Raw genomic sequence first — 48,358 nt, 5'->3', positions numbered from 1 at the left:
GCCGTGGCGGCACCCGCCGCCGAGCCCGCCGCACGCCCGGTCAAGCGCGACTGGCGGGGCAGGCGACCGTTCTGGGGCGGGCTGCTGGTGACGCTCGGCGGCGCCGAGATCCTGTTCACCCTGAAGGCCCCGCTGCCCGTCATCCTGCACATCGGGATGCAGGGGCTGGCGGGGTACCTGGTGCCGGCGGTGATGGTGCTGTGCGGCCTGCTGATCCTGTTCAACCCGGCGCAGCGGCTGTTCTACTCCATCCTCGCCCTGCTGGCCTCGCTGGGCAGCTGGGTCACCTCCAACCTGGGCGGCTTCGTGATCGGGATGCTGCTCGGGGTGGTCGGCGCCTGCGTCACCTTCGGGTGGCTGCCCGACCAGCCGCTGCGCCAGGGCCGGCAGCGGCGGCTGGAACGCCGGGAGGCGCGCCGGGCGGGAGTCTGACGGGCCCTGGTCCGACGGGCCTCGGGCCTGGTGGGCAGCGGCCTGGCGGGCCGGGCCTTGGCGGGCAGCGGCCTGACGGGCGGACGCCCGACGGGTGAGGAGTCCGACGGCGGTGCCCCGGGTCCTGGTGGTGGGAGAGCACCGGGGCGCGGGGCACCGTCCTGCCGTCCCGCGCGTCCCCGCCCGGCCGCGGTGGCCGGAAACCGTCCCGGTCGGAAGGCACCGACGCAAGGGGTCGAAGGTCCTGGGTCTCTCCGGGGCGATCGGCCCTTCTCGCGTTCGGCGGCCCCGCAGTTGACTGGGCATGACATGGACAACAGCAGCAGCACGCACCTCGCCAACGGCACCGCCACCGCCACCGCCGAGTACGACCGTCTCATCGCCCGCCACCACGCCATGCGCCTGCGCCGCCGGCTCCTCGCCCCGTCCTCCGCGGACGGCGGCGACTTCGGGTACGGCGCGTACGGCGCGTACGGCGAGGGCGGCGGCTACGACGGTGCCGCCGACCAGCACCTGATCCGGCGCGACCTCGACCTGATCTCCCCGCTTGCGGAGCTGATCGACCACCTCTACGCGGTGATGTTCGACCGCCGCCCGTACCTGCGACCGCTCTTCCCCGCCTCGATGGAGTTCCAGCAGCTCCACCTGGAACGGATCTTCCACCACCTGATCGACCACCTCGACCGCCCGGCCGACCTGGACCGGACGCTGCGCCAACTCGGCCGAGACCACCGGAAACTGGGCGTCCGGCCGGTGCACTACGAGGCCTTCGAGGAGGCCCTGTGCGAGGCCGTCCGGCACCGGGCCGGCGAGCGCTGGACCGAGGAGCTGGAGGGCGCCTGGGTGCGGATGCTGCGCTTCGCCGTCGGCGCGATGGTGGCCGGCGCCGACTCCGCGCTCACCGAACCCCCGTACTGGCACGCCGTGGTCACCGGCCACGAGCGGCGCCGCCCCGACCTCGCCGTGCTGCGGGTGCGCACCGGCGAGCCGTACCCGTACCGGGCCGGGCAGTACGGCACCGTCGAGCACCCGGCGCTGCCGCACACCTGGCGGCAGTACTCGATGGGCTGCGCCCCCCGCGCGGACAACGAGCTGGAGTTCCACGTCCGCCGCACCGCCCCCGGCGGGGTCAGCGCCGCCCTGGTCGAGCACACCGCCGTCGGCGACCGGCTGCGCCTCGGCCCGCCGCGCGGCAGCCTGCTGCCCGACGGCGACGCCCGCGACCTGCTGCTGGTCGCGGGAGGCACCGGCCTCGCCCCGATGAAGGCGATCGTCGAGCAGCAGGCCGCCCACCGGCCGACCGGCCGACTGGTCCACCTGTTCGTCGGCGCCCGGGACCGCGCGGACCTCTACGACTGGCAGTCGCTGGCCGAACTCGGCCTGCACAAACCGTGGTTGACCGTCACCCCGGTCACCGTCGGCGAACTGGCCGACACCGTCGCGGCGGCCGGCGACTGGCGCGAGCACCTGGCCTGCGTCACCGGACCGGTCGGCATGGTCGGTTCCGTCCGCACCCGGCTGGCGGCGGCCGGGCTGCCGGCGGCGCAGGTGCGGTTCGACCAGGCGCTGTTCCGCTGACGCCGACCGGGCGGCCGCCGCTTCGGGGCGCGTTTGCTCAGCGGAAGCAGTACGAGTCCGAGGAGGCGTCGCCGCCCGCCAGGTGGGTCTGGTGGACGCGCAGGCCCCGGAAGTCGGCGCCGTGCGGGAAGAAGCGCTCGTCGACGCTCAGCCCGCCGGCCTCCGGGTCGGCGTCCAGCTTGACCATCCAGGGCTCGATGCCGTCCGGGTAGAACTGGTCGTCCCAGGCGCCGTAGAGCGAGTTGGTGAGGTAGAGCCGCCGGCCGTCCCGGCTGATCTCCACCATCTGCGGCGCCCCGCTCAGCGGACGGCCGGGCTCCGCCGGGTGCGGGGTGCGGGCGGCGATCCCGCCGAGCCGCACCGAGCCGGCCAGCCGGGGGTGGAACGGGTCCGAGACGTCGTACTGGAACAGCTCGCCGGTGCCCCAGGCGGACACGTACAGCCAGCGGTCGTCCACCGACAGGTTGATGTCGGTGACCAGCGGCGGCACCGCGCCGAACGGCTGCAGCGCGGGCGGCAGGTCCTCCGGCTTGGCCGGCTCGGCGGGGATCTCGATCACCTTGCGCGCGGTGAACGCCGGCCCGTCCCGGTACCAGAGCCAGACCGAGGCGGAGAGGTCCTCGACGCTGGCGACCACCCCGACGAAGCCCCACTCCGCCTGCGGATCGTGCGCCGGGCGCAGCTCCAGCACCATCTGGTACTGGTCGCCGAGGTCCACCCGCTGGAGGTGGCGGCCGGAGTCCAGCTCCCAGAAGTGCAGCGCGTGGCCGTACTTGCGCCCGAGGAGCAGCTCCGGCACCACCCCGTCCTCGACCATCGACGGGGTGCCCCACTCGCTGGTGATGCCCACGTTGGTGCCCAGGTGCCACCAGACGTCGTAGGCGAAGTGCTGCGGACCGCGCTCGGTCTCCCAGGCGCGCAGCACCTCGAAGGTGGTGTGGTCGAGCAGCGCCACCCCGCCCGGGCCGTCGGCGCCGTCGGCGCCGCCGAGGCAGGAGAGGAAGACGCCGTCGGGGCCGCAGTGCAGGGTGTGCGGGCGCGAGTAGCCCGCCTTGGCGGCCAGCTCCTCGGCCTCGATCGTCTTCACCAGGCGCGGGCGGACCGGGTCGGGGCGGGTGTCCAGCACGTGCAGCCGGGAGGAGCGCAGCCCGGGCAGCAGCAGGTAGCGCCGCTCCGGGTTCCGGTGGCAGGCGTGGGCCAGCGCGCTGGAGCAGGCGTTCCAGCCGAAGTGGTGCAACTCGTCGCCGAGCGTGGGCAGTTCGGCGAAGTTCAGGACCTTCCCGTAGCTCGCCGAGTCCGGATCGGTGTCGACGCTCAGCAACGCGTCCGGCCGCTGCCCGGACCGGTCGAACCCGGCCACGTACGCCAGCTTCTCCGGCGGAGCGGCGATCGCCTCGGCGGCGGAACGGTAGAGCGACGGATCGGTGTGCCCGTGCTGCATGCAAACTCCCCAACTCGCCTGGTCTGTCCCGGAAGCGTTCCACACAACCACCGGCGCACAGCAGGCGCACGAGGGGCGGTCGGCTACGCTCGCGGGGTGCACAACAGCATTCGCGGGGGGACTTTCCACGCCCCGGTCGTCCAGGCGGACACGGCGCACGTGACGGTCCCCGCCCGGCCGCCGACCATCGCCGGGCTGCCGCCGCTCACCTCCGCGTTCACCGGGCGCGACCACGACCTCGCCGGACTCCGGGCCCTGCTCACCTCGGACGGCCCGGCGACGGTGGCGGTCACCGGCCTCGGCGGCATCGGCAAGACGACGCTGGCGATCGCCGCCGGCCACGCGCTGCTCGGGGACGGGCACTTCGCCGAGGCCTTCCTCGTCGACCTCCGCGGCTACGACGAGACCCCGGTGGAGGCCGGGCAGGCCCTGGACACCCTGCTGCGCGCCCTCGGCGTCCCGGCGGAGCACATCCCGCCGGACCCTTCGAACCGGGCCGCGCTCTACCGCGCCCGACTGGACCAGTACGGCGGCGGCGTCCTGGTCGTCGCCGACAACGCCTCCACCGCCGACCAGGTCCGCCTGCTGCAGCCCCCGTCCGCCCGCCACCGCCTCCTGGTCACCTCCCGCGAGACCCTCCCCAGCCTCGACGCCCGCCTCCACCGCCTGGGTGTGCTCGCCCCGGAGGCGGCCGTGGCGCTGCTCGACACCGCCGTACGGGCCCCGCGCGCGGACGACGACCGCGTCACGGCCGACCGGGCGGCGGCCCGGCGGATCGCGGAGCTGTGCAGCCACCTCCCGCTCGCCCTGCGGCTCGCCGCCGCCCAGCTGGTCCTCGACCCGTACCTGCGCCCGGAGGAACTCGCCGAGGACCTCGCCGACGGCGCCGCCCGGCTCGACCTCCTGGACGACGGCGAGACCGGCATCCGCGTCGTGCTCGACCGCTCGCACCGCCGGCTCACCGAGCCGCAGGCGGAGCTGTTCCGGCTGCTGGCGCTCAACCCCGGCCCCGACATCTCGACCGAGGCCGCCGCCGCGCTGGCCGACGCGAAGGTCCGCGAGGTCCGCCCCCGGCTCGCCCAGCTCGCCGGCAGCGCCCTGGTCGAACAGTCGGCGGGCGGCGGCCGCTGGTACCTGCACGACCTGGTGCGGGACTACGCCCTGGAGCAGGTCGGCCGGGACCGGTCGGCCGCCGAGCGCGCCCTGCGACGCCTGCTGGTGCACTACGCGGAGACGGCCGTGGCCGCCGACGAGGAGATCGAGGCGCTGCCCGGGAGCCCGGGCCCCGGCCGGTTCCGGGACGGGGCCGAGGCCGCGGCCTGGCTGGAGCGCGAACGGGCCACCCTGGTGGAGGTCGTGAGCCTGGCCGCGGCGGGCGGCCAGGCCGCGGTGGCCATGCGGCTGTCCGCGTCGCTGGTCAGCCACCTGGTCCGGTGGTCCCGGAGCGACGAGGCCGTCACGGTGGCCACGGCGGCGCTCGCCTCCGCCCTCGCCGTCGGGATCAGGTCCGAGGAAGCGGTGGCCTGGCACAACCTCGGCTACGCGCTGGGCAAGGCCCGCCGGTTCGAGGATGCGATGGCGGCCCTCGGCGCCGCCGGCGACATCTGCCGGGAGCTCGGCGATCCCCTGGGCGAGGCCTCGGCCCGGGCGAGCCTCGCCGAGGTGCTGGCGGGTCTGCACCAGCCGCAGCCGGCCATCGAGGCGATCCGGTCCGCCCTCACCCTGGTGCGCGGCCTGGGCGACCGGCGGCGGGAGGCCCAGATGTCGGCCAACCTCGGCGTCCTGCTGCTCGACGTGGGCCGGGCGGACGAGGCCGAGGAGACGTTCCGGCGCACGATCACCGTCTTCCGGGAGCTCGGCGACCGGCGCGGCGAAGGCGTGTCCTGGGGCTACGTCGCCCAGATCCTCTGCGGCCGGGGCCGCTACGAGGAGGCGGTCGAGGCCCACGAGCACGCACGGGCCACCTGCCGCGGCACCGGTGACAAGCACAGCGAGGCGATGGTGCTCGGCGACCTCGGCGTCACCCTCGTCCGGGCGGGCCGGGCCGGCGAGGCGGTGGAGATCCACGAGCGGGCCTGCCGGCTGATGCGGGAGGCCGGCGACCGCCACGGGGAGGCCCTGAGCCTGCGCAACCTCGGCATCGCCCTGCGGCGCACCGGGCGGCCGGACGAGGCCCTGGACGTGCACCGGCGCTCCCTGGCCGTCTGTCAGGAACTCGGCGACCGCACCGGCGAGGGCAGCACCTGGAGCGCCCTGCGCGCCGTGTACACGGACCTCGGCCGTCCCGAGGACGCCGAGGAGGCCCGGCAGCAGGCGGAGCGCGCCTTCGCCGACGCCTACGACGCGCTCTCCGAAAGCATTGCGATCATCACATCCCAGCAGGTCGTTCCCGCCGCGGAAGAGCAGGGCTGAGCCAGTACAGTCAGCCCCATGGAGTTCCGTGAAGACATCCTGGGTGCCCCCTACGAGGCGGCGGAGCTGACGCTTCGGCCGGACGCCGAGGGGGCGGTGTGCGCGACGCTCGTCCGTCGCCCGGTCCCCGGGGCGGAGCGGGCCGTGCTCTACATCCACGGGTACAACGACTACTTCTTCCAGACCAACCTCGCGGACCACTACACCGCGCTCGGGTTCTCCTTCTACGCCCTCGACCTGCGCAAGTACGGCCGCTCGCTGCGCCCGCACCAGTCGCCGAACTTCGTGCGCCACCTCGCCGAGTACGACGAGGAGATCGACGAGGCGGTCCGGATCATCCGCGAGGTGGACGGGCACCGGCAGCTGCTGCTGAACGGCCACTCCACCGGCGGGCTGATCGGCGCGCTGTGGGCCGGCCGGCGGGCCGGGCGCGGCGTGGTGGACGGGCTGTTCCTCAACTCGCCGTTCCTGTCGATGCCGACCGGGCCGGCCGTCCGCGCGCTCGGCGGGCCGCCCCTGACGGTGCTCGGGCGGATGGCGCCGACCCGCGTCCTGCCGTCCGCGCTCAACCCGCACTACACCCACAGCCTGCACAAGGACCACCGGGGCGAGTGGGACTTCGACCTCACGCTCAAGCGCCCGGAGAGCTTCCCGCTGTACGCGGGGTGGCTGGCGGCGATCCACCAGGGCCACCAGCGGCTGCGCCACGGGCTGGGGATCGACGTGCCGGTGCTGCTGATGGCCTCGACCCGGTCCATCTCCACCACCAAGTGGCACAACGCGCTGCACCACGCCGACGCCGTGCTGCGCGCCGACGACATCGCCGCGCAGGGCCCGCGGCTGGGGCGGCACGTCACCGTCGTGCGGATCGAGGGCGGCATGCACGACCTGGTGCTCTCCGGCGAGGCGGCCCGCACCGAGGTGTTCGCGGAGCTGGACCGCTGGCTGGCCGCGTACCTCGACGTCGCGCCGGTCGGGGAGCGCGCGTGACCTTCCCGCCGGACGAGCACGACGAGCCTCTGCCGGTCGGCCGGCGGACCGACCTCGGCTTCGCCAAGCTCATGCCCGACCTCGACCGGGACGGCGGCTGGCTGCTCACCCTGGACGGCACCCCGCAGTCGTACGTCGACCTCGCCGACCCGACCCACCTGGAGTTCGAGTACACCCGGCGCCTCGGCCACCTCGCCGACGCCGTCGCTCCCGCCGGGCAGCCGCTCGACGCGCTGCACCTCGGCGGCGGCGCCCTCACCCTGCCCCGCTACCTGGCCGCCACCCGGCCCGGCTCGCGGCAGCGGGTGGTCGAGGTGGACGGGCCGCTGCTGGAGCTGGTCGCCGAGCACCTGCCCTGGCAGGGACCCGGCGCGGACATCACCGCGACCGTCGGCGACGCCCGGGCGGCCCTCGCCGAGACCCCGGCCGGCTCGCAGGACCTGGTGATCGCCGACGTCTTCCACGGCTCGCGCACCCCCGCCCACCTCACCTCGGTGGAGTTCCTGCGGCTGGCGGCGGCCGCGCTGCGCCCCGGCGGCTGCTACGCGGCCAACCTGGCGGACGGCCCGCCGCTCGCCTTCGCCAAGGCGCAGGCGGCGACGGTGCGGGCGGTGTTCCCGTACGTCTGCTTGGTCGCGGAGGCGCCGGTGCTGCGCGGCCGCCGGTACGGCAACATCCTGCTGGCCGGTTCGACGGCGCCGCTGCCGGTCGCCGAGCTGACCCGGCTGCTTGCGGGCGACATCTTCCCGGCCCGGCTCACCGAGGGAGCGGACCTGGCGGCCCTGGTCGGCCGGACCGCCCCGGTCACCGACGCCGAGGCCACCGACTCCCCGCCCCCACCCGACGGCGCCTTCAGCATCGGCTGAGCCCGGCACCGTCGGCGCGGACGCGGCGACCACGGCCCCCGGTGTTCGACCTGGTCGCCGGCCGCCGGCCGTGCGGACGGCCTGATCCGGGGGCGGGTCGGAGCAAAGCGGCGCCCGGTCGCTGAAGACCGGGCGCCACCGCGGGACTGCCGCGCTGCTTTCGACCGTCGACCTATTCCTCGTCGACCGGGCGCACGTACTCCAGCGTCCAGGTCTCCTGGAACTCGGGCTTGGGCTCGGTGAACTCGATCTGCGCCCCGCGGTGGCCGGCGCGCGCGGCGAGGCCCTTCTCCGCGAGGATCTTGACGCCTCCCAGAACCGCCTCGAAGGTGAACTTCGCCAGCTCGGGGCGGGGGACGGTGTTGACGAAGAGCCTGTCCTCGGCGATCACGAGACCGGCAGCGTCGTGGGCGGCGAGCCGGACGACGTAGGGCGCCCCCGGCACCGGCTCGGCGGGCTCGATGACCCACTCCTGCTCGATCGGGAGGGGGTTGAAGCGGTCGACGATGACGGGGGCACCGTGCTTGACGGCGTACTCGGTCGCCGTCACCAGCGAACTCGGACCGATGATGTGGGCGTGGATCTTGTAGATGCCGGGCTTGATCGGGATCGGAGGCATGGGGCCCTCTTTCGCTTTCGGTCTGACCTGATAAAGGGAATTTCGAGATCCCACTCCACCACAAGCGCAGGGCCTGCACGCGGGATTACTTCATCAAGCCTGATGATGGCGCGAAGCGTTCGATCCTACTTTCGGTCTCGACAATGCATTCGAGATGAATTCGAGCATTCGATTCCGATGGGGTATTTCGATGGCCGCCATGCCGAAATTCGCCGATCGGGTCGCCCGCCCGCTCGCCACCATCGCCGGTTCCGGCTGCCGGACGTGCCTGCGAGCCCTACCCCTGCCCTGGCCGCGTACGGCGCCCCCTGGCACCCACGTTGCCGGAGCCGGCTTGAGCGGCCGGCTCCGGCAACGCGGGGACGAACTGCACCGGCGCGCCCAATGCCTTTGCCGGCTTTTACGGCTCGATGTCCAGACGGACGAGCGCGGCGATCTCCACGAGCTGATCGGGCAGCGCCAAGTCGGAGATCCCCATGACCGTGCTGGCAGGGCGATGCTTTCCGAAGTACTCCGCGTGGAGGCGTGCGGTCGATTCGAAGTTCTCCCGCAGGTTCCTCACCAGCACAGTGGTCTCCACCACCTGGCCGCGCTCGGCCCCGAACTGATCCAGTACCAGGTCCAGGTTCTCCAGCGAGGTTTGGAACTGCAACTCGAAGTCGCCGGTCCCGATGAAGTTGCCGAGACGATCATGAGACAGCTGGCCTGACACGTAGACCGTGTCACCGACCTGGACGGCCTGGCTGTACCCGTACATCGATTCCCATGGCATGCCGAAACCGAATTCCTTCGCCTGAGAACTCATGACTCACTCCCTTGGGGCGGTTCGCGGGGCCGTCCCTTGTGGAAAGACCCCCTTGCCCGGAGAAGTTAGCGGCTCGCGCAGGCGGCACTTGTCCGGTGGTGAAGTCGAGGTGTTCTCCGGGGGCACAGAATTGACTTCTCGGCCCGCGTGCGCTGCCCCATGTACGGCCTCTTCCGGTGGGATTCAACGCCAAACGGCGTCCGGCACCTGGCACTCCGGCACCGGCCCCACCCGACCGACCCCGCGCTGATCGACATCGCTGCGTCGATGCTCGCCCGCGCCGCCCAGCTCGACGCCGTGGTGAAGGCTGAGCGCAAGTTCACTGCTGTCGGCAAGGAGGAGCTGCTTCTTCATGATCCGGTGATCCGCAGGGGTGCCGGCCCGCAGGTCGGCGGTGGAGCCGCCGGATGGTGAGCATGGCGCGGCCGTCGGCGGTGGCCACGACGTCGCCGTTCTCCTCCCGGCGGAGGAACCCGGCCTTGATGGCCGGCTCGATCACCTTTCGGCGCGCTCGGGGGCCCTGGCCCCTCAGCTGGCGAAGCCGCCCTGGGGGCGGATGATCTCCAGGTTGGTGCCGTCCGGGTCGTTGAAGTAGGCGACCCGGGTGCCGAGGGCCGCGTCCGGGGTGACCTCGCCCTCGATGAAGGTGTAGTCCTCGCCGAGGAATTCGTAGCCGGCCTCCTTCATCCGCCGGTACACGGCGTCGAAGTCGTCGACCCGCAGGCACAGGTGCATCGAGCCGGGCCGGTTGGCCACCCCGTTGGTCCGCTCGCCGACCGGTTCCTGGAACTGGATGAGGTCGATGCCGAGGCTGTTGTCCAGGTTGATCGTGGCGTACCGCAGCTTCGCGACGGGCAGCCCCTGCGACCGGCCGAACGGCGCGCTGTGCATGGTCCCCTCCGCGACGGGCTCCCGTCCGGTGAGGGCCGTGTAGAACGCGATCGACGCGTCCAGGTCGGAGACCGAGATGCCGACATGGGCGGCCCGGGTGAGGTTCATCGGGGTGCTGGAAACGGCCATGGCCATCCCTCTCGTTCGCGCCCCGCGGCCCGGTGGTCGGGGCGGGCGGGGCGGGGCGGGGGCACTGGAGAACCGGTCCGCTCCCCATTCTCCCGGCGTCCGCCGATCGCGCACCTCGGAGGGCCGCGGTGCCCGTTAATTCAGCGGCCGGGCCTCACAGTGGGTTGTTAGGGTGGGGGCCGGTCAGGGACGGCTGAGGTGTGGGGGATCCATGGGTTCGCAGGACGGTAGTGACCGTGCGGGTTTCGGGTGCGTGGCGTGCTGCGCCGAGGACACCGCGGTGGCGCTGGCGCACCACCACAACCGCGACGGGGTTCGGTTCGAGAACATGATTCGGGACGACTCTCATTTCATCGTCTCTGTTCAGCGGTGCGGCCTGTGCTCGCAGGCCTTCGTGAGCGTGTTCACCGAGTACGTCGACTGGGTCGCCTCGCAGGACGCGCAGTACCGCACCGTGCTGCCGATCACGGACGCCGAGGCGGACGACCTGGTGGCGGGGCGGTTGAGCCCGCACCAGGTGGGGGCCCTGGGACACGGCCGCCGCCATCTGCAGAGCGACTGGCCGAGCGGTGCCGAGGAGCCGTCCGTGTACTGGAAGAGCGGCGTCTTCGGGGTCAGCGAGGGGCACTGACCCGGACGGCGCGCCGCGGGCCTGTCGGTTGTGCATGTCGTTGTCGCCCCGCCGACGGGCGGGGGCGTGGGGGCCGGAGAGGGAGGGGTCCGACTCTCGCGTGCACCGGCGCCGGGGGAGTCCGAGTCCGGGACACCAGCGGGTTCGCTGACCGTCCTGGGTCTGGTGGCGGGAGCTCCCTCAGGACCAGGGGCTTGACCCTGAGGCGACGGCCGTCGTTGGCCTCTTGCAGCAGGGCCCCGATCACGAGGATGGCCAGGTCTGCGGCGACGGCAGGGTCTACAGGGCCGGCCTCTTCTAATGATCAGAAGCGGCTCGGGTTCTCGTCGACATGAGGGGGCTTCACCGGGTCGCCCGATCCGCCTCGATGGTCCCGGCCGCCTCGGCTGCTTCCCGGAAGGTGACGACCGCCTCGCCGTTCTCCCGCGCCCATGCGGTGAGCATCCTGATGGGCTCCTCCAGGGTTCGCCCGAGATCGGTCAGGGCGTACTCCACGCGCGGCGGCGCCTCGGCGTACGCGTGCCGCTCGACGAGCCCGTTGGCTTGGAGCCGGCGCAACGTCTGGGTCAGTACCTTGCGCGAAATGCCACCGCTCAGCTCGACCAACTCACCGTGGCGCAACGGGCCGTCGGTCAGCGCGAAGAGCGTGACCATGGACCACTTGCTGGCGATGATCTCCATGGCCAGGAGAGCGGGACAGTCGGCGAGGAAGGCAATTCCGGGTCGGAGGCTCATGCCCCGAAGGTTACCTGGAGGTACCTGTTGGCCGCCTATCGTCGGAGAGGTGCGCACGCCCCCTTACCCGCACTTCGCACGATTGAGGTTTCAGCCATGTTCGTCTCCCTCGCCGTCGTCACCGTGGTCATGTCGGCGCTTCTCCTGGTATCGGCCGGGGCCAAGTCGCTGCGGACGCGGCACATCACCGAGCAGATGTCCACCCTCGGAGTGCCGCAGAGGATGATGGCTTTCCTGATCGGCGCTCAGATCGCGGGCGCGGCCGGTGTGATAGCCGGACTCTGGTGGGCACCCGTCGGAATCGCCGCCGCGATCGGCCTGACGCTCTATTTCGCTGGGGCGGTCGTCTTCCACCTGCGCGTCGGCGACCGCAAGGGCGCGTCTCCGGCGGTGGTCCTCACCATGGCCTCCGTCGCCCTGATCGTGCTGCGTGCTGCCACCCTCTGACCGCGGACAGCCAGTCTGACGCCGGCCTTGACCGTGCTGAGTGAGGTTGGTCTCCGATGAGGACGGCCACCGTTGATCATCGTGAGTTGTGTCGACAAACGAAGATCAGCTGGTGGCCGTGGGCCACGGCGTAGATCCTGCTCGGGTGGCAATCGGTATTCGAGGGCCTGACGGGCAAGGTGGCGGGCCGGTTCGCCCGGGCGGAACCCCGCCGTCGAGCGAGGGCGTTCGCGCTGCTCGCCGGAGGCACCGCACTGATCGACGCCGTTGTACGTCTGAAGGGCTGCGCACCATCGAAGAACTGAAGACCTGGATCACCGAGAACCCCGTACGAGCACGGTCGGCCGTCGTCGCGGCGCCGACCGCGCTGGGCCCCGTCGTGCCCGCGCTCGCCGGGTACGGGTTCGTCCGCCTCGCCCTGGCCGACCCGCTCAAGGCAAGGCCCTTCGGGAGGCCGGTCACTGACCTCGCGCTTTCATGAGTCCGCGCACCTGAGTGTGGCCGGCACGTCCCGAAGTGCTCTTGGCCTGGTGCGATGGGCACTCCTGGTTCCTGATGGTCAGTAAGGGGACTTCACTCCTGGGGGAAGACAAGTAGGCGGTGGTCGTCGGTTGAGGCGGCTCCGGGAGGTTCCGGGACTCTCTGGCGGCCGCGGACGGTGCTGCAGGTGTCGCGCGACAAAACTCCTTGCCGATCTGCAGACGGGGACCTATCGTCGGTCGGCCCGTATCGCCCCCGACCCGAAAGCTGTCAATGTCCGTCCGCCCCGCCGTCGCCGGCGATGCCGACTTCCTCTGGCGCATCCTGCTGGAGGCATACAACTGGAGCGGCGAGCAGCGATTCACCGCCCAACAGCTCGCCGCTGAGCCGCATGCCGCGCGTTACCTCGTCGGCTGGCCCCGCAGGGACGACTTCGGGGTCATCGCACAGACCGACGCCGGCGAACCGATCGGTGCGGCCTGGGCGCGGTACCTCCCTGAGAGTGAGCCCGGATACGGCTTCGTCGCTCCGGACGTTCCCGAGCTCAGCCTCGGCCTGTTGCCCGAATACCGCGGCCGCGGGTACGGCCGGGCCCTGATGGAAGCGCTGATCCAGGTCGCCGCCAAGGGACCGTCCCCGGTCGCTCGACTCAGCCTGAGCGTCGAGGACGGCAACCCCGCCCTGCACCTCTACACCACCCTCGGCTTCACCCGAGTCGGGCGCAGCGGCAACTCGGACACGATGGTTCTGGACGTCCAGACCTGCCGCAAGCCACTGAACGGTCGTTGATTCCCACGCGTCAACCAGCCTCGGGCTTTCGCGCGCGGGACCGTCCAGGTCTTGACCAAAAAACGGAGAGCACCTCTGACCTGCAACGATAGGGCTTGTCTAGGGTCCGATCGGCACAGGGGAAGAGGTGCTCTCCGGGCGAAGAAGCGTAGTGGGTGGTATCCGCTTGTCCACGTCCGGGGCGACGGTGAGGGGGCGGTCTCGAGGACGGCGAACGCTGATCCGCGCCGACTCCGCCGGTGGCACCCACGAGTTCCTCAACTGGCCCACTCGGCGCGGCCGGTGGCTGTCCCTCCCACTCGGGACGGTCATCAGCGACGCCGTCCACCAGGCCGCCCTGCAGGTCCCGGCCTCGGCCTGGACGCCGGCCGTCGAACTCGACGGCGACGTGCGCGACGGTGCCTGGGTCGCCGAGCTCGCGGGCGACGCCCTTGTGCGGGTACGGCATCACCGGCAGCACCGCGGAGCAGGCGTTCGCGGTGCTGATCGCATTCGTCCTCGCCACCGACATCGAAAGCCTCGGGTGGTGAACGTCGCAGTGGTTGGATGGCTCGCATGAGCGAGCCCGACCGTTCTCGGGTGATCGCCGAAGTCGCCCTGCGCAGTCTCCAGGCCGACCGCTGTAACGGCGAGTACCTGTTGACCCAGTACCTCAGCACCTCCGACGCGAGGACGCTCCTGGCGTCGCCCGAGGTGCCCGACCACGCGGTGGAGCTGCTGGCCGAGATCGGCCGCACCCGCCGCCTCGCGTTGGCCCTGCTCCGCATCCTGCCCACCTGACCCGACGCCAAGGCCCCCGGCCGGTGCTGCTCGTACAGTGCTGACCGGGGGCCATGGTGCGTTTCAGGACGCGTTCACCCCGGGCTTCTCCTCCTCCTCCTTCGGCGGCTTCCAGGCCGCTCCGCGCCGTCGCCCTTCGCGTTCAGGTACGGCTGTGCGTGCCTCTTCACGGTCACCACCTGCCACCCGAGCGGTATCCGTCGGTGGTCAGCCCCAGCGCGGTCTTCCGGTTCGGCGCCCCCTCGGCGGCCTCGTCGTGGCCTTGGCGTCCCGGATTCTTCTCCGACGCCTTGTCCACGAAGCGCGAGCGGTCGGCGGGGGTGTCGGTCTCCGGGCGGTCCGGATCGAACGCGGGGCACGGAAATCCGTTGGGCCCTGCCCGGGGCGGTCGGTAGCGTGTGGGGACGAGTGAGGGGGTGGTCCGGTGCGGCCGTTGCTGCTGGTGGATGTCGACGGGCCGCTGAATCCGTGTGCGGCGAAGCCGTACCGGCGGCCGGAGGGGTACGAGACCCACCGGATGATGACGCCGCGGTGGGAGGCGGCCGAGCGCCGTCGGCTCGCCGCGTGGGGCCTTCCGCACAAGCCGCCGAAGCCGTTGCGGCTCTGGCTCAACCCGGCGCACGGGCCGGCCCTCGCCGCGCTGCCCTTCGATCTGGTGTGGGCGACTACCTGGCAGGAGGAGGCGAACGGTTTCATCGCGCCCCTGCTGGGGTTGCCCGAACTGCCGTACATCGCCTGGTCCGAGCCGCGGATCGAGCCGGAGGGCGGGGTGTTCTGGAAGACCCCGGACGTCGTCGCCTGGGCGCGGGGGCGGCCGTTCGCGTGGGTCGACGACCTGGTCACGGACGCGGACCGGGCGTGGGTCGGGGCCCGTCACAGCGGGCCGGCGCTGCTGCACCGCGTCGATCCGAAAGCCGGGCTGACGGTGGCGGACTTCGAGCGGCTGGCGGACTGGGCGGACGGGCTGGGCTGACCGTCGCCCCTTCCGGCGGTCGGCGCGTCGGCGGGAGGGGAGGTGCGGACGGGGTGTCAGAATCGGCGGGTTCATGCCCACCACGGGAACGCGACGGGAACGCGACAGGAACGCGGGACCGCGACGGGACCGCGACGGCGACGCCGCGGGACCACGTCCGAAGGAGCGAGCGATGAGTGGCGGCGGGGAGCGGCCGGAGCTGGGGCAGGTACCGGAGACGGCGCTGTGGACGCTGTGGCACCGGGCGCTGGAGGCGCGGCGGCCGGACACCGTGCTGCCGGACCCGAAGGCGGTCGAGCTGGTGGACCGGATCGACTACCCCTTCGCGGCGCGGTTCGGGAGGAACGCGCTGGTCAGCCAGCTCCAGGGGCTGCGGGCGGCCTGCTTCGACCGCGAGGTGGCGGACTTCCTGACCCGCTGCCCGCGCGGCACCGTGGTCGGGCTCGGGGACGGGCTGGAGACCCAGGCCTGGCGGGTCGACAACGGGCGGGCGAGCTGGCTGTCGGTGGACCTGCCGGACACCGTCGCACTGCGGCGGCGGCTGCTGCCGCCGGACGAGCGGCACCGGATCGTCGCCCACTCGGTCACCGACCCGGGCTGGATGGACGAGGTGGACCCGTCGAACGGGGTGCTGCTGAGCGCCGAGGGGCTGCTGATGTACCTGCGGCCGCCGGAGGTGCGCGCCCTGATCGCGGCCTGCGCCGAGCGCTTCCCCGGCGGGGCCATGGTGCTGGACGCGGTGCCGCGCTGGTTCAGCCGGCGGGCCGTCGAGGGCAAGCTGCGGGACCGGCACTACCAGGCGCCGCCGATGCCGTTCGGGATGGACGCGGACGAGCGCGGCGGGCTGGCCTCCGCGCACCCCGGGGTCACCGACCTGCGCGAGGTGTACCCGGAGGGCGGGCGTTGGCCGGTGAGCGCCCTGCTACCGCTCGCGCGCCGGATCAAGCAGCGCCCGTCCGTGGTCGCGCTGCGTTTTGCCGAATCTTGAAGAAACGCTGGTCAACCTGGAACCATGGCTGCGGGGCGTACGTCGTAACCACGGGTGATCGGCCGGGGGGACAGGCCGCCCGGCACGTTAGGCTCGCTCCGGGGGGAGCGGCCTGGGTGCCGCCATCGGACGAACCGACGGGACGGGCACGCTGCTCCAGGGGGAGCGCGGCCGGTCCCGTCCAGCCACGGAGGGACTGGCCTTGCACATCGACGCCTGGATCGAGGGGATTCCGCCGACGGCGGTTTACGCCGTGGTCGGTCTGATCATCGGGCTGGAATCGCTGGGCATCCCGTTGCCCGGCGAGATCGCCCTGGTCACGGCGTCCCTGATGGCGGTCAAGGGTGTGGTGAGCCCGTGGGGCGTCGCCCTCGTCGCGATCGCCGGCGCGATCATCGGCGACTCGATCGGCTACTCGATCGGGCGCAAGGGGGGCAAGCCGCTCTTCGAGAAGCTGGGGCGCAAGTTCCCCAAGCACTTCGGGCCCTCGCACCTGGCCACCGCCGAGCGCTCGTTCCAGAAGTGGGGCATGTGGGCGGTCTTCTTCGGCCGGTTCATCGCCCTGCTGCGCATCTTCGCCGGTCCGCTGGCGGGCGCGCTGAAGATGCCGTACTGGAAGTTCCTGATCGCCAACGTGCTGGGCGGCATCATCTGGGCCGGCGGCACGACGCTGCTGGTCTACAAGGTCGGCAAGAGCATCGAGCCCTGGCTGGCCCGGTTCTCCTGGGCGGGCCTGGGCGCGGCCCTGGTGATCGGCCTGGCCTCGGCCTGGATCATGAAGCGCCGCGCCGCCAAGACGCACGCCAAGATGGAGGCGGAGGAGGCGGCCAAGGCCGCCGCCGCGGTCAAGGAGCCGGTCGCCGACTGACCGTTCGGACGGGCGGACGCCAGGTCGGTCTCCCGACCGTTCGGGCGGCCGCTCCCCGGTCGTTCGTCCACAACCGCCGTCGTGGAGCCCTCGGGCCCTCGGAGTAGCATCGGCCGAGTACCTGCCGATCTTGCACTCCGGAGGGCCCGATGTCTTTGCAGCCGACCTGGGACGCCGTGGACGCGTACTTCTCCGAGCAGCTGGTCGGGCCTGACCCGGTCCTGGAGCGCGCCACGGCCGCCGCCGACGCGGCCGGGCTGCCGAAGATCGCGGTGGCCCCCAACCAGGGCAAGCTGCTCCACCTGCTGGCCCTGACCCAGGGCGCGAAGCGGATCCTGGAGGTCGGGACGCTCGGCGGCTACAGCGCGATCTGGCTGGCCCGGGCGCTGCCCGGGGACGGCACCCTGCTGACCCTGGAGCTGAACCCCCGGCACGCCGAGGTCGCCCGGGACAACCTGGCGGCCGCCGGCCTGGCCGGGGTCGCCGAGGTACGGGCGGGCCGGGCCGCCGACTCGCTGGCCGCGCTGGTGGAGCAGGGCGTGGAGCCCTTCGACCTGGTCTTCATCGACGCCGACAAGCCGGGCAACCCGGAGTACTTCCGCCGGGCGCTCCAGCTGACCCGGCCGGGCTCGCTGATCATCGTCGACAACGTGGTGCGCGGCGGCGCGGTGGCCGACGCGAACAGCACCGACCCGGCGGTGATCGGCACCCGGGCGCTGCACGAGCTGATCGCGGCCGAGCCGAGGGTCACCGCGACCTCGGTGCAGACGGTCGGCAGCAAGGGCTACGACGGCTTCACCCTGGCCCGCGTCCAGGGCTGAGCCCCCTGCACACCCACTCGAACATCTCGAAGATCCCGGAAACCCCGAGGATCTCGACCACCGGAGAACGGAGACATCGTGCGGATCGGACTGCTGGGAACCGGCCCCTGGGCGGAGCGGGTGCACGCGCCCGTCCTGGCCGAGCACCCCGGGCTGGAGTTCACCGGCGTCTGGGGCCGCCGGCCGGAGGCGGCCGAGGCGCTGGGCGCCGCCCACGGCGTGCCCGGGTACGCCGACCTCGACCGGCTGCTGGCCGAGGTGGACGCGGTCTCCATCGCGCTGCCCCCGACCGTGCAGGCGGGCCTCGCGGTGCGGGCCGCCGAGGCGGGCTGCCACCTGCTGCTGGACAAGCCGGTCGCGCTGACCGTGCCGGACGCCGAGGCCGTGGCCGAGGCGGTGCGCGAGCACAAGGTCGCCTCGGTGGTCTTCTTCACCGTGCGCTTCGGCGGCGACCAGATCCCGTGGATCGAGCGGCAGGCGGAGCTCGGCGGCTGGTACACCGGCCGCTCGGACTGGCTCGGCTCGGTGTTCGCCCCCGGCAGCACCAGCCCGTACGCGGCCTCGCCGTGGCGAGTGGAGAAGGGCGCGCTGTGGGACGTCGGCCCGCACGCGCTGTCCGTGCTGCTGCCGGTGCTGGGCGACGCGACCCGGGTGACGGCGGCGGCCGGTCCGCTGGACAGCGTGCACCTGGTGGTGCGGCACGCCGGCGGCGCCTCCAGCACGCTCGCGCTCAGCCTGACCGCGCCGCTCGCGGCGGGCGGGACGGGCATGGAGCTGCGCGGCGAGCACGGCGTGGTGCAGCTGCCCCCGCGCGGCGAGGGCCCGGTCGCGGCGCTGCACCGGGCGCTGGACGCCCTCCAGGCCTCGGCCGCCTCCGGCGAGCCGCACCCCTGCGGGGCGGACTTCGGCCTGCGGGTGGTGGAGATCCTGGCCGCCGCCGAACGCTCGCTGGCCACCGGTGCCACGGTGGACGTCTGAGAGCCCTCCAGCCAGGGGGCCGCGCCGGTAGGTGACACCGGTCCGATCACCTGGCAGGACGCCGGGCGGGGCACCCACGTGCCCCGCCCGGCGTCGTCCGTCGGATGCCGACGTCAGATGCCGAACGGCGCGGCGTAGCGGACGGTGCCCGCGGGCAGCGGGTGATCGGCGTCCAGGGCGAGGGCCATCAGCGCCTCGTCCGGGACCTCGACGGTCAGGCCGATGCCGTGGGCGGAGGCGCGGGTGAAGCCGAACCGCGGGTAGTACTCCGGGTGGCCGAGGACGACGACGTGACGCTCGCCCAGGCCGCGTGCCGCGTCGAGGGCGGCACGGACGGCCGCCGAACCCGCTCCGGTGCGCTGGTACGCCGGGAGCACGGCGCACGGGGCCAGGCACAGGGCCGGGACGTCGCCGATGTGGCAGCGGGTCAGCAGGGCGTGGCCGACGGCGGTGCCGTGCTCGTCGGTGGCGACGAGGGACAGGCCATCGATCCAGGAGGTGTCGGCGCGCAGCGCGTCGACGAGGTCGGCCTCGGCGGGCCTCCCGAAGGCGGCGAGATCGATGTCGCGGATGGTCGGGACGTCGGTGCCGGTCTCGGCACGCGTGTTCCAGTTGCGCATGGTGGACGGGGATCCGTTCCTGAGGAGTGTTCGTACGGACCTCGCGAGCTCACGCTCCCGGCGAGGCGGGACAGGAGGAGGTCAGGCCGCGGCCCGGGACGTGAGGGAGACCCGGACGCTGCGCACGGCGGCCGTGAGCGCGGTCATCAACCCCACCTCCCTCTTCCTCTGCTTCCTGCACGGTACGAACTGCGGACGAGTGTACCCGGTTCGCTCAGGCCGACGGCAGCCCGGGCGCCGGGGGCAGCGGGGGCGGGGTGGTGGACGGGCGGCGGTCGGTGGGGCGGGCCGGCGGGATGACCGGGGCGTGGAAGTCGCGCGGGCCGGTCCACAGCGCCGGGACGGCGTCGCTGCGGCGGGCCAGTTCGTACGCCAGCGCCTCGTAGTTGACCCGCCAGCCGTGGAAGTGCGCCCAGGCCTCCTCGACCGGGCGCTCGTGCGGGAAGCCGGCCGCGGTGATCATCGCGACGGCGCCCAGGTACTCGGCGTAGGTCAGCCGGATCGGGACGTCCGGGTCCGGGTCCGCGTCGAAGTCGATCCGCAGTGAGCGGGCGATGTCGCGCAGCGCGGTGAAGCCGGCCCGGAGCACCAGCCGGGCCTCGGGCGGGGCCGAGCGCGGGCAGAGCGCCAGGTGCAGGGCGGCGGCGTCCAGCACGGCGATCAGCCCGACCACCCAGCTGCGGTTGGGCTGGGGGGAGCGGAAGGAGAGCAGCACCGGGTAGTTGGAGTGGCTCTCGCCGATGTCGGCGGCCAGCCGCTCCCAGTCCCGGTAGAGCTGGGGGAGCGCGGTCTCGGTGTCCACCAGGGACTGGCGGGCCAGCAGTTCGGGGCCCCAGGCGGGCTCGCCGGCCCGGGACTGGAGCAGCGTCACCTCGGTCTCGCGGCGCTGGTAGGCGGCGTAGAGGGTCGGCAGGTAGGAGATCTGCAGGGCGATGACCAGCGGGCCGCTGGCGGCCGCCATGAAGTCGATCGCGGAGAGGTGCAGCCGCTCGCCGCTGGCGAAGCCGAGGGTGAACAGGCTGGACCCGGCCTCGCGCACGGCCACCGACCAGCTGAGTTCGGAGGTGCCGTGCAGCAGCAGGGTGTAGGCGGTCAGCATGCAGCCGAGCCACACCCCGAGCATGCCCAGCAGGACCAGCGGCGCCAGCCAGGTGAGCGCCCGGTCCTGCGCGCGGTAGCCGCCGACCGGGGCGGCGGACAGCCGCAGCAGCGTGCGCAGCACCCGCCAGAGCCGCATCACCAGTGCCGAGTAGAGCCCGCGCGGAACGACCAGCGTGCGCAGGATGCTGCCGACGACCAGCAGGAGCAGCAGCGCGCCGAGCGCGGTCTGGATCATCCTCATGGCGCCATTCTGGCGGTACGCCGGGGGTGCGGGGGACCGGTTTCCGCCCGGTCGGCCGTCCATCGGGCGCCCGTCGTCCCGCCGCGGGCCCGCTCGTCGTCCCGTCCGCTGCCGGGCCGTCGCCCCGCCCGTCGCCCCGCCCGCCGTCCCGTGCGTCCTCCCGTCCGCGGACCCGCCGGTCGTCCGGAGTATGACCACGATCACACCGAAGCCAGGCGTACGTACTGATGTTCTCACCGCGTCTTGTGTACGGAGGATCAGTCCCACGAGCGAATCGGAGACCGGACGGTGCGTGCTGAGCAGGACGGCGGGGCCGAGGACGGGCAGCCCGGGCGCCGGCGGTGGCGCTTTCCGCTGCGCCGGAGGCCGTTACGGGGGCGGCGCCCGTCGCGGCGGATCGACTACCCGCGCGGCGGACGGCGCGGGGTCCGCCGTTGGCTCCCGTCCTGGCGGCAGCTGCTGCTGGTGGCCGGGACGGGCGCGGCGGCGCTGACGGGGTGGATGGTCTGGTTCTACGTCACCACCGCCGTCCCGGAGGACCTGAACTCCTTCGCCACCCAGCAGAACAACGTCTACTACTGGGCCGACGGCACCGAGATGGCGCGGATCGGCCCGACCAACCGGCAGGACGTGCCGCTCGACCAGGTGCCGGAGCCGGTGCGGTGGGCGGTGCTGGCGGCCGAGAACGAGACCTTCTACAGCGATCCGGGCATCTCCGTGACGGGCATCGGCCGCGCCGTCGTCCAGATGGTGACGGGCGGCGACACCCAGGGCGGTTCGACGATCACCCAGCAGTACGTCAAGAACATCTACCTGAACCAGCGCCAGGACGTCTCCCGCAAGCTCAGCGAGATCGTCATCGCCGTCAAGCTGGACGACCGGATGACCAAGCAGGAGATCTTCGCCGGCTACCTGAACACCAGCTGGTTCGGGCGCGGCAGTTACGGCATCGAGCGGGCCGCGGCGGCGTACTACGGCAAGGACGTCTCCCAGCTCGACCCGAGTGAAGGCGCCTTCCTGGCCTCGGTGTTGAAGGGGGCCGGGCAGTACGACCCGGCGATCGGCCCGGAGAACCGGAAGCGGGCCGAGGAGCGCTGGTCCTGGACCCTGGACCGGATGGTGGAGATCGGCAAGCTCTCCGCCGCCGAGCGCGCCCGGTACACGGTGTTCCCCGAGCCCCGGCCGCAGCCGAAGTCGGCGGGGCTGAGCGGCCAGATCGGGTACCTGGTCGACATGGCCCGCGCGTACGTGGAGAGCCACAGCGACATCACCCCGGCCCAGTTCGACCTCGGCGGCTACCAGATCCGCACCACCTTCGAGAAGCCGAGGGTCGACGCCCTGGCCGCCGCCGTGCGGGAGGGCACCGCGGGGATCGACCCGGACAACCGGGAGGCCGACCGGTTCCTGAAGGTCGGCGCCGCGTCGGTGGCCCCGGACGGGCGGATCGTCGCGCTCCACGGCGGCCCCGACTACCTGAAACAGGGCTTCAACAACGCCAACACCACCACCGTGCCGATCGGTTCGGCCTTCACGCCGGTGGTGTACGCCGCCGCGCTCGGCGAGGGGACGCAGCGCCAGCGGGGCGGCAAGCGCACCCCGGTGACGGCCGGCACCACCTACAACGGCGACGACGGGGTCAACGTGATGACCCCGGAGGGGCCGTACTGGGGACGGGACGGGAAGATCGTCAAGACCGCCAACGACGGCAAGCGGAGCTGGGGCACGATCACCCTGCGGAGCGCGCTCGAGCAGTCCGTCAACGGGCCGCTGATGCAGCTCGGCATGGACGTCGGCCTGGACCGGGTGCAGAAGACCGCCACCGACCTCGGCGTGCTCCCCACCAGCCTGGGCGAACTCGTCCCGGCCCTCGGCGTCGGCAACTCCACCCCCAGCGCCGTCCGCGCCGCCGACGCGTACGCCGCCTTCGCGGAGGGCGGCAGCCACACCGACCCGTACTCGGTGCTCAAGGTCTCCCGCAACGGCGCCCAGCTCCCGCTGCGCCTGCCGACCGCCGTCCAGGCGCTGACCCCGGCGGTCGCGGGCGAGGTGGACGCGGCGCTCAAGGGCTCGGTCCGCGACGGCGCCGCCAGGTCCGTCGCGGACGCGGGCCCGAACCTGGCCGGCAAGCCCGGCACCACCACCGACCGCACGGCGGGCTGGTTCGTCGGCTACGACGGGCAGCTCTCGACGGCGGTCACCGTCTTCCGCGCGGACCTGAAGGACATGAAGCTGCTCTCCCTGGAAGGCCTGGGCGGCGCCACCCCCGACACCTCCGACGCCGCCGTGCCGACCCGGATCTGGTCCACCTACCTCAAGGCCACCTCCGCCCGGTAGCCCGCCGCGCGGCCGTGCGCACGATCCCCCCGGTGAGGGGTGTTGATCAGTGCCCGGACTAGTGTCATGGTCGTGCCGGGCTCGGCCGGTGCCGCCCAGCAGGGCGGTGCGGGTGGGCCCCGGCGCGGTCGTGAGATCTCAGGGGCTGAAGCGGATGAAGATGACGTTCGGGCTGTTGGGGCCCCTGACGGTCGCCGTGGACTCCGTGCCGCAGGCGCTGCCGCGGGCCACCGTGCTGCGGGGCCTGCTGGGCGCCCTGCTGCTCGCGGAGGGGGAGCGGCTGCCCGTCGGGCGGCTGCTGGACCTCGTGTGGGCGGAGCAGGCGGACCGGGTCGGGCGGGGCGCGGTGCACACCGGGATGTCGCGGCTGCGCACCTGGCTCGGGCGGTTCGGGGACGAGGCGGTGGCGCTGGAGTCCGACGCCCAGGGGTACCGCCTGGTGACCGGGCCGGACGCGGTGGACCTCGGACGGTTCCGCGGGCTCGCCGCCGACGGGGACCCGGCCGGGGCGCTCGGGCTGCGGCGCGGCCCGGTGCTGGCCGGGCTGGAGCGGATGAACCGCGAGGACCCGCTGGTGACGTCCCTGGAGCACGAGGTGCGCGCCACCGCCCTGGCCCTGGCCCGGGCGGCGCCCGCCGCCGGAGCGGCCCGGAGCGCCGTCCCCGCCCTGACGGCGCTCGCCGAGGAGCACCCGTTCGACGAGCCCGTGCAGGCCGCCCTGCTGGAGCTGCTGGCGGCGGACGGGCGGGCGGCCGAGGCGCTGCGCCGCTTCCAGGCACTGCGCCGACGGCTGTCCGAGGAACTCGGGATCGAGCCCGGCGAGCAGGTGCAGAACGTCTTCCTGGCGCTGCTCGCGCACGACCGCGACGGCGCCCGGACGGACCCGGGGCGGGCCCGCGTCCCCTCCCAACTCCCCCGGGACATCCCGGACTTCACCGGCCGGGACGAGCAGGTGCGGCTCGTCCTGGACACCCTGGCGGCCGGCCGGGTGCCGGTGATCGCCGGCATGGGCGGCATCGGCAAGACGGCGCTGGCCGTCCACACCGCCCACCGCGCCGCCGCCGACTACCCGGACGGCCGGCTGTACGCCGACCTGCGCGGAGCCGACGAGACGCCCGCCGACCCGGCCGGCGTCCTGGCCGGCTTCCTGCGCGCCCTCGGCGCCGACCCCCGGGAGATCCCCGCCTCCCTGGAGGAGCGCTCCGCGCTCTACCGCACCCTGCTGGCCGGCCGCCGCACCCTCGTCCTGCTCGACAACGCCGCCGGGGAGCAGCAGCTCGGCCCGCTGCTGCCGGGCACGCCGGGCACGTCGACCGATCCGGACGACCGGCCCGACGGTGCCCGCCCGGCCGTCCTCGTCACCAGCCGCGCCGCGCTCACCGCCCTGCCCGGCTCCCGCCTCGTCGACCTGCGCGAACTCGACGCCCCGCACGCGACGACGCTGCTGCGCCACATCCTCGGGGACCACCGGGTCGCCGCCGAACCGGTGGCCGCCGCCCAGATCGTCGACCTGTGCGGCGGCATGCCGCTGGCGGTCCGCATCGCCGGTGCCCGGCTGGCCGCCCGCCCGCGCTGGACCCTGGCCCGGCTCGCGCACCTGCTGCGCGACGAGCGGCGGCGGCTCGACGAGCTGTCGGCGGGCAACCTGGCCGTCCGGGCCGGCTTCGCCGTCGGCTACGCCCGGCTGTCCGAGCCGACCCGCCGCACCTTCCGGCTGCTCGGCCTGCTCGACGCGCCCGACTTCGCACCGTGGGCCGCGGCGGCGATGGCCGACATCCCGCCGGCGCAGGCCGAACGGCAGCTGGAGGAGCTGATCGACGCCCAGCTCCTCCAGGAGACCGGCACCGAGCCGCACCTGCGCTACCGCTTCCACGACCTCGTCCGGCTGTACGCGCGCGAGCACGCCGAGGCGGCGGACGAACCGGCCGCCCGCGCCGCCGCGCTCGAACGGGCCTTCGGCGCCTGGCTCTGGCTGGCCGAGCAGGCGGCCGACCAGGTGCCCGGGCCGTGCTTCGCGCCGATCCACAGCGCCGCGCCGCGCCACCCGATGCCCTCCGGCGTCGCGGCGGCGCTGCTGGACGACCCGACGGCCTGGTTCGACGCCGAGCAGCCGGCCCTGAACGCGAGCGCCCGGCAGGCCGCCGCGCTGCGCATGGTGCCGATGGCCTGGGACCTCGCCGCCTGCCAGGAGAAGTACTGCGACGTGCGCGGCCTGTACGACGAGTGGCGCACCACCCACCTGGCCGTCCTCCAGGCCTGCCGGACGGCCGGCGACACCCTGGGCACGGCCGTGCTCACCCGCGGCCTGATCGAGGTGACGACCTGGACCACCCCGGCCGACGGCGCCGGGACGGCCGTCGACCTGGCGGACGGCTCGCAGACGATGGTCGCCCTGGCGGACCGCGCCCGGCACCTCCAGGGGCTGTTCGAGCAGGTGGGGGAGGTGCGCGGGGCGGCCGACGCCCTCGTCCTGACCGCCTGGAGCCTGGTGGCCCAGGGGCGCGAGCAGGAGGCCCTGGACGCCGGCCGCCGCGCGCTGGACCTCGCCGCCGCCCACGACCACCCGGGCGGCGAGGCCCGGGCGCACCAGATCATCGCCATCGCCTACGGCGAGACCGACCTCGACCGCACGATCGAGCACCTCACCGAGACGCTGCGGCTGGCGCGGCTGATCGGCAACACCCGCTTCGAGGCGACCGCGATCCAGTTCCTGGGGGCCGCGCACGGCCGGGCCGGCCAGGTGGAGCGGGGCGGCGAACTGCTGCTCCGCTCGCTCGCCATGGCCCGCTCCCTCAAGGACCGCTACGTCGAGGCGTTCTCCCTGCTCTACCTGGCCATGCTGTACGCGGCCACCGGCGACGCCCGGGCCCGCGAGACGGCCGAGGCCGCGCTGGCCATCGCCCGCCGCTTCGACCTGGGGCACCACCTCGCCCAGGCGCTCGGCATCCTCGGCGAGCTGGACCTGGCGGCGGGGGACCACGCCTCGGCGGTCGCGCACCTGGAGGAGTCCGTCCTGGTGTGGCGCGCCCGCGGCTGGCGCTCCTTCCTCGCGGAGGCGCTCCGCGCGCTCGGGCGGGCCTACCAGGCGGCGGGGCTGCCCGAGTCGGCCGCGCGGGTGCTCGACGAGGCGCGGGAGCTGAACGGGATCCAGTAGTCGGCGCCTGGTAGGCCCGCCGTACGAGGGCCTCACCGCGGCCTTACCGGTCGCGGGGCAATCGGTAAGCGTTCGGTAAGGCGTCCCCGCCTAGGCTCGATCCCCACGGCACAGGACAGGCGCACCCACCCGGCCCCAGGCCCGGTCCACGCGCCCGTCCCGTACGCGCCGCATGGGCAGCCGGTCGGGTCCGCGCAGGGGACGGACCCGGCCGGACCTGCGCCCACCGGCGGCCCCTCGCCTGTTCCCACCCGGCCCCTCGCCTGTTCCCACCCGGCCGCTCCAGCCGCGCCCCGTTCAGCCGCTCCCGTACGACGAAGCGGCCGCCGCAGCGGAATATTCAGCACGTCCGTTCGTATCCACCCTCTAAGATCCCGCCCCGGGGGGAAGGCCGTTGAGCCGGTAGGGCACAGCCGTGTCCGCGCCCCCTCGGCGGCGCGGGCCCGTGCCGCCGATTCGACGACCGGGAGACGAAGACTCGGTGACACTCACTCAACGCCTGGGCCGCGGCCTGCTGGCCGGTGCCTCGGCGCTCGCGCTGGCGCTGCTGCCCGCAGGCCTCGCGCCGACCACGGCGGCCGCCGCGCCGGCCGGCGACGGATCAGGGCCGACGCCGGTGGACCTCACCACCACGCGCGCCTTCTCGGACACCTTCCGGCTGGACCCGGCCCAGGACACCGACCCGCTGTACGGGTTGAACGTCGGGCTCGACGCCCGGCAGTCGGTCCCGGCCGGGCAGCACGGGATCTCCTACACCCGGGTCTCCGGCCGCTGGGACACCTCGGTCGCGCCCGACCAGTGGTTCGTCCAGACCAGTCATCCGGACCACCCGAACAAGCTGCTGTTCGCCAAGGGCACCTCCGCGGTCATGCTCGGCGCGCCGGCCGTCGCGGACGGGACGGGCCACTACACCGTCTCGACGGTGATCGACCCGGTCGTCGGCGACACCGCCGGCAAGGACTGGGGCTCGATCGTGCTGAGCCGCAGCCACCGCGGCAGCGGCTACGTCACCGGCGGTGACGTCGACCTCGGGCTGACCGTCAACTCGGGCGGCGGGCTGGCCCTCTTCCACGGCGGGGGCGGCGAAACCCCGTTCTGGACCGGCACGGTGGCGCCCGCGGCGCAGTACGCCGTCTCGCTCACCGTCTCCACCGGGGCCGACCGCGCCGTCACCCTGACCGTGAACGGCACCCCGTTCACCGTCGCCGCCCCGGCCGGGGTGACCCGCTGGCCGAGCAGCGCGTTCCTCTACCTCGGCGCCTACCTCTCCACCGGGGACCGCGTCACCACCTTCGGCGACGGGGCCGGCCACGGCCTGGACGTCAGCCGGGTCGACACCGGCGCCACCCGCAGGGCCGAGCCGCTCGTCGACACCTTCGACGGCGCGCCCAACGCCACCGCCGACTTCGGGCTCAACCAGGACCTCAGCGCCCGCCAGCCGAGCCTGATCTCCGCCGACTACACGGCCGTCTCGGGCGTGAAGGGCCTGGCCCTCGACCCGCCGGCGGGCTCGGTGCAGGTCAACAGCCCGGCCCACCCGAACGTGCTGTCCTTCCCCAAGGGCACCTCGGCCGTCCGGCTGAACAAGCCGGCCACCTCGGACGTCCCGACCGGCGCCTACACGGTGCACGCCGTCCTGACCCCCGTGGTCGGCAGCACCTCCGTCCAGGACTGGGCCTCCCTCGCCGTCAGCAACGCCTCGGGCGGCACCGGCGCGGTGGACGCCGAGGACGTCGCGCTCGGCCTGCGCGTCCAGGCCGACGGCGGGCTGACGCTCTTCCAGGGCGGCACGCCGACCGCCCTGACCGCCGTCCCGCCGGCGGGCTCGTACGCGGTGTCGGTCGCGCTGGCGACCGGCGACAAGCAGCGGGCGACCGTCGAGGTCAACGGCACGACGGTGTTCTCCGGCCGCACCGCCGCCCAGCTGCCCCGCGACGGCTACGTCTCGCTCGGCGCCCACCACTCGGCGGCCGGCCGGGTCACCACGGTGGACGACCTGCGGGTCTCCATGCTGGGCGGGCTCGGCTACTACGGGTACTTCGACATCCGGGACCCGAACTGGCCGAACAACGGTGCCAACCACGCGCCGGAGGTGGCGGCGTGGACCAACTTCAACACCTACCTGCGCGACCGGGACCCGCGCCTGGAGTTCCTGGACCAGTGCCTGCCGGCCTCCTGCGTGATCGACCTCAACCAGGAGACCGTGATCCCGGACGTGCCGGGTGAATGGCCGGTCCACCCGAACCCGGACGCCGCGCAGAACCTCCTCGACCTGGTGCGGCGGATCGGACCGAACATCGACAAGATCGCCGCCGTCGACCTGACCGACGAGGCCTACGCGCACAACCTGACCCCCGCGCAGGTCCAGACGCAGGCGGAGCAGATCAGGGCCGCGTTCCCGGACAAGATGCTGATCATGAGCCTCACCCACTACAACGCCGAGCAGACCGCGCCGATCCCGTCCATCGTCGACATCGTCGGCTTCGACCACTACTGCTTCGGCCGCGGCGAGATCCAGTGGCGGCTGGCGAACCTGAAGACCTTCCTCTCCTCGCCGGACCAGCACCTGATGCTCTTCCCGGAGTCCACCAACGAGTACCGCGTCGCCGACGGCTGCTACTCCGGCACGACCGACGCGGAGATCGCGGCGTACAACGCCGAGTACCGCGGGATCGCCGCGCAGGACCCGCGCGTCGTCTACCTGCAGAACTTCCGCTGGCTCGGCCCGGACCAGCCGGACAAGGTGCCGCTGACCGTCGCGGCCCAGCGGCGGATCGGCACGGCCGTGGTCAACGCCACGCCCACGCCGGTGCCCGCCTCGGTGGGCGTCTACCGGCCGTCGGACGGCAGCTTCGGCGAGGCCGCCCACAACGGCCGGTACACCGGCCAGGCCGTATTCGGTGGCGGCGGCGACGCCGTCCCGCTGACCGGCCACTGGACCGGCCCGGGCACCGACACGATCGGCGTCTACCACCCCGACACCGCGACCTTCCAGCTGTCGAACGACAACGCCACCGTGGCCGCCACCTTCCCGTTCGGCGTCCCCGGCGACATCCCGCTGGTCGGCGACTGGAGCGGGCAGGGGCGCAGCACGGTCGGCGTCTACCGGCCCAGCGACCAGTACTTCTACCTGTCCGACGACAACTCCACCGTCAAGTACCGGATCAGGCTGGGCAACGCGGGCTGGAAGCCGCTGGTCGGCGACTGGGACGGCAACGGCACCACCACCGTCGCCGTGTACGACCCGCAGACCCAGAACTTCTACCTGAACGACTCCAACGAGACGGAGCACCCGCGGTCGCCCGTCCGCTTCGGCAACCCCGGCGACATCCCGATCAAGGGCGACTGGGACGGCACCGGCAAGGACACCATCGGCGTCTACCGGCCGGGCGACCAGACCTTCTACGGCGCGGCCGAGAACTCCGACCTGGTGATCTACCGCACCAAGTTCGGCAACCCGGGCGACGTCCCGCTGGTGGGCACCTGGGGCTGACCCCCCGCCCGCCCTGACACCCCGCCCGCCCTGGCGCCCTGCCGACCGCTCCCCGCAGCGGCCGGCAGGGCGCCACGGCATTCCGGCGGTCGGACGATGCCACCGTCGACCGGCCCGCTCGAGCGACGGTCGGGGGAACTCGGATAGCGTGGCGCCATGGACACGGTGAGTGTCCGGAACCATCAAGGCCGAGAGGGCTCGCATGACCGTCGTGGAACCGGACGGGGACGAGGCGTCGTTGCGTGCCCTGATCGAGCGGAGTGCCGAACTGAAGGGCGAACTCGTCGCCTTCGCCCAGGGGGCGCGCTTCGATCGGTGGCTGACGCCCCTGCTGCTGGAGGCGGCGGGCCCTGAGCGGTTGCTGGACGAAGCCGAGGCGATCCGGATCATCGACGACTTCGTCCTCCGGTACCGCCTGCCGGACGGGGCGACGGTGGTGGACCGGTTCGTCGCCGGGCGGCGGGACTTGAGCGAGGACGACCGGGCGCTGCTGCTCGGCTGGCGTGACCCGGTCGAGGGTGTCTTCGAGGTCCGGCGCAAGGACGGGGACGCCGTCGTCCTGCTGAACCTGATCGACGACCTGGAGTACCGCACGTACTCGAACGTCGGGCGGGCGGCCTTCCGGGGAGTGTCCGAGGGTGGATTCCTCCTCGCCTGCCTGGTGCCCGTCCACCCGGTCGACGGGGCGTGGCTGATCTCCGGCGCGATGTCGTCCTACCCGAGGTCCAGCGCCACCGAGATCGCCCGGGCCGCGCTCCAGTTGGCCGCCGACCACCCCGAACTGGTCTTCCGCAACCCCGAGAAGATCGAGCAGGGGTGGGCGTCGATGCGCGCGGACCGCAAGGCGTTCGTCGAGTTCTGCGGCGGCGACGAACTGGTCCTCGCCCCGGCCGAAGCCGAGCGCCGGATCGACGCCTACTACCGGCACCGGCAGGAGGCCGCCGTCGCCGAGCATCCCGAGCGGGCCCGGGGCAGGCGGCTGCCGGGCCTCGGTCTGCCGGCCTTCGAACTGCCCCGGGAACTCGCGGACTCGGACACGGTCGGCGTCATCTACGACGAGGTCGACGGGCTCAACTTCTACGCCGACTACGGGATGCTGCGCGACCTCTTCGCCGACCCGGCCCTCGCCGGCCGCAGGCCGTACCAGGAGCTGCTGCGGGCCTACCTGCGCGAGGAGTCGATCGCGCCACTGCCGATCCGCCGCCTGGCCGCCGCCCACCCGGAGACGGTCGACGCGGTGTTCCGCAAGCTGCTGCGCAAGCCCGACTTCACCTGGGGCGAGCACGGAGAAGCCCTGCTGCGCCGGCGCAAGCCCCGGTACTACGCACAGGAGCCCCGCCCCGGCGTCTCCGTGATCGGCGAGCGCCTCGGCGAACTCGCCGCCGGCAGCGGAGGACGGCAGAAGTTCACCAGGGCACGGGGCGTACCGCGTCGGCCCGCTCGATCGTAGGGGCGAACCTCGGACGGTGTCCCTCGGCGATGCCGAGGGCGGCCGGCGTCCGGGGCTGCGCCGCGCCGCCGGCGGCGCAGCCCTCGGGGGGCGGTGCCCGGGTGGTCACTTGGTGAGGCGGGACCAGTCGGCCGGTTGGGCGGGGTCGAGTTGGCGCAGCTTGTCGAGGACCTTCGGGTCCTGGGCGTCCAGCCAGTCGGCGACCTGGCGGAAGGAGACGCAGCGGACGCCTTCGCGCTTGCAGACGTTCTTCATCACGTCCTCGATGGCCTGCATGTAGATGCCGCCGTTCCAGGACTCGAAGTGGTTGCCGATGAACAGCGGGGCGCGGCTGCCGTTGTAGACGCGTTCGAAGCCGGCGAGGTAGCTGTCGCGGGTCTCCTTCTCCCAGGTGTCGTACTTCTTGGGGTCGCCGTTGGTGGTGTTCCCGGACTGGTTGGCCAGGAAGTTGAAGTCCATGGAGAGGCTCTGGACCGACTTGCCCGGGTAGGGGAGCATCTGGAGCGGGAAGTTCCAGACGCCGTCCTTCTTGACGGGCCAGACCTGGAACTCGCCCGGGGAGCTGGCGTCGTAGCGGAAGCCCGTCGCCTTCTCGGCCGCCAGCAGGTTCTTCTGGCCCTCCAGGCAGGGGGCGCGGCCGCCGACCAGCTCCTTGGTGTAGTCGAAGGGGAGCGGCGGGAGGTCCTTGAAGCCGGTGTTGGTCTTCCAGTTGGTGACGAAGGAGACGGCCTGGTCGAGCTCGCTCTTCCACTCCTCGGTGCTCCAGTCGCCGCCGCCCTTGGGGCCGCAGAAGTGCCCGTTGAAGTGGGTGCCGATCTCGTTGCCGTCCAGCCAGGCGAGGCGCAGCTGCTCCAGGGTGTCCTTGATGTGGGGGTCGGTGGCGTAGTCGATGGAGGCGTCACCGGGCCGGTGCTGCGGCGGCTGGTAGAGGGTGCTCTTGGACTTGGGGAGGACGTAGAGGCCGCTGAGGAAGAAGGTCATCTGGGCGTTGTTCTCCGCGCCGAGCTTGCGGAAGCGGGAGAACAGGCGCTCGTCGCCCTCCAGCGCGCCGTCCCAGGAGAAGACGACGAACTGCGGGGGCTTCTCGCCGGGCTTGAGCCGCTCGGGCGTGGGCTGCTTGGGCTGGGGGCCGGTGTCGGAGGTGGAGCCGTCGCCGAGCACCCTGACCTGGCCGTCCCAGGTGGGGGTGGGGGCCGGGGGCGGCGGCGCGGGGGCCTCGGTCGTGGTGCTCGGGGCGGGGCCGGCCGGGGTGGTGCCGGTGGTGGCCGTGGGTCTGCTCGGCGTGCCGGAGCATCCCGATGCCAGGGCGGAGGCCCCGAGGACCCCCAGGGCCAGCAGGATCGCCGAGCTGCGAGCAGTCCGCACCGGACCCCCGTTTCTCTGATCTTCGATCAGGTGGTGTTCTGAAGATGATCGGTGGATGTGATCATCAGAACACTTTTGATCGACCCCTGTCGAGGCGAGTCCGGCACGGCTGCGGCGGGGGTGGGGCTGGGGACAACTCCCTTGCGTCAGAGGGCGGATGACGCGAGGAGGCTCCCGATCGGAAGGCTCTCCCACTTGACAGTCTCCGCAATGGGACTGAAGCGGCAATGGAAGTGTGATTATGCGTGAGACGGTGCTCGACCCGTCGGCATCGCCGCTTGCGGCGTTCGGTGCCCAACTTCGCAAGGCTCGTAAGGCTGCTGGCCTGACTCAGACCGAGCTCGGCAGGCTCACATCGTTGAGCGACAGCCAGATTTCGAACCTCGAACGAGGTACGCGCAGTCCCACACTCGACTGGGTGGTGGTGGCAGACAGGGTTCTGAACACCGGCGGGACCCTGGAACTGACCTACTGGAGCCTCAATGGTGGTGGATCGCTCCTGGAAGGCTTCCCGGAATTCGCCGCGCAGGAGGCGAAGGCTGTCGAGATGCGGCAGTTCGAGCTGGGTGTCGTCCCTGGGCTGTTCCAGACCCGGGCCTACGCGGAGGCGTTGGCGGCAGCCGACGTGCGGCGAGGAGCCATCACGGAGGAGGAGGCCGAGACGCGGGTGTCGTATCTCTTTTCCCGTCAGCAGCGCCTCGACAGCAAGGATGTGCCGCTCGTCCATGCCAGTTCGGATGTGGTGTCTCGTGAAATGATCCGCGCAGCTCGGAAGGACCTTCGATCATGACTGGCACCGATCATGCGGCTTCGACCGGCACTTCCTGGGTGAAGTCCAGCTACAGCCAGAACGGTGGCAACTGCGTCGAGGTGGCTCCCGGTCTCCCCGGCGTGATGCCCGTGCGCGACTCCAAGGATCCCGAGGGGCCGGCGCTCCTCTTCTCGGCCGAGGCGTGGCGGTCCTTCGTCGCCGCCACTGCCGCCGGTGAGTTCGGCGAAGCGCACTCCTAGACGTGGCAGCGGACGCTGACCAGCAGGGTATCTCCGGGTAGGCCGATGAGGTACGTCAGGACGTCAAGCTGTTCGTCGGCGACGTCCGGCACGTGGGTGCAGGTGGCGCGGCCGGGGCAGGCGCCGTGGAGGGGCTCTTCGCTCTCGTCGCACCACCAGCCGTCGAGTGTGAGGACGTTGCGCCGGGGGAGCAGGCTGAACGCGTACGTGCGGACGAATTCCTCGCGGCTGCGTCGGCCGATGGCGACCGGGTCCCAGCCGAAGGTGAAGTGGTCGCCGAGGTCGGGCCGTTCGAGGGCGGGTGCGACCTCCGCCCAGGCGCGAAGGGCCGGTTGCCGCCGGTAGGCGAAGGCCTCCGGCGAGTCCGGGTACGACGCCCGGGTTCCGCCGGTGGCGAGGTGGCGCCGGAAGGACTCGGACTCGTCGTACATGGCCGGGTGGCCGGCGGCCACCTCCTGCCAGCGGTCCCAGACCAGGCCGGCGTGCTCGGCGGCCTCGGCGCGCTGCCGGTCGCGGAAGTCGATCAGCTCGCGCGGTCCGCCCGCGTACAGGCCGGGGTCCTCCTCGTCCGGCGTCCCGTCCTCGAACGGTCGGCCGGCGACCAGGCGTGGATCGTCCTCGTGGCCGGCCAGGACGGGCAGGCCCGCGCCGGCGGTGATGCGGTAGCTGTCCCAGACGTCCCGTTCCACCGCGCCCACGCCGTCGGAGGCGAACGGCTCCATCGCCTCCGCGACCGCCTCGTCCACCCTGGTCGCGGCCGCGCCGGGCAGGCACACGATGATCCTCAATCCGGCCATCCCGGCATGGTAGAGGGAGGCGGGGGAGTCCGCTCGTGGGTTTCGTGCTGGTCGGCTCGGCTACTCGTCCGGGTGGAGGGCATCGAGGACGAGGGCGAGGCCGAAGGCGAACTCGTCGGCGTAGTCGTAGCCGGGCTTGAGGACGTGTTCGGCGGCCAGTTCGGCGAGGTGGGGGTAGGCGTCGGCGGGCATCCCGTTCAGGAGGACGCCCGCGGCCTCGGCCTGCTCGGCCCCGCCCTTGAACGGCAGGCCGACCTCCTGGAGCACGAAGCCGTACAGGTAGCTGTCGATCAGTGAGACCGCGCGCGCGGTCATCGGCACGGAGAACCCGCCGGTGCGCAGCGCGCCGATGACGGCGTCGTGGTGACGCAGGGTCGCCGGGCCGGGCTGGGCGCGGGAGTCCATGAGGCCGATCGCCCACGGGTGGCGCAGGAGGGCGGCCCGCGCGGAGAGTGCGCGCCGGCGCATGGCGCTCTTCCAGTCGGTGCCGTGCGCGGGGAGCTCGATCTCGCCGAACACGGCGTCCACCATGCCGTCGAGGATGTCCTCCCGGCCGGCCACGTGGTGGTAGAGCGACATCGCCTCGACCCCCAGCGGCTGGGCGATGGCCCGCATGGTGAGCGCGGCGGATCCCTTCTGGTCCGCCAGCTCCACCGCCGCCCGGATCACGCGCTCACGGCTCAGCGGTGCGCGGGGCGGTGTCCCGCGCCGGCCCTTGCCTCCCTCGGGCATCCGGCCCCTCCTCCAGGTCCATTGACGGCCTTACAGCGTAAGGCTAACGTGCCTTACACCGTAAGGTCGCCATGTCCGCGGAAGGGGCTGCGTCATGGGCAGGGATCACCAGGACCACGTGGAGAAGGTCTGCATCATCGGGGCTTCGGGGAAGCTGGGGCAGTACATGGTTGGACACGCGCTGGAACGCGGCTACGAGGTGGTCGGCGTCTGCCGGGAGCGCAGCGTGCCGAAGCTGGCCGCGTACGAGGGGCGGATCACCGTCGTCCCCGGGGCGACGAACGACCCGGAGGTGATCCGCCGGGCGGTCGCCGGGTGCGACGGGGTGCTGACGGTGCTGGTGCCCTGGGGCGTGCAGCAGTACGCGTCGGGGACGGCGCAGGCGGTCCTCGACCACGCCCGGCCGGGCGCGCGTCTGGTGTTCTCCTGCGGCTGGCACATCACGCGCGACGGCAAGGACCGGTACTCGCGGATGTTCACCCTGGGCCTGTGGACCGCCACCGTGCTCGGCAAACTCGTCCGCGCGGTCGAGATCGACGACCAGGTGGAGGCGTGCCGGCGGGTGTTCGCCAGCGAGACCCGGTGGACCGTGGTGCGCGGCAGCGACCTGGAGGAGGGCGAGAGCCAGGGCCTACCGGTGTGGAGCCGGCACGTGGGCGACCCGGTGCTGGCGAGCAACCTGACGCGCCGGGTGGACTTCGCGCTGTTCATGGTGGAGGCGCTGACCACGGACGCGCTCGTCCGGGAGGCCCCGGCGATCGTCGGCCGTCTGAGCCCCAGCGCGCTCGCCCACGCCGGCGGCAGCTGACCGGGGGCGGCTCGTGCAGGTCCAGTAGCCTCCGGGGGTGACCGGAACAGGACGTTATCGATGGCGCACCGCTCTGCGGCGGCGCCTGCCCTGGTGGCTCGTCGACCGGGGCTTCCTCGGCAAGGGCGCCCGGGACTGCGGGGCCCACGAATGGTACAACCACGACGGCCGGGTCGCCCGGTGCTACCACTGCGAAGCGGGCGAGCGGCCCTGGGTGCCGGTCTCGGACAAGGCCCCCTCGCCCCACAGCAGTTGACACCGCCCGGCGCCCAGCCCGCTCGCCGCTCAGTCGGCAGGGCGGGGCGCCGGCCCGGTCGGGTCGTCGTCGGCCTCGGGCAGCGGCCGGGCGCCAGTGAGCCAGTCCCGCAGGACGTTCTTGCGGACCTTGCCGAGCTCGTTGCGGGGGAAGCGCGGCACGACCTCGACGCGGGTCGGCCAGTACCAGTCCGTCATCCCGCGCCCGGCCAGCCAGGCCCGCAGGTCCGCCAGGTCCGGCGCGCGGCCCCCGGCGGGGACGACCACGGCGCACGGCAGGTCGCCGTGCTCGGCGGGGTAGCCGACCAGGGCGACGTCGGCGACCGCCGGGTGCTCGCGCAGCTCCGTCTCGACGTCCAGGACGGGGATCATCAGCTGGGTGGTGCCCGAGATCCGGTCGGCGGCCCGGCCCGCGTAGCGCAGGCCGCCCTCGCCGTCCGGGCGCATCAGGTCGCCGGTGGGGAACCAGCCGTCGGTGTCGGCGGCGCGCCACAGCAGGCGGCCGGTGTCGCGGTCGAAGGTGCCCAGGCAGGTGGACGGGCTGCGCACCTGGACCGCCGAGGCCTGGTCCGGTGCGCCGGCGGGCACCGTCCGCAGTTCGACCCCGGGCTGCGGGCGGCCGACGCTGCGGGCGGCCCGTTCGGGCGGGTCCGTGGGGCTGGTGGCGAGGATGCCGCCGGACTCCGTCGAGCCCAGGGCGTTGACGACGTGCCCGCTCAGGGTGCGGCACAGGAGGTCGACCAGCTCGCGCGAGGGACTGGCGGCCATCGTGGCGACGACCTCCCAGGCCGGCAGGTCCCGCGGGCGGCTGCGCTGCTCGGCGGCGAGGGCCTCCAGCATCGCCGGCGGGGCGATCAGGGCGCCGGTGCGGTAGGCGCTGAACAGGTCGAGCCAGCGACCGGCGTCCCACTCGTCGCAGTACAGGGCGCTGGTGCGGTGGACGAGCGGCCGCAGCAAGCCGTTGCGCAGACCGGCGCCGTGGCTGAGCGGGGTGAGCACCGGGAAGGGCTGCCCCGGCGCCAGGGGCGGGAGCGGCAGCGGCCGACGGACCCCCGCGTACAGGGTGTTCAGGCTGTGGACGACGGCGGTGGCGCTGCCGGTGGTGCCGGAGGTGAACAGCACCGTCGCGGCCTCGTCGGGCTCGAGGCCGGTGCCCTGCGGCGCGGGCCGGGTGGCGGCGCGCAGACAGGCGTCGAAGTCGAGCGCGCCGGTGGCGGAGGCGTCGCCGAGGACCGCGTGGTGCCGCAGGGCCGGTAGTCCGTCGGCGAGCCGGGCGAGGGCCCCGACGTGCTCCGGGGAGGGTCTGCGGTCGGTCGTGACCAGCAGGACGGCTGCGGCCGAGGCCAGCATCCGGCCCACCTCGCGGCGGCCGAACCGCAGGGAGATCGGCATGGTCACCGCGCCGACCCGCCAGCAGGCGAGCGTGAGCGCGGCCGTCTCCCACCGGTCGGGCAGCTGGAAGGCCACCACCTCGCCCTGCCGTACGCCCAGCTCGTGCAGCCCGGCGGCGAACCGTTCCACCCGGTCGGCGAGCTCGGCGAAGGTCAGGGTGACGGCCCGGCCCTCCTCCGCGCGCCAGTCGATGATCACCCGCTGGTCGGGTACCCGCGCGGCGGCGTCGCGCAGGTCGTCGAGGAAGGTCCCGTCGCGCCACCAGCCCTGCTCGCGGTACTGGGCGGCGGTGACGGGCAGCGGACGCACGGCGTCGAACAGCTCTGGCACGGGGTTCGCGCTCCCTCGGTGGCGGGGACGGCCTGCGGCGGGGGCGATCGGTGGCGGGGCGACCGGCGGCGAGGGCGGCCTGCGGCGGGGGCGATCGGCGGTGGGGCGACGGCGGCGGGGAGTCTGTCGGCGCACCGGCTCGCCGGGCCATGCCAGCACTGTGGCACAGCCGGGCCGGTCGGTGCGTCCGCGCGGAGCGGCAGCGCACCCGAACGGGTGACTGCGAAAGAATGGGTGATGTGACCATGTGACCGGTTCCGGGCGAGGTCCCCAGAGCCGCCGCCGGTCGGCGCAGTCCGTCGCGCGGTCCTGGGCCCCGTGAACCGTGGCAGCCACGTGGGTGGTGCGGTTCGTCCGAGGAGGATCCTGTGGACAGGCTGATCAGCTCCGTCTGGGGCGGGGACCGGCTGGACCTCGACGCCTATCTGGCCCGGATCGGGTACGCGGGGGAGCGCCGGCCGACGCCGGAGGTGCTGCGCGCGCTGCACACCGCCCACGTCTCCGCGCTCGCCTTCGAGAACCTCGAGGTGGTCCTGGGGCGACCCGTCCGGCTCGACCTGGAGTCCCTGCAGGCGAAGATGGTCCGGCGGCGACGCGGGGGCACCTGCTGCGAGCACACCCTCCTCTACGCCGCCGCCCTGGAGGCGATCGGCTTCACCTTCACCGCGACGGCGTCACGCGTCCGCCTGGGCGAGGACCGGATCCGTCCGGCCACCCACTATTCGCTGCGGGTGGAACTCGGCGGCGAGGCGTGGTTCACCGACGTCGGCTTCGGCGGTGAGGGACTCCTGGAGCCGATCCGGCTGCGCGACGGTGAGGTCGCGCGGCAGTCCGGCTGGACGTACGAGCTGGTCCGGCAGCCGGGCCCGACCCCGGGCACGGCCGGACCACTCCTGCTGCGGCGATGGCGGACCGACGGCTGGTTCGACCTCTACGCGATCGGGACCGAGCCGCGCTTCCCGGTCGATTTCACCGTGACCAGCCACTTCACCTCCACGCATCCCCGCTCGCCCTTCCACGACAAGCTGCTGGTGCAGAGGCCGGCGGCCGACCAGCGGCTCGTCCTGCGCGACACCGAGCTCACCCGGTTGCTGCCGGACCGGCCGGAGGAGAGGCGCCGGGTGCCGGCCGGGGAACTGCCCGGCCTGCTGGACGAGGAGTTCGGGGTCGCGTTGGACGCCGAGGACACGGCCGCGCTCGTCGCGCGCTACGAGGACGGGCCCGTGCCGAGGGGCCCGGGCGGTACGCGCCATTGACAGCGGGCGCCCGCGGCTGAATGCTAAGCAAGCGCTTAGTCACTGATCCGCCTCCCCGAGGAGCCGCCCGATGGCCGAGACCCCCGCCGACCCGCCCGGACTGGACCTGGCCCGGCTCCGGGCCCATCTGGAGCGCGAACTCCCCGGCCTCGTCCGGGGGCCGCTGCGGGCCGACCTCATCGAAGGGGGCCGCTCGAACCTCACGTACGTGCTGGGCGACGGCGCCTCCCGCTGGGTGCTGCGGCGCCCGCCGCTCGGGCACGTCCTCGCCACCGCGCACGACATGGGCCGCGAGTACCGGGTGATGACCGCGCTGCGCGACACCGGCGTCCCCGTCCCGCGCACCCTGCTGATCGACCGGGGCGAGGAGGTGCTCGGCGCCCCCTGGTACCTCATGGAGCACGTGCCCGGCACCGCCCACCGGGACGCCGCCGCGCTGGCCGCGCTCGGCGAGCAGCGGGTGCGGGCGCTCGGCGGCCGGCTGGTCGACACCCTGGCCGCCCTGCACCGGATCGACCCCGCCGCCGTCGGGCTCGCCGACTTCGGCCGCCCCGAGGGCTACCTGGAACGCCAACTGCGCCGCTGGTCCCAGCAGTTGGAGGCCTCCCGGAGCCGCGACCTGCCGGATCTCGACCGGCTGCGCGACCTCCTCGGCCGGCGGCTGCCCGCCTCGCCCGCGCCCGCCCTCGTGCACGGCGACTACCGCCTGGACAACGTGCTGGTCGACGCGGACGACACCATCACCGCCGTGCTGGACTGGGAGATGTCCACCCTCGGCGACCCGCTCACCGACATCGGCCTCCTGGTGATGTACACCGAACTCGCGGGCGTCGGCGGCGGCATCATCCCCTCCGCGATGACCGCCCCCGGCTTCCCGGGGCCCGACGAGATCGTCGCCGCCTACGCCGAGGCGACCGGCCGCCGGGCGGAGGATCTCGACTGGTACGTCGCCTTCGCCTCCTTCAAGCTCGCCGCCGTCGCCGAGGGCATCCACTTCCGCTTCCGGCAGGGCCGCACCCTGGGCGCCGGCTTCGAGCACGCCGGTGAGATGGCCCCGATCCTCGCCCGGCACGGCCTGGGCACCCTCAAGGAGAACTGAGCACCCATGGACTTCGCCTACGACGCCCGGACGAACGAACTCCGCGAGCAGCTGCTCGCCTTCATGGACGAGCACGTGTACCCCGCCGAGCCCGTCCTCGCCGCCCAGCTCGCCGACCGGCGCCGCGACCCGTGGGCCGTCCCGCCGGTCGTCGCGGACCTCCAGGCGGAGGCCCGCAAGCAGAACCTCTGGAACCTCTTCTTTGTGGACAAGCACAGCCTGCCGGGCGGGCTCGGCGCCGGACTGACCAACCTCCAGTACGCCCCGCTCGCCGAAATCACCGGCCGCAGCATCCAGTTGGCCCCGCCCGCGCTCAACTGCGCGGCCCCCGACACCGGCAACATGGAGCTGCTCGCCCAGTTCGGCAGCCCCGGGCAGCGCGAGCGCTGGCTGCGGCCCCTGCTAGACGGCGAGATCCGCTCCGCCTTCGCGATGACCGAGCCCGAGGTCGCCTCCTCGGACGCCTCCAACATCGCCACCCGGATCGAGCGGGACGGCGACGAGTACGTGATCAACGGCCGCAAGTGGTACATCACCGGGGCGATGAACCCCGACTGCCGGATCCTCATCGTGATGGGCAAGACCGATCCGGCCGCCGAACCGCACCGCCGGCAGAGCATGGTGCTCGTCCCGCGCGACACCCCGGGCGTGACGGTGAAGCGCGGCATGACCGTCTTCGGGTACGACGACGCCGACCACGGCGGCCACGCCGAGGTGCTGTTCGAGGACGTCCGCGTCCCGGTGGAGAACCTGATCGGCGAGGAGGGCGCCGGCTTCGCCATCGCCCAGGCCCGGCTCGGCCCGGGCCGCATCCACCACTGCATGCGCGCCATCGGCATCGCCGAGCGGGCGCTGGAGCTGATGTGTCGCCGGGCCGCCGAGCGGGTGGCGTTCGGGAAGCCGCTGGCCGAGCAGGGCGTGGTGCAGGACTGGATCGCCGAATCCCGGGTGCGGATCGAGCAGCTGCGGCTGCTGGTGCTGAAGACCGCCTGGCTGATGGACACCGTCGGCAACCGGGGCGCGCACACCGAGATCCAGGCGATCAAGATCGCCACCCCGCGCACCGTCGAGTGGATCCTGGACAAGGCCGTCCAGACGCACGGGGCGGCCGGCGTCAGCCAGGACACCCCGCTCGCCCAGCTCTGGGCCGGCAACCGCACCCTGCGGCTGGCCGACGGGCCGGACGAGGTGCACAAGCGCTCGCTGGCGCGGCGGGAGCTGAGGAAGTACCGGTAGGGCGACAGAAGACGGACCCCAGCACCGGCGGTGGCCGAGGACGCCGTACCCGGGCGGTGGTTCGACGCCGAACCGCGGTGCGTTCCGTCGGACGGCGCACAGCCGGTCGGGCCCACGCCGCCGGGGGCACCCGTAGGGGGTGTCATACCCGGGTATTCAGGGGCGGGTTGGCTCCCTGGTATGACGGCCGCGGCCCGTCCCCGACCGTAGTGTCCTGCCTGTTCGAAGATCGGAACACGGAGGAACAGCATGGGCATTCCGGGACGGGCCGTGGCGGCGGTGGTGCTGGCGGCGGCAGTGGCGGTGGGCACGATCGGGGCGGGCGGAGCGGTGGCGGCGGCGCCGGGGGAGGGCGGCACCGGGCGGCAGGCGCGGGCCTGGCTGCCGGAGCCCAGCGGGCCGTACCCGATCGGGACCACCGCGCTGCACCTCACCGACGCCGGACGGGAGGACCCGTGGCACCCCGGGCAGCGGCGCGAGCTGATGATCAGCCTCTGGTACCCGACCTCCCGCCCGGCCGCGGGCGACGACCGGGCCCCGTACATGGAGCCCGCCGCCGGGAAGCACTTCGACGGCCCGGACGGCGTCGGCCTGCACAACTACGGCACCGAGCCCGGCCGCACCGACTGGTCGGCCATCCGCACCCACGCCCGCACCGACGCCCCGGCGCTGCCCGGCGGACCGCGCCCGGTGGTGCTGTACTCGCCGGGCCTCGGCGACCCGCGCACCTGGGGGACGGCGCTGGTCGAGGACCTCGCCTCGCGCGGCTACGTGGTGGTCACCGTCGACCACACCTACGAGGCCTCCGAAGTCGTCTTCCCCGGCGGCGACCTGGCCCCCTCGGTGCTCCCCGGCATGCTCGGGCAGCCCGGCCTGGACATCGGCGCGGTGCTGCGCAAGGCGATGGACGCCCGGGTCGCCGACACCCGCTTCGTGCTGGACCGGCTCGCCGGGCTGGCTGAACGGCCGGGCCTGCCCGCCGGGGTGGCCGGGGCGCTCGACCTCGGCCGGATCGGCATGGTCGGCCAGTCGGCGGGCGGCTTCACCGCGCTCCAGACCATGCACGACGACCCGCGGATCGCGGCCGGGATCAACATGGACGGCCAGATGCACTTCCCCGGCCCCGACGGCCACACCGGCGTCGCCCTGCCCAGCGTCGCCGAGGACGGCCTGAACCGGCCGTTCCTGCTGATGGGCTCCGGGAGCCCGGACTCCGGCAGCTACCGCGACCAGCCCGGCTGGAACGCGCTGTGGCGGCACAGCACCGGCTGGCACGCCGACGTCACCCTCACCGGCTCCCGCCACGGCTCGTACACCGACGCCCAGCCGCTGCTGCCGCAGCTCGCCCGGCAGGGCGTGCTCAGCGCCGAGCAGCTGCGCAGCGACGTCGGCGACGTCCGCCCCGGCCGGGCCGAGCTGGCCACCCGCTCGTACGTCGCCTCCTTCTTCGACCGCTGGCTGCGCGGCCAGGACGACCACCTGCTGGACGGGCCGTCGGCGCGCTTCCCGGAGATGGCGTACGAGCGGTAGCCCCGCCGCCCGCCCTACCGGTCGGCGGCCGCCCGGACCGCGGCCGTGATCAGCCGGTGGTTCTCCGGGCCCGCGCCGTAGCCCGACGGCACGCCGAAGCGGCGGCGGGTGTACGCGTAGGCGATGCCGCTGTCCGGGTCGGCGAGGCCGAGCGAGCCCGTCGCCCCGCTGTGGCCGAACGCGGTCGGGCCCAGGGCGCGGTAGCGGCCGCTCAGCTCCTCGAAGCCCAGGCCGAAGACGTCCTCGTTCCCGGTGACCAGGTCCGTCCCGCGGTAGTGGATCCGGGCGAACTCGGCGATCGTCTCCGGCTTCAGCAGCGGCGCCCGGCCGCCGACCTCGGAGATCGCCGCGGCGTACATCCCGGCGACGCCCCGGGCGGTGCCGACCCCGCCGGAGGAGGCGGGGCCCAGGGCCCGGACGGCCCGGGTGTTCGCGAAGCCCACCAGGTCCGTCGGTCGGGGCGCGTTCGCGTTGAACGCGATGCCCCTGATGCTGTCCGGCGCCGCCGCGCCGGCCGCGAGCCGCTCGGCCTCCTCCGGCGTCGGCAGCATCGGCAGCACCTCGGCGAAGCGCGCTTCGAGGGCCTCCGGCAGGCCGAGGTGGAGGTCGAGCCCGTACGGAGCCCGGATCCGCTCCTCGTAGAGCTCGTGGAGCGAACGGCCCGTCACCCGCCGCACCACCTCGCCGGTCAGGGCGCCGATCACGAAGGCGTGGTAGCCGTACGCCGTGCCCGGCGCCCAGAACGGCCGCTGGCCGGCCAGCCGGGCGGCGATCAGCCGGTCGTCGGCCAGCTCGGCGGCGGTGAAGCCGCCGTCGACGCCGACCAACCCGGCCCGGTGGGCGAGCAGCTCGCGCAGGGTGAGGCGATCCTTGCCCTCGGCCCCGAACTCCGGCCAGTACGCGGCCACTTCCCGGTCGAGGTCGAGCACGCCCTCCTGGACCAGGAGCGCGACCACCAGGTGGGCCGCCCCCTTGGTGATGGAGTAGACGGCGCTCAGCGTGTCCGCCGTCGTCCCGGGGCCGGCCCACAGGTCGGCCACCAGGCGGCCGTGGTGGTGGACCACCAGCTGCGCCTCCGGTTCGACGCGCAGCTCGCCGAGCACCGCGGCGAACTCCTCCCGCACGCCCTCGAACCCCGCCGCCACCGTCCCGTGAACGCTGATCTCCTCGTGTGCCATGCCTGCCCCCGTCGTCCGTCGTCATGTCGGTCGGAAGCCACAACAGCCGTGTGCGGATGGTCATTCCCGCAGCGGGGGGATTCACCGGAACGGGTCGGCGGAGCAGGCCTCCGGAGCGGGTCAGCGCAGCTCGGAGCCCGGGTTGGCCTCGTCCCACCGGCGCCGGGAGGCGACGATCGCGTCGTGGTGGTCGTAGGACCAGTCCGCCATCGCCCGCACCAGGTGGGTCAGGCTGTGGCCGAGCGGGGTCAACTCGTACTCCACCTGCGGTGGGACGGTCGGGTGGACGGTCCGCGAGACCACGCCGTCGCGCTCCAGGCGGCGCACCGTCAGGGTGAGCATCCGCTGCGAGATGCCCGGCAGGGCGCGCTGCAGCTCGCGGAACCGCCGTACGCCCTGGGCGAGTTCGACGACGGTGAGGACGGACCACTTGTCGCCCAGGCGGTCCAGCAGGTCGCGGATCCCGCAGTCCACGCCGTCCTCGCACCAGACCACCGGGCGGGGGGTGGTTACCGCGGTGTGCCCTGCTGACATGAGAGTGCCTCCTTACGCCGGAACGCCCAGGCTACCGAGGATGGTCGCGTCGCCAACGACCGATCACCCCTGGAGGTACCCCATGCTGCTCGTCACCGGAGTCAACGGAGGCCTGGGCGCGCTCGTCCTGGAACGGCTCGCCGGGCGGGAGGGCGTCGTCGCCGGCTCGCGGACGCCGGAGCGGGTGCCGGACGGCGTGCCGGCCCGGCTGGTGGACTTCGACCGGCCGGAGACGCTGGCGGCGGCCTTCGCCGGGGTGCGGACCCTGCTGATGGTCTCGGCCGGCGCCGCCGAGGACGACGTGGTGATCGCCCGGCACGGCGCCGCGATCGCGGCGGCGGAGCGGGCGGGCGTCGAGCACGTGATCTACACCAGCCTGTCCGGCGACGGCGACCACCTGCCCTACGCCCTCGCCCACCGCTGGACCGAGCGGCGGCTGCGCGCGTCCGCCACGCTGCGCTGGACGGTGCTGCGCAACGGCCTGTACGCCGAGTTCCTGGGCGCGATCGCCGCGCCCGGCCCGGACGGGGTGATCAGCGCCCCGCTCGGGGACGGCAAGCTCGCGGCGGTGGCCCGGGCGGACCTGGCGGAGGCGGCGGTCAACGTCGCCCTGGCGCCCGGCGCGCACGCGGGCCGGACCTACGAGCTGGTGGGGGAGCGGGCGGTGGGCGGCGCGGAGGTGGCCGGGGCGCTCGGCGCCGCGTACCGGCCGGGACGGCTCACCGAGGCCCGGGCGGCCGCGGCCGCCTCGGACGCGCAGGACTTCCAGGTGCCGATGCTGGTGGGCACCTACTCGGCGATCGCCCACGGCTTCCTGGCCGGCCCGGGCGGGCCGGGCGACCTCGCGGCCCTGCTCGGCCGCGAGCCGCGCCCGGCCCTGGAGGTCATCGCCGCGGGCCGGTGAACGCGGCCCCGCCGGACCGGTGGTGCGGGCCGCACCACCGGTCCGTACGGCCGAGGTGTTACGGGCAGAGCCGGTGCGGGGTCGGGGTGCACTCGGGGTCGGGGTCGCCCGGACCGGTGCCGCCGGGGCGGAAGTTGGACCACCACAGCGGGGTGCTGCCGTAGTAGACGACCATGTTCCCGGAGTTCTGGATGGCGAGGTAGGCCCCCGGGTGGCCCCAGGTCTGGGCGTTCCACACCGCGCGCATGGCGGCGTCGTACGCGACCAGGTTGCCGTCGGCCTGGATGTAGAAGTAGGTGCCGACGCCGTACGTGCCCTTGGCCGTCCAGATCGCGGCCCCGTTGTGGTACAGCACCACGTGCCCGTCCCCCTGCTGGTACAGCACGGTGCTGCCGTCCGGCGAGGACCAGCTCTGTCCGCGGCTCAGGCCGGCGGTGCCCTGGATCACCGTCTGGTCGGCGTCCGACACGGCGGCGGTGGCGCTCGCCGCGGTGGCGCCGGCGGGGGCTGCGGCCGGTGCGGCCTGGGCGGCGGTCCCGCCCAGCAGTCCGGCCGCCATCAGCGCGGCGGCCAGGACGGCGCCGGCCCGGGGAGCGCGGGTGCGCGGGTTTCGCATGGCTGTCACTCTCCTGAAGTCGCTTCCACGTGAAGCGCGTTGTCGCGGTCTGGGCTGCCGCGGCGGTGCTCCGGCCGCGGCCCGGCCAGTCTCACCGGGGGCGGTGCGTCGTGGCCATCCTTTCGATGCTCCTCGAAGCCGGGCCCCGCCCCGGCCCGATCCGGCGGACGGCGCGCCACCGTCCTCATGTCACCGGCGTCACGCCGCCGGCTCCGGTTCGCCGTTGAGCAGCGCGGTGCCGAGCCGGCTGCGCCGGTGGCTCACCGCCCGGCCCTCCCGGCAGGTGCTGATCAGCCCGGCCTCGCGCAGGATGGCTGTGTGCCAGCTCGTGGTGGCCGGTGAGAGGTCGAGCGCCGCCGCGAGCCGGGAGGTGCTCAGCCCGTCGTCCAGCAGCCGCAGGATCCTCGCCCGGGTGGGGCCGATCAGCTGGGCCAGCCCGGCGCAGGAGTCGCCGGCCGGTGGCGGGGAGAGCCAGGTCAGCGGCCGGGCCACCGGGTAGGTGAGGGTCAGCGGCAGGTCGTCGTCGACGACGGCGGCCGGATGCGCGCTGAAGAACGACGGGACCAGGGTGAGCGGACGCCCGCCGGTGTGCACCTCCCGGTCGACCGGGCAGGAGGCGGAGAGCGTCCCGTCCCGCCAGCGCAGCACGTCCTGGCCGAAGCTGGACAGCAGCCCCTCGGCACCGCCGGAGAGCATCGCCCGGATCCGCTGCCTGCGGTCGGTGTCGGCCGCCTGCTCGGTGTGCGGCCGGTAGGGGGCGATGGCCATCCGGTAGTACTGCCGGATCGCGGTGCCGAGCGCCTTCAGGGTGCCGAGCTCCCCCTCGGCCAACTTCCCGGTCCAGCCGGGAAGATGGGGCCGGTACTCGGCGAAGCGGGTCAGCTGCGCGGCGATCTGCCGGCGGGGCGTGGACAGGACCTGGTCGAGCCCCTCCTCCAGCGAGGCGCTGCCGTTGCGCGGGACCAGGAAGTCGGGCGCGTAGCCGTCGACGGGGAACAGGTGGGCCAGCGCGGCCACGGTGCGCTCCAGGCCGCCGCGCCGGATGCGCTCGGTGACCTGACGGCGCCACGGGTCGAAGGCGAGGGTCGCCTCGCGGTTCTGGTACAGGTACAGGCTGGTGGTGACCTCCCAGAGGGGATCGAGCCCCTCGGCCATGCGGATGCGGCCGATGTCGCCGCTGGACAGGTGGAAGTTGAGCACGACGCCCCCCGGGCTTCCGTCGTTCGGTCGAGGTGCGACGGGCGCTACGTCCTCGCCGCGGCGACCCGTGCGGGCAGCGCTTCGCGGCACGCGGACGAGCGGTCCCCGCGGCCCTCCCCGAGGGCCGGGCCCTGCGACGGGTGGCGTGCGGTGGAACGTGCGGCGGAAATCGATGCCATCCCGGCATCCTGACAGCAGGTTCGGCCCGGCGCAGCCGTTCCGCGCCAAGGCGGCTCCACCGGGCGGACGGACGAACGGGAGGACGAACGGGCGGGCGGGCGCGCGAGGCCGCAGCCCGGGGGCTGCGGCCTCGTCGCTGGTCGACGTCCGTCCGGTGGGTCGAGGTCCGTCGCGGTCCGAACCGCGCGGCGGGTCAGCCCATCGGCCGGCCGTCCGCCGGGCCCTCACAGCGCGGCGCTGCGCTCCAACCCCTGCTGGAGCCGGTTCATCCCGGCGATCCAGCGGTCCGGGTCGGTGGCCCGGACGCGGTAGTAGTCGGCGACCTCGGGGTGCGGCAGGAGCAGGAAGCGCTCCGCGCGCACCCCGTCCAGCGCCGCCCCGGCGACCTCCGCCGGGTCGAGCGCGGTCGGGGCGAGCAGCGCCTCGCCGACGGCGCCGGTGGAGGCGAGCAGGTCGGTGCGCACGCCCTGCGGGCAGAGCGCGTGCACCCGGACGCCCCGGTGCCGGTAGGTCGCGGAGAGCCACTCGGCGAAGGCGAGTGCGCCGTGCTTGCTCACCGAGTACGGCGCGGAGCCCAGCATGGTGAGCAGCCCGGCGGCGGAGACGGTGGCCAGGAAGCGGCCCTCGCCGCGCTCCAGCCAGCGGGGGAGCAGCAGTTCGGCGGCCCGGACGTGGGCGAGGACGTTGACCTCCCAGGCACTCGTCCAGGCCGCGGCGGGCGCGTCGGCCCCGCCCGCCGGGGCGACGCCCGCGTTGGCGCACCAGACGTCGATCTCGCCGAGTTCGGCGCGGGCCCGCCCGACCAGGTCGGCCCGGCCGTCGGCGGAGGCGGCATCCCCGCGCAGCGCGGTGCCCGCGCACTCCATCGCCACGGCGTGCGCCGCCCCGG

At 73.6% G+C, this 48,358-nt stretch carries 44 protein-coding genes and 1 pseudogene; 28 read left to right on the top strand and 17 right to left on the bottom strand.

The features are described from left to right. Positions 1-3: 3 nt before the first annotated feature. Positions 4-432: a DUF6114 domain-containing protein gene (locus ABZW03_RS04330; protein WP_355251993.1), complete on the top strand. Its 429-nt coding sequence runs from the start codon at positions 4-6 to the stop codon at positions 430-432. A 309-nt stretch (positions 433-741) separates the two neighbouring features. Then, complete coding sequence (locus ABZW03_RS04325) at positions 742-2,010, top strand: globin domain-containing protein (protein WP_355251984.1); 1,269 nt, start codon at positions 742-744, stop codon at positions 2,008-2,010. A 37-nt stretch (positions 2,011-2,047) separates the two neighbouring features. Here ABZW03_RS04325 and ABZW03_RS04320 read toward each other — a convergent pair whose 3' ends face one another. Beyond that, positions 2,048-3,451 (bottom strand): selenium-binding protein SBP56-related protein, encoded by a 1,404-nt coding sequence (locus ABZW03_RS04320; RefSeq protein ID WP_355251981.1) that lies wholly within the window; start codon positions 3,449-3,451, stop codon positions 2,048-2,050. Between the two features lie 96 nt (positions 3,452-3,547). Between ABZW03_RS04320 and ABZW03_RS04315 the strand changes: the two genes are divergently transcribed. The 3 genes from ABZW03_RS04315 (at position 3,548) to ABZW03_RS04305 (ending at position 7,719) form a co-directional block, all read left to right on the top strand. Further along, positions 3,548-5,863 (top strand): tetratricopeptide repeat protein, encoded by a 2,316-nt coding sequence (locus ABZW03_RS04315; protein WP_355251978.1) that lies wholly within the window; start codon positions 3,548-3,550, stop codon positions 5,861-5,863. Between the two features lie 18 nt (positions 5,864-5,881). Further along, positions 5,882-6,853 (top strand): alpha/beta hydrolase, encoded by a 972-nt coding sequence (locus ABZW03_RS04310; protein WP_355251976.1) that lies wholly within the window; start codon positions 5,882-5,884, stop codon positions 6,851-6,853. Positions 6,854-6,924: 71 nt separating this feature from the next. Then, a complete protein-coding gene (locus tag ABZW03_RS04305) occupies positions 6,925-7,719 on the top strand; it encodes a fused MFS/spermidine synthase (protein WP_355251990.1) in 795 nt (264 codons plus the stop codon). Between the two features lie 172 nt (positions 7,720-7,891). On the opposite strand, the gene ABZW03_RS04300 is transcribed toward ABZW03_RS04305, so the two are convergent. The 4 genes from ABZW03_RS04300 to ABZW03_RS04285 all read right to left on the bottom strand — a co-directional run bounded on the left by ABZW03_RS04300 (position 7,892) and on the right by ABZW03_RS04285 (position 10,163). Then, positions 7,892-8,338: a hypothetical protein gene (locus ABZW03_RS04300; protein WP_355251973.1), complete on the bottom strand. Its 447-nt coding sequence runs from the start codon at positions 8,336-8,338 to the stop codon at positions 7,892-7,894. A 400-nt stretch (positions 8,339-8,738) separates the two neighbouring features. Continuing rightward, a complete protein-coding gene (locus tag ABZW03_RS04295) occupies positions 8,739-9,143 on the bottom strand; it encodes a Rid family hydrolase (protein ID WP_355251970.1) in 405 nt (134 codons plus the stop codon). Positions 9,144-9,326: 183 nt separating this feature from the next. Then, positions 9,327-9,497: a hypothetical protein gene (locus ABZW03_RS04290; protein WP_355251966.1), complete on the bottom strand. Its 171-nt coding sequence runs from the start codon at positions 9,495-9,497 to the stop codon at positions 9,327-9,329. Positions 9,498-9,671: 174 nt separating this feature from the next. Continuing rightward, positions 9,672-10,163 (bottom strand): VOC family protein, encoded by a 492-nt coding sequence (locus ABZW03_RS04285; protein ID WP_355251963.1) that lies wholly within the window; start codon positions 10,161-10,163, stop codon positions 9,672-9,674. Positions 10,164-10,374: 211 nt separating this feature from the next. On the opposite strand from ABZW03_RS04285, the gene ABZW03_RS04280 reads away from it, so the two are divergent. Then, on the top strand, positions 10,375-10,794 hold the full coding sequence (locus tag ABZW03_RS04280) for a hypothetical protein (RefSeq protein WP_355251960.1): 420 nt from the start codon (positions 10,375-10,377) through the stop codon (positions 10,792-10,794). 342 nt (positions 10,795-11,136) lie between these two features. Here ABZW03_RS04280 and ABZW03_RS04275 read toward each other — a convergent pair whose 3' ends face one another. After that, positions 11,137-11,529: a helix-turn-helix domain-containing protein gene (locus tag ABZW03_RS04275; RefSeq protein ID WP_355251957.1), complete on the bottom strand. Its 393-nt coding sequence runs from the start codon at positions 11,527-11,529 to the stop codon at positions 11,137-11,139. A 96-nt stretch (positions 11,530-11,625) separates the two neighbouring features. Here ABZW03_RS04275 and ABZW03_RS04270 point away from each other — a divergent pair, with 96 nt between their 5' ends. The 9 genes and pseudogenes from ABZW03_RS04270 to ABZW03_RS04230 all read left to right on the top strand — a co-directional run bounded on the left by ABZW03_RS04270 (position 11,626) and on the right by ABZW03_RS04230 (position 18,653). Next, positions 11,626-11,976 (top strand): DoxX family protein, encoded by a 351-nt coding sequence (locus ABZW03_RS04270; protein WP_355251954.1) that lies wholly within the window; start codon positions 11,626-11,628, stop codon positions 11,974-11,976. A gap of 753 nt (positions 11,977-12,729) precedes the next feature. After that, positions 12,730-13,245, top strand: coding sequence for a GNAT family N-acetyltransferase (locus ABZW03_RS04265; protein WP_355251951.1), 516 nt, complete (start codon positions 12,730-12,732; stop codon positions 13,243-13,245). Positions 13,246-13,447: 202 nt separating this feature from the next. Beyond that, positions 13,448-13,741 (top strand): annotated as a pseudogene (locus ABZW03_RS04260) (IS1380 family transposase); the annotation flags it as partial. A 59-nt stretch (positions 13,742-13,800) separates the two neighbouring features. Next, a complete protein-coding gene (locus ABZW03_RS04255; protein ID WP_355251948.1) occupies positions 13,801-14,025 on the top strand; it encodes a hypothetical protein in 225 nt (74 codons plus the stop codon). A 433-nt stretch (positions 14,026-14,458) separates the two neighbouring features. Next, the gene (locus tag ABZW03_RS04250; RefSeq protein ID WP_355251987.1) at positions 14,459-14,998 is read left to right on the top strand and encodes a hypothetical protein; all 540 of its coding nucleotides are present in this window, start codon (positions 14,459-14,461) and stop codon (positions 14,996-14,998) included. A 172-nt stretch (positions 14,999-15,170) separates the two neighbouring features. Further along, the gene (locus tag ABZW03_RS04245; protein WP_355251945.1) at positions 15,171-15,986 is read left to right on the top strand and encodes a class I SAM-dependent methyltransferase; all 816 of its coding nucleotides are present in this window, start codon (positions 15,171-15,173) and stop codon (positions 15,984-15,986) included. Positions 15,987-16,188: 202 nt separating this feature from the next. Further along, positions 16,189-16,854 carry a DedA family protein gene (locus ABZW03_RS04240; protein ID WP_355251943.1) on the top strand — a complete coding sequence of 222 codons (666 nt, stop codon included), beginning with the start codon at positions 16,189-16,191 and terminating at the stop codon, positions 16,852-16,854. A gap of 149 nt (positions 16,855-17,003) precedes the next feature. Continuing rightward, complete coding sequence (locus ABZW03_RS04235; RefSeq protein ID WP_355251940.1) at positions 17,004-17,675, top strand: O-methyltransferase; 672 nt, start codon at positions 17,004-17,006, stop codon at positions 17,673-17,675. A 78-nt stretch (positions 17,676-17,753) separates the two neighbouring features. Then, positions 17,754-18,653, top strand: coding sequence for a Gfo/Idh/MocA family oxidoreductase (locus tag ABZW03_RS04230; protein ID WP_355251937.1), 900 nt, complete (start codon positions 17,754-17,756; stop codon positions 18,651-18,653). Positions 18,654-18,766: 113 nt separating this feature from the next. Here ABZW03_RS04230 and ABZW03_RS04225 read toward each other — a convergent pair whose 3' ends face one another. Beyond that, positions 18,767-19,273 (bottom strand): N-acetyltransferase, encoded by a 507-nt coding sequence (locus ABZW03_RS04225; protein ID WP_355251934.1) that lies wholly within the window; start codon positions 19,271-19,273, stop codon positions 18,767-18,769. A 214-nt stretch (positions 19,274-19,487) separates the two neighbouring features. Continuing rightward, a complete protein-coding gene (locus ABZW03_RS04220; protein ID WP_355251931.1) occupies positions 19,488-20,615 on the bottom strand; it encodes a hypothetical protein in 1,128 nt (375 codons plus the stop codon). Between the two features lie 288 nt (positions 20,616-20,903). Here ABZW03_RS04220 and ABZW03_RS04215 point away from each other — a divergent pair, with 288 nt between their 5' ends. The 4 genes from ABZW03_RS04215 (at position 20,904) to ABZW03_RS04200 (ending at position 31,046) form a co-directional block, all read left to right on the top strand. After that, positions 20,904-22,949 carry a transglycosylase domain-containing protein gene (locus tag ABZW03_RS04215; protein WP_355251928.1) on the top strand — a complete coding sequence of 682 codons (2,046 nt, stop codon included), beginning with the start codon at positions 20,904-20,906 and terminating at the stop codon, positions 22,947-22,949. Positions 22,950-23,103: 154 nt separating this feature from the next. Then, a complete protein-coding gene (locus tag ABZW03_RS04210; RefSeq protein WP_355251925.1) occupies positions 23,104-26,103 on the top strand; it encodes a BTAD domain-containing putative transcriptional regulator in 3,000 nt (999 codons plus the stop codon). Positions 26,104-26,584: 481 nt separating this feature from the next. Next, positions 26,585-29,596: a hypothetical protein gene (locus ABZW03_RS04205; RefSeq protein ID WP_355251923.1), complete on the top strand. Its 3,012-nt coding sequence runs from the start codon at positions 26,585-26,587 to the stop codon at positions 29,594-29,596. 202 nt (positions 29,597-29,798) lie between these two features. After that, entirely contained in the window at positions 29,799-31,046 is a 1,248-nt protein-coding gene (locus ABZW03_RS04200) for a hypothetical protein (RefSeq protein ID WP_355251920.1), read from the top strand. A 105-nt stretch (positions 31,047-31,151) separates the two neighbouring features. Here the strand turns inward: ABZW03_RS04200 and ABZW03_RS04195 are convergent, their stop codons facing one another. Continuing rightward, positions 31,152-32,411, bottom strand: coding sequence for a hypothetical protein (locus ABZW03_RS04195; RefSeq protein ID WP_355251918.1), 1,260 nt, complete (start codon positions 32,409-32,411; stop codon positions 31,152-31,154). A 241-nt stretch (positions 32,412-32,652) separates the two neighbouring features. Here ABZW03_RS04195 and ABZW03_RS04190 point away from each other — a divergent pair, with 241 nt between their 5' ends. Further along, positions 32,653-33,201, top strand: coding sequence for a Scr1 family TA system antitoxin-like transcriptional regulator (locus ABZW03_RS04190; RefSeq protein WP_355251916.1), 549 nt, complete (start codon positions 32,653-32,655; stop codon positions 33,199-33,201). Continuing rightward, the gene (locus tag ABZW03_RS04185; RefSeq protein ID WP_355251913.1) at positions 33,198-33,422 is read left to right on the top strand and encodes a DUF397 domain-containing protein; all 225 of its coding nucleotides are present in this window, start codon (positions 33,198-33,200) and stop codon (positions 33,420-33,422) included. Before ABZW03_RS04190 ends, ABZW03_RS04185 begins: the two co-directional genes overlap by 4 nt. Here ABZW03_RS04185 and ABZW03_RS04180 read toward each other — a convergent pair. Beyond that, on the bottom strand, positions 33,419-34,219 hold the full coding sequence (locus ABZW03_RS04180) for a hypothetical protein (RefSeq protein WP_355251910.1): 801 nt from the start codon (positions 34,217-34,219) through the stop codon (positions 33,419-33,421). The genes ABZW03_RS04185 and ABZW03_RS04180 overlap by 4 nt on opposite strands. Positions 34,220-34,279: 60 nt before the next feature. Continuing rightward, entirely contained in the window at positions 34,280-34,951 is a 672-nt protein-coding gene (locus ABZW03_RS04175; protein WP_355251907.1) for a TetR/AcrR family transcriptional regulator C-terminal domain-containing protein, read from the bottom strand. Between the two features lie 94 nt (positions 34,952-35,045). Between ABZW03_RS04175 and ABZW03_RS04170 the strand changes: the two genes are divergently transcribed. Then, on the top strand, positions 35,046-35,759 hold the full coding sequence (locus ABZW03_RS04170) for an NAD(P)H-binding protein (RefSeq protein ID WP_355251905.1): 714 nt from the start codon (positions 35,046-35,048) through the stop codon (positions 35,757-35,759). 37 nt (positions 35,760-35,796) lie between these two features. Next, the gene (locus tag ABZW03_RS04165) at positions 35,797-36,015 is read left to right on the top strand and encodes a hypothetical protein (RefSeq protein ID WP_355251902.1); all 219 of its coding nucleotides are present in this window, start codon (positions 35,797-35,799) and stop codon (positions 36,013-36,015) included. A gap of 29 nt (positions 36,016-36,044) precedes the next feature. On the opposite strand, the gene ABZW03_RS04160 is transcribed toward ABZW03_RS04165, so the two are convergent. Further along, positions 36,045-37,736, bottom strand: coding sequence for an AMP-binding protein (locus ABZW03_RS04160; RefSeq protein WP_355251899.1), 1,692 nt, complete (start codon positions 37,734-37,736; stop codon positions 36,045-36,047). Between the two features lie 368 nt (positions 37,737-38,104). On the opposite strand from ABZW03_RS04160, the gene ABZW03_RS04155 reads away from it, so the two are divergent. The 4 genes from ABZW03_RS04155 (at position 38,105) to ABZW03_RS04140 (ending at position 42,857) form a co-directional block, all read left to right on the top strand. Beyond that, on the top strand, positions 38,105-38,992 hold the full coding sequence (locus ABZW03_RS04155) for an arylamine N-acetyltransferase (protein ID WP_355251896.1): 888 nt from the start codon (positions 38,105-38,107) through the stop codon (positions 38,990-38,992). A 70-nt stretch (positions 38,993-39,062) separates the two neighbouring features. Beyond that, positions 39,063-40,091: a phosphotransferase family protein gene (locus tag ABZW03_RS04150; RefSeq protein WP_355251893.1), complete on the top strand. Its 1,029-nt coding sequence runs from the start codon at positions 39,063-39,065 to the stop codon at positions 40,089-40,091. Between the two features lie 6 nt (positions 40,092-40,097). Continuing rightward, positions 40,098-41,327 carry an acyl-CoA dehydrogenase family protein gene (locus tag ABZW03_RS04145; RefSeq protein WP_355251890.1) on the top strand — a complete coding sequence of 410 codons (1,230 nt, stop codon included), beginning with the start codon at positions 40,098-40,100 and terminating at the stop codon, positions 41,325-41,327. Positions 41,328-41,576: 249 nt separating this feature from the next. After that, positions 41,577-42,857 carry an esterase gene (locus tag ABZW03_RS04140; protein WP_355251887.1) on the top strand — a complete coding sequence of 427 codons (1,281 nt, stop codon included), beginning with the start codon at positions 41,577-41,579 and terminating at the stop codon, positions 42,855-42,857. Between the two features lie 14 nt (positions 42,858-42,871). Here ABZW03_RS04140 and ABZW03_RS04135 read toward each other — a convergent pair whose 3' ends face one another. Both ABZW03_RS04135 and ABZW03_RS04130 read right to left on the bottom strand, forming a co-directional pair. Further along, positions 42,872-44,035 (bottom strand): serine hydrolase domain-containing protein, encoded by a 1,164-nt coding sequence (locus ABZW03_RS04135; RefSeq protein WP_355251884.1) that lies wholly within the window; start codon positions 44,033-44,035, stop codon positions 42,872-42,874. Between the two features lie 120 nt (positions 44,036-44,155). Then, entirely contained in the window at positions 44,156-44,569 is a 414-nt protein-coding gene (locus tag ABZW03_RS04130; protein WP_355251881.1) for a helix-turn-helix domain-containing protein, read from the bottom strand. 82 nt (positions 44,570-44,651) lie between these two features. On the opposite strand from ABZW03_RS04130, the gene ABZW03_RS04125 reads away from it, so the two are divergent. Further along, on the top strand, positions 44,652-45,473 hold the full coding sequence (locus tag ABZW03_RS04125) for an NAD(P)H-binding protein (protein WP_355251878.1): 822 nt from the start codon (positions 44,652-44,654) through the stop codon (positions 45,471-45,473). 58 nt (positions 45,474-45,531) lie between these two features. Here ABZW03_RS04125 and ABZW03_RS04120 read toward each other — a convergent pair whose 3' ends face one another. From ABZW03_RS04120 to ABZW03_RS04110, 3 genes are all read right to left on the bottom strand, one after another. Further along, positions 45,532-46,089 (bottom strand): hypothetical protein, encoded by a 558-nt coding sequence (locus ABZW03_RS04120; RefSeq protein WP_355251875.1) that lies wholly within the window; start codon positions 46,087-46,089, stop codon positions 45,532-45,534. Positions 46,090-46,287: 198 nt separating this feature from the next. Beyond that, entirely contained in the window at positions 46,288-47,289 is a 1,002-nt protein-coding gene (locus tag ABZW03_RS04115; RefSeq protein ID WP_355251872.1) for a metalloregulator ArsR/SmtB family transcription factor, read from the bottom strand. A 404-nt stretch (positions 47,290-47,693) separates the two neighbouring features. After that, positions 47,694-48,358: SDR family oxidoreductase (locus tag ABZW03_RS04110; protein ID WP_355251869.1), on the bottom strand; the 665-nt coding region annotated here is incomplete at its 5' end.

It is taken from the genome of Kitasatospora sp. NPDC004799 (genome assembly GCF_040609095.1).
Lineage (GTDB): Bacteria > Actinomycetota > Actinomycetes > Streptomycetales > Streptomycetaceae > Kitasatospora.
The sequence above is the reverse complement of the archived record's forward strand: the minus strand, read 5'-3'. Positions and strand labels throughout refer to the sequence as shown.

What these genes read in the sequence shown, in the direction of transcription:
- ABZW03_RS04170 (WP_355251905.1), top strand. Translation starts at nt 35,046, where the DNA reads ATGGGCAGGGATCACCAGGACCACGTGGAGAAGGTCTGCATCATCGGG.
- ABZW03_RS04275 (WP_355251957.1), bottom strand. Translation starts at nt 11,529, where the DNA reads ATGAGCCTCCGACCCGGAATTGCCTTCCTCGCCGACTGTCCCGCTCTC.
- ABZW03_RS04220 (WP_355251931.1), bottom strand. Translation starts at nt 20,615, where the DNA reads ATGAGGATGATCCAGACCGCGCTCGGCGCGCTGCTGCTCCTGCTGGTC.
- ABZW03_RS04280 (WP_355251960.1), top strand. Translation starts at nt 10,375, where the DNA reads ATGGGTTCGCAGGACGGTAGTGACCGTGCGGGTTTCGGGTGCGTGGCG.
- ABZW03_RS04125 (WP_355251878.1), top strand. Translation starts at nt 44,652, where the DNA reads ATGCTGCTCGTCACCGGAGTCAACGGAGGCCTGGGCGCGCTCGTCCTG.
- ABZW03_RS04225 (WP_355251934.1), bottom strand. Translation starts at nt 19,273, where the DNA reads ATGCGCAACTGGAACACGCGTGCCGAGACCGGCACCGACGTCCCGACC.
- ABZW03_RS04305 (WP_355251990.1), top strand. Translation starts at nt 6,925, where the DNA reads ATGCCCGACCTCGACCGGGACGGCGGCTGGCTGCTCACCCTGGACGGC.
- ABZW03_RS04295 (WP_355251970.1), bottom strand. Translation starts at nt 9,143, where the DNA reads ATGAGTTCTCAGGCGAAGGAATTCGGTTTCGGCATGCCATGGGAATCG.
- ABZW03_RS04285 (WP_355251963.1), bottom strand. Translation starts at nt 10,163, where the DNA reads ATGGCCGTTTCCAGCACCCCGATGAACCTCACCCGGGCCGCCCATGTC.
- ABZW03_RS04255 (WP_355251948.1), top strand. Translation starts at nt 13,801, where the DNA reads ATGAGCGAGCCCGACCGTTCTCGGGTGATCGCCGAAGTCGCCCTGCGC.
- ABZW03_RS04150 (WP_355251893.1), top strand. Translation starts at nt 39,063, where the DNA reads ATGGCCGAGACCCCCGCCGACCCGCCCGGACTGGACCTGGCCCGGCTC.
- ABZW03_RS04245 (WP_355251945.1), top strand. Translation starts at nt 15,171, where the DNA reads ATGAGTGGCGGCGGGGAGCGGCCGGAGCTGGGGCAGGTACCGGAGACG.
- ABZW03_RS04135 (WP_355251884.1), bottom strand. Translation starts at nt 44,035, where the DNA reads ATGGCACACGAGGAGATCAGCGTTCACGGGACGGTGGCGGCGGGGTTC.
- ABZW03_RS04310 (WP_355251976.1), top strand. Translation starts at nt 5,882, where the DNA reads ATGGAGTTCCGTGAAGACATCCTGGGTGCCCCCTACGAGGCGGCGGAG.
- ABZW03_RS04325 (WP_355251984.1), top strand. Translation starts at nt 742, where the DNA reads ATGGACAACAGCAGCAGCACGCACCTCGCCAACGGCACCGCCACCGCC.
- ABZW03_RS04120 (WP_355251875.1), bottom strand. Translation starts at nt 46,089, where the DNA reads ATGCGAAACCCGCGCACCCGCGCTCCCCGGGCCGGCGCCGTCCTGGCC.
- ABZW03_RS04300 (WP_355251973.1), bottom strand. Translation starts at nt 8,338, where the DNA reads ATGCCTCCGATCCCGATCAAGCCCGGCATCTACAAGATCCACGCCCAC.
- ABZW03_RS04130 (WP_355251881.1), bottom strand. Translation starts at nt 44,569, where the DNA reads ATGTCAGCAGGGCACACCGCGGTAACCACCCCCCGCCCGGTGGTCTGG.
- ABZW03_RS04180 (WP_355251910.1), bottom strand. Translation starts at nt 34,219, where the DNA reads ATGGCCGGATTGAGGATCATCGTGTGCCTGCCCGGCGCGGCCGCGACC.
- ABZW03_RS04320 (WP_355251981.1), bottom strand. Translation starts at nt 3,451, where the DNA reads ATGCAGCACGGGCACACCGATCCGTCGCTCTACCGTTCCGCCGCCGAG.
- ABZW03_RS04270 (WP_355251954.1), top strand. Translation starts at nt 11,626, where the DNA reads ATGTTCGTCTCCCTCGCCGTCGTCACCGTGGTCATGTCGGCGCTTCTC.
- ABZW03_RS04140 (WP_355251887.1), top strand. Translation starts at nt 41,577, where the DNA reads ATGGGCATTCCGGGACGGGCCGTGGCGGCGGTGGTGCTGGCGGCGGCA.
- ABZW03_RS04175 (WP_355251907.1), bottom strand. Translation starts at nt 34,951, where the DNA reads ATGCCCGAGGGAGGCAAGGGCCGGCGCGGGACACCGCCCCGCGCACCG.
- ABZW03_RS04290 (WP_355251966.1), bottom strand. Translation starts at nt 9,497, where the DNA reads ATGAAGAAGCAGCTCCTCCTTGCCGACAGCAGTGAACTTGCGCTCAGC.
- ABZW03_RS04235 (WP_355251940.1), top strand. Translation starts at nt 17,004, where the DNA reads ATGTCTTTGCAGCCGACCTGGGACGCCGTGGACGCGTACTTCTCCGAG.
- ABZW03_RS04210 (WP_355251925.1), top strand. Translation starts at nt 23,104, where the DNA reads ATGAAGATGACGTTCGGGCTGTTGGGGCCCCTGACGGTCGCCGTGGAC.
- ABZW03_RS04200 (WP_355251920.1), top strand. Translation starts at nt 29,799, where the DNA reads ATGACCGTCGTGGAACCGGACGGGGACGAGGCGTCGTTGCGTGCCCTG.
- ABZW03_RS04190 (WP_355251916.1), top strand. Translation starts at nt 32,653, where the DNA reads ATGCGTGAGACGGTGCTCGACCCGTCGGCATCGCCGCTTGCGGCGTTC.
- ABZW03_RS04145 (WP_355251890.1), top strand. Translation starts at nt 40,098, where the DNA reads ATGGACTTCGCCTACGACGCCCGGACGAACGAACTCCGCGAGCAGCTG.
- ABZW03_RS04185 (WP_355251913.1), top strand. Translation starts at nt 33,198, where the DNA reads ATGACTGGCACCGATCATGCGGCTTCGACCGGCACTTCCTGGGTGAAG.
- ABZW03_RS04265 (WP_355251951.1), top strand. Translation starts at nt 12,730, where the DNA reads ATGTCCGTCCGCCCCGCCGTCGCCGGCGATGCCGACTTCCTCTGGCGC.